This window comes from Streptomyces sp. NPDC086549, assembly GCF_044746205.1.
Lineage (GTDB): Bacteria > Actinomycetota > Actinomycetes > Streptomycetales > Streptomycetaceae > Streptomyces.
This window is the reverse complement of sequence record NZ_JBIVBS010000012.1, coordinates 280,277-337,947: the sequence shown is the minus strand read 5'-3', so window position 1 is coordinate 337,947 and position 57,671 is coordinate 280,277. Positions and strand designations below refer to the sequence as shown.

The 57,671-nt window shown below is 71.1% G+C and carries 45 protein-coding genes and 2 pseudogenes (2 of these 47 running past the window's edge); 31 read left to right on the top strand and 16 right to left on the bottom strand.

The features are described 5' to 3' along the window. A protein-coding gene (locus ACIPSA_RS33270) for a hypothetical protein (RefSeq protein ID WP_402641289.1) crosses the window boundary here: on the top strand, positions 1-782 show its 3' portion. 676 nt of this gene lie to the left of the window's left edge; the window shows 782 of its 1,458 coding nt (coding positions 677-1,458); its start codon lies beyond the left edge, outside the window; the stop codon is at positions 780-782. Positions 783-797: 15 nt separating this feature from the next. Here the strand turns inward: ACIPSA_RS33270 and ACIPSA_RS33265 are convergent, their stop codons facing one another. Then, positions 798-2,381, bottom strand: coding sequence for a Na+/H+ antiporter (locus tag ACIPSA_RS33265; RefSeq protein ID WP_402641286.1), 1,584 nt, complete (start codon positions 2,379-2,381; stop codon positions 798-800). 183 nt (positions 2,382-2,564) lie between these two features. Between ACIPSA_RS33265 and ACIPSA_RS33260 the strand changes: the two genes are divergently transcribed. Both ACIPSA_RS33260 and ACIPSA_RS33255 read left to right on the top strand, forming a co-directional pair. Beyond that, positions 2,565-5,123: an ATP-binding protein gene (locus ACIPSA_RS33260; protein ID WP_402641283.1), complete on the top strand. Its 2,559-nt coding sequence runs from the start codon at positions 2,565-2,567 to the stop codon at positions 5,121-5,123. A 423-nt stretch (positions 5,124-5,546) separates the two neighbouring features. Then, positions 5,547-7,406: an NAD-binding protein gene (locus tag ACIPSA_RS33255; protein WP_402641280.1), complete on the top strand. Its 1,860-nt coding sequence runs from the start codon at positions 5,547-5,549 to the stop codon at positions 7,404-7,406. 18 nt (positions 7,407-7,424) lie between these two features. Here ACIPSA_RS33255 and ACIPSA_RS33250 read toward each other — a convergent pair whose 3' ends face one another. Then, on the bottom strand, positions 7,425-7,931 hold the full coding sequence (locus tag ACIPSA_RS33250) for a hypothetical protein (protein WP_402641278.1): 507 nt from the start codon (positions 7,929-7,931) through the stop codon (positions 7,425-7,427). Between the two features lie 276 nt (positions 7,932-8,207). Here ACIPSA_RS33250 and ACIPSA_RS33245 point away from each other — a divergent pair, with 276 nt between their 5' ends. From ACIPSA_RS33245 to ACIPSA_RS33215, 7 genes are all read left to right on the top strand, one after another. After that, entirely contained in the window at positions 8,208-10,049 is a 1,842-nt protein-coding gene (locus tag ACIPSA_RS33245) for an APC family permease (protein ID WP_402641275.1), read from the top strand. A 256-nt stretch (positions 10,050-10,305) separates the two neighbouring features. Next, a complete protein-coding gene (kdpF, locus tag ACIPSA_RS33240; RefSeq protein WP_016434100.1) occupies positions 10,306-10,395 on the top strand; it encodes a K(+)-transporting ATPase subunit F in 90 nt (29 codons plus the stop codon). 8 nt (positions 10,396-10,403) lie between these two features. Further along, positions 10,404-12,068 carry a potassium-transporting ATPase subunit KdpA gene (gene kdpA / locus ACIPSA_RS33235; protein ID WP_402641272.1) on the top strand — a complete coding sequence of 555 codons (1,665 nt, stop codon included), beginning with the start codon at positions 10,404-10,406 and terminating at the stop codon, positions 12,066-12,068. Continuing rightward, a complete protein-coding gene (kdpB, locus tag ACIPSA_RS33230; protein WP_402641269.1) occupies positions 12,065-14,200 on the top strand; it encodes a potassium-transporting ATPase subunit KdpB in 2,136 nt (711 codons plus the stop codon). The genes kdpA (ACIPSA_RS33235) and kdpB (ACIPSA_RS33230) overlap by 4 nt, the downstream gene beginning before the upstream one ends. 5 nt (positions 14,201-14,205) lie before the next feature. Further along, a complete protein-coding gene (locus ACIPSA_RS33225; protein WP_402641266.1) occupies positions 14,206-14,874 on the top strand; it encodes a potassium-transporting ATPase subunit C in 669 nt (222 codons plus the stop codon). After that, a complete protein-coding gene (locus tag ACIPSA_RS33220) occupies positions 14,874-15,557 on the top strand; it encodes a response regulator (protein ID WP_402641263.1) in 684 nt (227 codons plus the stop codon). The genes ACIPSA_RS33225 and ACIPSA_RS33220 overlap by 1 nt, the downstream gene beginning before the upstream one ends. A 1-nt stretch (position 15,558) precedes the next feature. After that, positions 15,559-18,102, top strand: a complete 2,544-nt coding sequence (locus tag ACIPSA_RS33215; protein ID WP_402641261.1) for an ATP-binding protein — start codon at positions 15,559-15,561, stop codon at positions 18,100-18,102. A 537-nt stretch (positions 18,103-18,639) separates the two neighbouring features. Here the strand turns inward: ACIPSA_RS33215 and ACIPSA_RS33210 are convergent. After that, on the bottom strand, positions 18,640-19,203 hold the full coding sequence (locus ACIPSA_RS33210) for a universal stress protein (protein ID WP_402641258.1): 564 nt from the start codon (positions 19,201-19,203) through the stop codon (positions 18,640-18,642). 328 nt (positions 19,204-19,531) lie between these two features. On the opposite strand from ACIPSA_RS33210, the gene ACIPSA_RS33205 reads away from it, so the two are divergent. The 8 genes from ACIPSA_RS33205 (at position 19,532) to ACIPSA_RS33170 (ending at position 29,712) form a co-directional block, all read left to right on the top strand. Beyond that, positions 19,532-19,885, top strand: a complete 354-nt coding sequence (locus tag ACIPSA_RS33205; protein WP_402641255.1) for an SAV_915 family protein — start codon at positions 19,532-19,534, stop codon at positions 19,883-19,885. Positions 19,886-19,902: 17 nt separating this feature from the next. Continuing rightward, positions 19,903-21,237, top strand: coding sequence for a diaminopimelate decarboxylase (gene lysA / locus ACIPSA_RS33200; protein WP_402641252.1), 1,335 nt, complete (start codon positions 19,903-19,905; stop codon positions 21,235-21,237). Between the two features lie 104 nt (positions 21,238-21,341). Continuing rightward, complete coding sequence (gene kdpF / locus ACIPSA_RS33195; RefSeq protein ID WP_402641250.1) at positions 21,342-21,431, top strand: K(+)-transporting ATPase subunit F; 90 nt, start codon at positions 21,342-21,344, stop codon at positions 21,429-21,431. Further along, positions 21,431-23,596 (top strand): potassium-transporting ATPase subunit KdpB, encoded by a 2,166-nt coding sequence (kdpB, locus tag ACIPSA_RS33190; protein WP_402641248.1) that lies wholly within the window; start codon positions 21,431-21,433, stop codon positions 23,594-23,596. Before kdpF (ACIPSA_RS33195) ends, kdpB (ACIPSA_RS33190) begins: the two co-directional genes overlap by 1 nt. Positions 23,597-23,598: 2 nt before the next feature. Further along, positions 23,599-24,486 carry a potassium-transporting ATPase subunit C gene (locus ACIPSA_RS33185; protein ID WP_402641245.1) on the top strand — a complete coding sequence of 296 codons (888 nt, stop codon included), beginning with the start codon at positions 23,599-23,601 and terminating at the stop codon, positions 24,484-24,486. A 5-nt stretch (positions 24,487-24,491) separates the two neighbouring features. Beyond that, complete coding sequence (kdpA, locus tag ACIPSA_RS33180; RefSeq protein WP_402641242.1) at positions 24,492-26,141, top strand: potassium-transporting ATPase subunit KdpA; 1,650 nt, start codon at positions 24,492-24,494, stop codon at positions 26,139-26,141. Positions 26,142-26,267: 126 nt separating this feature from the next. Beyond that, entirely contained in the window at positions 26,268-28,085 is a 1,818-nt protein-coding gene (locus ACIPSA_RS33175; protein ID WP_402641239.1) for an APC family permease, read from the top strand. Between the two features lie 127 nt (positions 28,086-28,212). Further along, a complete protein-coding gene (locus ACIPSA_RS33170) occupies positions 28,213-29,712 on the top strand; it encodes a glycoside hydrolase family 43 protein (RefSeq protein WP_402641237.1) in 1,500 nt (499 codons plus the stop codon). A 126-nt stretch (positions 29,713-29,838) separates the two neighbouring features. On the opposite strand, the gene ACIPSA_RS33165 is transcribed toward ACIPSA_RS33170, so the two are convergent. Continuing rightward, positions 29,839-30,045: a DUF5999 family protein gene (locus tag ACIPSA_RS33165; protein WP_402641234.1), complete on the bottom strand. Its 207-nt coding sequence runs from the start codon at positions 30,043-30,045 to the stop codon at positions 29,839-29,841. Between the two features lie 339 nt (positions 30,046-30,384). Continuing rightward, on the bottom strand, positions 30,385-30,969 hold the full coding sequence (locus tag ACIPSA_RS33160) for a hypothetical protein (protein WP_402641231.1): 585 nt from the start codon (positions 30,967-30,969) through the stop codon (positions 30,385-30,387). Between the two features lie 556 nt (positions 30,970-31,525). Here ACIPSA_RS33160 and ACIPSA_RS33155 point away from each other — a divergent pair. Beyond that, on the top strand, positions 31,526-33,043 hold the full coding sequence (locus ACIPSA_RS33155; protein ID WP_402641228.1) for a glutamate--cysteine ligase: 1,518 nt from the start codon (positions 31,526-31,528) through the stop codon (positions 33,041-33,043). A gap of 44 nt (positions 33,044-33,087) precedes the next feature. Here the strand turns inward: ACIPSA_RS33155 and ACIPSA_RS33150 are convergent, their stop codons facing one another. Next, the gene (locus ACIPSA_RS33150) at positions 33,088-34,860 is read right to left on the bottom strand and encodes a substrate-binding and VWA domain-containing protein (protein ID WP_402641225.1); all 1,773 of its coding nucleotides are present in this window, start codon (positions 34,858-34,860) and stop codon (positions 33,088-33,090) included. Between the two features lie 119 nt (positions 34,861-34,979). Between ACIPSA_RS33150 and ACIPSA_RS33145 the strand changes: the two genes are divergently transcribed. Further along, the gene (locus ACIPSA_RS33145; RefSeq protein WP_402641223.1) at positions 34,980-35,780 is read left to right on the top strand and encodes a CPBP family intramembrane glutamic endopeptidase; all 801 of its coding nucleotides are present in this window, start codon (positions 34,980-34,982) and stop codon (positions 35,778-35,780) included. Here ACIPSA_RS33145 and ACIPSA_RS33140 read toward each other — a convergent pair. The 4 genes from ACIPSA_RS33140 to ACIPSA_RS33125 form a co-directional block, all read right to left on the bottom strand. After that, complete coding sequence (locus ACIPSA_RS33140) at positions 35,770-36,582, bottom strand: PhzF family phenazine biosynthesis protein (protein ID WP_402641221.1); 813 nt, start codon at positions 36,580-36,582, stop codon at positions 35,770-35,772. The two genes, ACIPSA_RS33145 and ACIPSA_RS33140, sit on opposite strands and share 11 nt — an antisense overlap. A 180-nt stretch (positions 36,583-36,762) precedes the next feature. Then, complete coding sequence (locus tag ACIPSA_RS33135) at positions 36,763-37,464, bottom strand: response regulator (RefSeq protein ID WP_402641218.1); 702 nt, start codon at positions 37,462-37,464, stop codon at positions 36,763-36,765. A gap of 144 nt (positions 37,465-37,608) precedes the next feature. Then, positions 37,609-38,073: a Crp/Fnr family transcriptional regulator gene (locus ACIPSA_RS33130; RefSeq protein WP_402641215.1), complete on the bottom strand. Its 465-nt coding sequence runs from the start codon at positions 38,071-38,073 to the stop codon at positions 37,609-37,611. A gap of 191 nt (positions 38,074-38,264) precedes the next feature. After that, the gene (locus ACIPSA_RS33125; RefSeq protein ID WP_402641212.1) at positions 38,265-40,001 is read right to left on the bottom strand and encodes a SulP family inorganic anion transporter; all 1,737 of its coding nucleotides are present in this window, start codon (positions 39,999-40,001) and stop codon (positions 38,265-38,267) included. A 279-nt stretch (positions 40,002-40,280) separates the two neighbouring features. Between ACIPSA_RS33125 and ACIPSA_RS33120 the strand changes: the two genes are divergently transcribed. The 3 genes from ACIPSA_RS33120 to ACIPSA_RS33110 are packed head-to-tail and all read left to right on the top strand — an operon-like array spanning position 40,281 to position 43,108. Next, a complete protein-coding gene (locus ACIPSA_RS33120) occupies positions 40,281-41,174 on the top strand; it encodes a universal stress protein (protein WP_402641209.1) in 894 nt (297 codons plus the stop codon). 24 nt (positions 41,175-41,198) lie between these two features. After that, entirely contained in the window at positions 41,199-42,221 is a 1,023-nt protein-coding gene (locus ACIPSA_RS33115) for a zinc-dependent alcohol dehydrogenase (protein WP_402641206.1), read from the top strand. 5 nt (positions 42,222-42,226) lie between these two features. Continuing rightward, positions 42,227-43,108: a universal stress protein gene (locus tag ACIPSA_RS33110; protein ID WP_402641203.1), complete on the top strand. Its 882-nt coding sequence runs from the start codon at positions 42,227-42,229 to the stop codon at positions 43,106-43,108. A 15-nt stretch (positions 43,109-43,123) separates the two neighbouring features. Here the strand turns inward: ACIPSA_RS33110 and ppk2 are convergent, their stop codons facing one another. Beyond that, positions 43,124-43,927, bottom strand: coding sequence for a polyphosphate kinase 2 (gene ppk2, locus ACIPSA_RS33105; RefSeq protein ID WP_402641200.1), 804 nt, complete (start codon positions 43,925-43,927; stop codon positions 43,124-43,126). A 62-nt stretch (positions 43,928-43,989) separates the two neighbouring features. On the opposite strand from ppk2, the gene ACIPSA_RS33100 reads away from it, so the two are divergent. Then, positions 43,990-46,371 carry a phosphoketolase gene (locus tag ACIPSA_RS33100; protein WP_402641197.1) on the top strand — a complete coding sequence of 794 codons (2,382 nt, stop codon included), beginning with the start codon at positions 43,990-43,992 and terminating at the stop codon, positions 46,369-46,371. Between the two features lie 42 nt (positions 46,372-46,413). On the opposite strand, the pseudogene ACIPSA_RS33095 reads toward ACIPSA_RS33100, so the two are convergent. Continuing rightward, positions 46,414-46,956: pseudogene (locus ACIPSA_RS33095) on the bottom strand (maleylpyruvate isomerase family mycothiol-dependent enzyme); the annotation flags it as partial. A 123-nt stretch (positions 46,957-47,079) separates the two neighbouring features. Here ACIPSA_RS33095 and ACIPSA_RS33090 point away from each other — a divergent pair. The 3 genes and pseudogenes from ACIPSA_RS33090 to ACIPSA_RS33080 all read left to right on the top strand — a co-directional run bounded on the left by ACIPSA_RS33090 (position 47,080) and on the right by ACIPSA_RS33080 (position 50,903). After that, on the top strand, positions 47,080-47,841 hold the full coding sequence (locus tag ACIPSA_RS33090) for a TnsA-like heteromeric transposase endonuclease subunit (protein WP_402641194.1): 762 nt from the start codon (positions 47,080-47,082) through the stop codon (positions 47,839-47,841). Then, on the top strand, positions 47,829-49,889 hold the full coding sequence (locus ACIPSA_RS33085) for a Mu transposase C-terminal domain-containing protein (RefSeq protein WP_402641191.1): 2,061 nt from the start codon (positions 47,829-47,831) through the stop codon (positions 49,887-49,889). The genes ACIPSA_RS33090 and ACIPSA_RS33085 overlap by 13 nt, the downstream gene beginning before the upstream one ends. Then, positions 49,886-50,903 (top strand): annotated as a pseudogene (locus ACIPSA_RS33080) (TniB family NTP-binding protein). The gene ACIPSA_RS33085 and the pseudogene ACIPSA_RS33080 overlap by 4 nt, the downstream one beginning before the upstream one ends. A gap of 846 nt (positions 50,904-51,749) precedes the next feature. Here the strand turns inward: ACIPSA_RS33080 and ACIPSA_RS33075 are convergent. Next, positions 51,750-52,139 carry a VOC family protein gene (locus ACIPSA_RS33075; protein WP_402641188.1) on the bottom strand — a complete coding sequence of 130 codons (390 nt, stop codon included), beginning with the start codon at positions 52,137-52,139 and terminating at the stop codon, positions 51,750-51,752. Between the two features lie 231 nt (positions 52,140-52,370). Here ACIPSA_RS33075 and ACIPSA_RS33070 point away from each other — a divergent pair, with 231 nt between their 5' ends. Continuing rightward, on the top strand, positions 52,371-52,997 hold the full coding sequence (locus ACIPSA_RS33070; RefSeq protein WP_402641185.1) for a PadR family transcriptional regulator: 627 nt from the start codon (positions 52,371-52,373) through the stop codon (positions 52,995-52,997). Between the two features lie 96 nt (positions 52,998-53,093). Here ACIPSA_RS33070 and ACIPSA_RS33065 read toward each other — a convergent pair whose 3' ends face one another. Further along, positions 53,094-53,522: an SRPBCC family protein gene (locus ACIPSA_RS33065; RefSeq protein ID WP_402641182.1), complete on the bottom strand. Its 429-nt coding sequence runs from the start codon at positions 53,520-53,522 to the stop codon at positions 53,094-53,096. 243 nt (positions 53,523-53,765) lie between these two features. On the opposite strand from ACIPSA_RS33065, the gene ACIPSA_RS33060 reads away from it, so the two are divergent. The 3 genes from ACIPSA_RS33060 (at position 53,766) to ACIPSA_RS33050 (ending at position 56,606) form a co-directional block, all read left to right on the top strand. Further along, entirely contained in the window at positions 53,766-54,377 is a 612-nt protein-coding gene (locus ACIPSA_RS33060; protein WP_402641179.1) for a Clp protease N-terminal domain-containing protein, read from the top strand. A gap of 82 nt (positions 54,378-54,459) precedes the next feature. Continuing rightward, positions 54,460-55,464: an EamA family transporter gene (locus ACIPSA_RS33055; protein WP_402641177.1), complete on the top strand. Its 1,005-nt coding sequence runs from the start codon at positions 54,460-54,462 to the stop codon at positions 55,462-55,464. 179 nt (positions 55,465-55,643) lie between these two features. Further along, entirely contained in the window at positions 55,644-56,606 is a 963-nt protein-coding gene (locus ACIPSA_RS33050) for a DMT family transporter (RefSeq protein WP_402641175.1), read from the top strand. A 61-nt stretch (positions 56,607-56,667) separates the two neighbouring features. On the opposite strand, the gene ACIPSA_RS33045 is transcribed toward ACIPSA_RS33050, so the two are convergent. Further along, a complete protein-coding gene (locus tag ACIPSA_RS33045) occupies positions 56,668-57,300 on the bottom strand; it encodes an FMN-binding negative transcriptional regulator (RefSeq protein ID WP_402641172.1) in 633 nt (210 codons plus the stop codon). Then, positions 57,294-57,671, bottom strand: the 3' portion of a protein-coding gene (locus ACIPSA_RS33040; RefSeq protein ID WP_402641170.1) for a pyridoxamine 5'-phosphate oxidase family protein. 312 nt of this gene lie beyond the right edge of the window; the window shows 378 of its 690 coding nt (coding positions 313-690); its start codon lies beyond the right edge, outside the window; it ends in the stop codon at positions 57,294-57,296. Before ACIPSA_RS33040 ends, ACIPSA_RS33045 begins: the two co-directional genes overlap by 7 nt.

The following is a 57,671-nucleotide window of genomic DNA, read 5'->3' as shown; positions in this document are numbered from 1 at the left end:
TCGGTCTGCTGCTCCTCGCCGCACTCGGCGTCCTGCAGTGGTACCTGACCCGGCGCTTCCACCGGATCATCAACCCCGGCGTCCTGGCCGCCACCGCCTGCACGCTCATCGCCGTCGTCCTGGGCGGACAGTTGTCGGCCGCCTCCGCCGAGCACCTGCGCGGGGCCCGCCGTGACGCCTTCGACTCCGTCGTCGCGCTCTCCCGCGCCCGCGCCATCGCCTACGACGCCAACGCCGACGAGAGCCGCTACCTCCTCGACCCCCAGCGCCGGACCCAGTACGCGGAGTCCTTCCTCGCCAAGTCCCAGGAGCTGTACGGCCTCAAGGGCGCGACCCTCTCGACGTACGACGCGCGACTCGCCACCACCTGGCAGGCCTACCGGTCCCATCAGGACGACCTGCGCTTCACCGGTGAGTTCCGGCGCGAGCTCGCCAACATCACCTTCCCCGGGGAGCGGGCCGCGGCCGAGAAGACGGTGGAGACGTACGCCGTCTACCAGCGCGACGACCGCAAGATCCGGGCGCTGTTCGAGGCGGGCAAGGAGCGGGAGGCGGTGGAGTTCTGCATGGGCTGGGAGGCGGAGACGTCCAACGCGCACTTCGGAGAGTGGATGGCCGCGCTGGACAAGGTGACGGACATCAACCGCGCCCACTTCACGTCGTCCGTGGCGGCCGGCCGTGCCGACCTCACCGGCCGACTTCCGTGGGCCTGCGGTCTGTTGCTCCTTGCCATCGTGCTCACCGGGCTCGGACTCAGGCCCCGGCTGGCCGAGTTCCGCTGACCCGCCCCACCACCCTCACGCATCCGCCAGCCTGGCCTCTTCCAGGTCCAGGGACCGCTGCAGGCGCCTGCGGGTCGTATCGCTGATCGTGTGCTCGTCGTACAGGCGTTGCAGCTCCGAGGCCTCCACGGTGATCAGGTCGCGGCGCAGCTGGCGGTAGACCAGGTCGGCGGACTCGGCGGACTCGGCGGGCACGCCGTTGCCGTTGCTGTCGGCCAGCCGGTCGCGGGCGTCGTCGAGGCGCGCGTTGAGTCCGCGGCGCAGGCGGTCGAGGACCACGTCGGGTACCGCCTCCAGCTCCGACAGTTCCTCCAGGCGCTTGATGCCCGCGTCGGCGAGCCGGCAGCGGGCGGCGGCCTCCTCGCGTTCCGTGTGGTCGGGCTCCAGGGCGATGCCGGAGCGGCGGACCACCGGGGCCAGGGTGAAGCCCTGGACGACGAGGGTGACCACCACGACCGAGGTGGTCAGCACCAGCACCAGCGGCCGGTCCGCCAGCGCGGCGCCGCTCTTCGTGATCTCCGGGATGGACAGGGCCGCCGCCAGCGGCACCACCCCGCGGGTGCCCGCCCAGGTCAGCACCACCGGCACCCGCCAGTTCATGCGCTGGACGCCGCCCTTGCGCTGCACCACCGCCGACAGCGGCGCCAGCCACAGCAGCCGCACCGCGATCAGCGTGCCCGCCACCGCGAGGGCGTACAGCGGCCACGCCCGGTCGCCGTCGGACAGCGCCCGCACCTGTGCCGGCAGCGCCAGCCCTATCAGGCTGAAGACGACACTCTCCAGCAGGAACACCACCGTGCCGTAGACGGCGTGCAACTGGAGCCGTATGCGGGCGTTGGTGAGCCGGTCGCCGCGGCCGCCGAGGACTACGCCCGCCACCACCACCGAGGTGACGCCGGAGGTGTGCGCGGCCTCCGCGAGCACATAGGCCGCGTATGGCGTGACCAGGGAGATCACCGTCTCCAGGATCGGGTCCTCGGTGCGCCGCCGGATCACCGTGACCACGGCAGCGACCGCCGCCCCGATCAGCGTGCCCCCGCCCGCGAGCAGGACGAACTCACCGCCCGCCGCTCCCCAGTTCGCCGCCGCCGACGCCACGGCGACGCTCACCGCGACCCGGAAGAGCACCAGTGAGGTCGCGTCGTTGAACAGGCTCTCCGCCTGGACCAGCACCTGGACCTTCGGCGGCAGCGCGAGCCGGCGGCCGAGCGCCGTCACCGCGACCGGGTCGGTGCTGGCCAGGATCGACCCGAGCACCAGCGCCATCTGCCAGGACAGCGGCGTCACCATGGAGGCCACCGCGCCCACCGCCGCCGCCGAGGCCAGCACCAGGCCCACCGCGAGGACCCCGACCGGCTTCCACACCGCGCGCAGTTCGCGCCAGGACAGTTCCTCCGCACTGGCGTACAGCAGCGGCGGGAGCACGACGAGCCCGATGATCTCGGGGCTGATCGCGATCTGCGGGGTGTCCGGCAGCAGGGCCACGGCGAGGCCGGCGACCACGAGCAGAGAGGGTGCCGGAATGCGCCACCGGCGCGCGAAGGTCGCCACCACCGTGGCCAGCACCACGAGTGCGAGAACCGTACCGACGCTGCGCATGCCGTCCCCCTGGGGCCCTGAGACAGGAGCCACCGTGGCTCCCGGCCGACCAGACTTCCCGGCACACCTCCATCACCTTATCCGGCCTGCGATCGTCAAGACAGTGTCAACGTCCACGTCGGTGGCGCCAGGGACGCGTCAAGATGCCTGCCCAGGGCCGTACGGCGCGCTTCCCTGTCAGTGATGAACGGTGTACGGCGCGGACGACTGAAGGTCTACCTCGGGGCGGCCCCAGGGGTGGGCAAGAGCTACCGCATGCTCGACGAGGCGCGACGCCGTGCGTCCCGCGGCGCCGATGTGGTGGTGGGGTTCGTGGAGCCCCACGGGCGCCGGTGGACGCAGGCGATGTGCGACGGCCTGGAGGTCGTGCCGCGTGCCCGGTGCGACTACCGGGGCGGCACGTTCGAGGAGATGGACCTCGGCGCGGTGCTGGCGCGCCGCCCGCAGGTCGCCATCGTCGACGAGTTCGCCCACACCAACGTCCCGGGCGGCGGCCGCAGCCCCAAACGCTGGCAGGACGTCGAGGAACTGCTCGGCGCGGGCATCGACGTCATCACGGCGGTCAACATCCAGCACCTGGAGTCCCTCAAGGACGTCGTCGAGAAGATCACCGGTGTGCCGCAGCACGAGACGGTGCCCGACGAGGTCGTCCGGCGGGCCGAGCAGATCGAGCTCGTCGACATTCCGCCCGAGGGCCTGCGCCGCCGCATGGCGCACGGCAACATCTACGCCCCTGAGAAGATCGACGCGGCCCTCGCCAACTACTTCCGGCCCGGCAACCTGACCGCGCTGCGGCAGCTGGCGCTGCTGTGGGTGGCCGACCGGGTCGACGAGGCGCTCCAGTCGTACCGCGCCGAGCACGCCATCGGAAAGGTCTGGGAGACCCGGGAGCGGGTCGTGGTGGCGCTGACCGGCGGTCCGGAGGGCGACACGCTCGTACGACGGGCCGCCCGCATCGCCGACCGGTCCGCGGGCGGTGACCTGCTCGCCGTGCACGTGGCCCGCAGCGACGGCCTGGCCGCGGGTGTCTCGCACGCCTCGCTCGCCCGGCAGCGCAGACTGGTCGAGGACCTCGGCGGCAGCTACCACTCGGTCGTCGGCGACGACGTGGCCACGGCCCTGGTGGACTTCGCCCGCGCCGAGAACGCCACCCAGCTCGTCCTCGGCACCAGCCGCCGCGGACGCCTGGAGCGCTTCCTGACCGGACTCGGCACGGGGGAAACGGTCACCGAGCTGAGCGGCGACATCGACGTGCACCGCGTCACGCACGAGCGGGCCGGACGCGGCACCCTGCTCCCGTCCCGGCGGCGCACGCTGTCCACCGGCCGGCTGATCGCGGGGCCGGTCGCGGGCCTTGTGCTGCCTGTGCTGCTGACAGTGGGCCTCGCCCAGGCACGCGGCACCCTGAACCTCACCAGCGAGGCCCTGCTGTTCCTGCTCGCGGTGGTCGGCGTGGCTTGTATAGGCGGCGTCGTCTCCGCCGTCATCGCGTCCATCACCGCGTCCCTGCTGCTCAACTACTGGTTCATCCCGCCCATCGGGGCGTTCACGCTCGACGACCCCAACGCACTGGTGGCGGTGGGGGTGTTCGCGGTGGTGGCCGCCACCGTGGCCGCCGTCGTCGACCGAGGCCTGCGCCTGTCGCGCCGCGCGGCGCGGGCGACCGCCGAGGCGGAGACCATGTCCTCGCTGGCCGGCAGCATCGTTCGCGGCGGCCAGACGATCCCCGCCCTGCTGGAACGCACCCGCGAGACCTTCGGGATGGACTCCGCGGACCTCGTCGACGAGCCCCCCGATGCCGAGGGCGTGACCGCCGTGCCCGCGGGCCCCGGCAACTACCTGGTGCTGCGCGGCCGTACGCTCTCGTCATCCGAGCGGCGGGTGCTGGCCGCCTTCGCCGCGCACGTCGGCTCGGCGGTCGAGCGGGCGCGGCTCGCCGAAGCCGCCGCCGAGATCGAGCCGGTCAGGGCCGCCGACCGGATGCGCACCGCGCTGCTGCGGGCCGTCGGCCACGATCTGCGCACCCCGCTCGCCGCGGGCTGGGCCGCGGTGACCTCGCTGCGCAGCCGCGAGGTCGAGTTCTCCGCCGAGGACCGCGACGAACTCCTCGTCACCGCCGACGAGTCCATGGCCAAGCTGAGCCGGCTGGTGGACAACCTCCTCGACCTCAGCCGCCTGGAGGCGGGCGCGCTCACTCTCGATCTGCGGGCCACCGCGCTTGAGGAGGTCCTCCCGGTCGCGCTCGCGGACGTCACCGACGTCGACGTGCGCGACCTGGAGGACCTGCCGCCCGTGCTCGCCGACCCGCCTCTGCTGGAGCGCGTGATCGCCAACCTTGCGGGCAACGCCGCCCGGCACAGCCCGCCCGGCACACCGGTGCTGGTGACCGCCAGCGTGCTCGCGGGGCGCGCCGAACTGCGTGTCGTGGACCGGGGTCCCGGACTCCCGGTGACGGGCCGGGACCGCCTCTTCGAGCCCTTCCAGCGGCTCGGCGACACCGACAACACCACCGGGCTCGGCCTGGGTCTCGCCCTCGCCCGGGGCCTGACCGAGGCCATGGACGGCACGCTCACCCCCGAGGACACACCGGGCGGCGGCCTGACGATGGTCGTGTCCCTGCCTCTGGCCGAACGCGCCGAACACGCCGAACACGCCGAACACGCCGAACACGCGGAACACGCGGAAATCGCACCGAACAACCCGCACCCCCGTGGTGCGCACAGCGTAGGAGGTGCCCCATGAGCACCGTGACCGGCATCCGGATCCCGCACCGCTGTGAAGGCGGGCGCCGAGCGGCCCTCCGGCCGTCACGGGACCGCCTCGCCCTCGCCGCGGGCGTCGCCGTCCCCTTCCTCCACGCCACCGCCGCCCTTGTCCAGTCCGCCAAGTCCTGGTGGGGCGGCGGACGTACGACGTCGACGCGCGCGGCCGGCCCGAGGGCGAGATCGAGCCGCGGGCGTACGGCAATGGGCACTACCTCGGCCGCTTCATGCTCACCCCGGGGCCGGTGCGCAGGGGCCGGCGAGGCCTTCTTGGCATGTTCTTGACGCATTCTTGAAGCCGGTCCGGTGCCCGGCCGGAACCGGCCTCGTGACTCATACCGTTCAGCCTGATGTGACATCAACCCTCCCCATACGCACGGAGCCCGGGCAGAGAGCACAACACATGGTGATCTGCGGCGACGACGGACTCGCGCACCGGCTCGCCGTCGAACTCGACGCCGTGTGCGGTGAGATCGTCACCGTCGTGCTGCCGTCCGGGAGCGACGAGCACGGCGCGGAGATCGCCGCGCTGCACCGTGACCCCGACTCGTCGGTGGAACTGTACGTCTCCGCGCGGCCCAACGAGCGGACCCTGCGCGCGGCGGGCGTCGAACGGGCCGCCGCGCTCGCCCTCACCTACCGCGACGACCAGGTGAACATGACTGCGGCCCTGCTGGCCCGCACCATCAACCCCTCCGTCCGGCTGGTCGTCCGCATGTTCGACCGCGAGCGTGGCCGTCATCTGGAGCGGCTGCTCGACCGTGCGGCGGGACTCTGCGACGACGCGGCCCGGGACACCTCCACCACGGTGCTCTCCGACGCCGACACCGCCGTACCGGAACTGGTCGCCGCAGCCGCGGTGGGGCACGGCCACACCCTCCAGGTCCAGGGCAAGGTCTTTCGCGGTGTCGTACGGCCCGCGGGCACACCGCCCCACTCCACCGAGCTGGCCACCCTCGCCGTGTTGTCCGGCGCCCACCAGGACGACCCGGCGAGCCAGGACAGCCCCGAGACGCCCGGGGAGGACGGCACCCAGCTGCTGCCTGACACCCGCACCGCCTACCACGGTCAGTTCACGCACGGCCGGCTGACGCTGGAGGAGGTCACCCCCCACGCACCCCAACAGACGGCCCGCACCCGGCGCTTCCATCCCCGCAACTGGCTGCGGTCGCGGCTCGCGCACCTGCCGTGGAAGGTGTTCCTCTCCCAACAACTCGCCGCTGTCTACGGGTCGTTGGCTGCGGTCGTGGTCGCGCTGTCGACCGCCACCGCGCTCTTCGCCGACGAGCACCCGTGGTGGAAGAACGTCTACCTGCCGCTGCTGGACATCTTCACCATGGGCGACCCGGCCACCGACGAGCCCGTCGCCCGGCGCGTGCTTCAGCTGATCGCCGGCTTCGTGGGCCTCGCCGTGCTCCCGCTCGTCATCGCCGCGACCACGACCGCCACCGAGGCCTTTCGCAGCGCCTCGGCCACCCATCCGCCCGACGACGACGTGAACGGCCACATCGTTCTGGTCGGCCTCGGCATGGTCGGCACCCGGGTGCTGCACCGCCTGCGGACCACCGGCCACCAGGTGGTGGCCATCGAGCGCGACCCACAGGCCCGCGGCATCGCCCTGGCCCGCGAACTCGGCGTCCCGCTCATCCTGGAGGACGCCACCGCCCCCGGCGTCCTCGACCTCGCCCGCATCGGACACAGCCGTTCGCTGCTCGTCCTCACCCGTGACGACGGACAGAACCTCGACATCGTCATGGCCGTCCGGGAGACCAACCCCGCCGCGCGGGTGGTGATGCGGCTGTACGACGACGACTTCGCCGCGACCGTGCAGCGCACTCTGCGCGCCTCCTACCCCGACGCGCTGACCCGCAGCCGCAGCGTCTCCGCGCTCGCCGCGCCCTCCTTCGCCGCCGCCATGATGGGCCGCCATGTGCTCGGGGTGATGCCGGTGGAGCGGGGCTCGTTGCTGTTCACCTGCGTGGACGTGGCCGGGCACCCCGAGTTGGAGGGGCGGTCCGTGTACGAGGCGTTCCGGGCGAACGAGTGGCGGGTGCTGGCCGTGGGCGCGGCCGCAGGACCGGTGCCGTCGTCCGCCATGGACACCCTCACCGGGCTCCGCGCCGACCCGCAGGGCTTCGACTGGCGTCCCGGGCCGGGCCGGGTGCTGCGGGCGGGCGACCGGGTGGTCCTGGCGACGACGCGGCGCGGCCTCGACATCCTCATGACGGGGGTGCAGCCGCATTCGACGGGGCGGCGCGGCTGACGGGCTGCGGGGGAGCGGCTACTCCAGGCCGGACGCCCGGAACACGCTCAGTGCCGTCTCCCGGTCGATGCGTTCCCCGATGCGGCGCAGCGCGGTCGTCCCACACGTCAGGGTCCCGGCCGCGGCCGACCTCCGGGCGTCCTCTGCGAGGCGGAACCACAGGTCCGGGTTGTTCACGAGGACCTGAGGGTCGATCTCGACGCGGTCGCCGAAGGCGTCCCGCAGGAGCAGCCGCCGGGAGACCCCGTCCAGGCAGCGCACGGACACCAGTACGTCGGTGCGGACCCGCCGGGTGCGCAGCGGGCGGCGGCAGGCGAGCCAGCCCTCACCCGCCGAGACCCGGGCCGGGAACAGGACCAGGAACAGCACCAGCGCGAGCGTGACCCACAGGGTGCCGCGCGACCAGGTGAGCCGGCCCGTGCCCCAGTCGATCAGGAACAGCATGCCGAGCAGCATGCCGGAGCACCGGACCGAGCTGTACAGATCCTCGGCCCAGCGGTGGTCGTACAGCACGCGGTGCTCCATGCGCCCGAGCGTAGGGACCTCGGCAGCCTGGACAACACGGCTTCGCCGCGCCTTGACGCGACTCTGATGGGCCCGCCCCCGTTCTTGACGCCGGCACGGCGAAGGCGGGCGTTCGCCCACGTCACACTCCCGTCAAGGCCACGTCAAGGTCGCGGGGTTCGGCGCGAAGAACGCGCAAGGAGCCGCGGGAGTCGGCCGGATCGGGACAGACCCTTGGTGCACCGCGCTCGGCCCTCCGCGCGCGGCCGTTCGTCCCGTATTAAGGAGCACCCGCCCATGTCCGTACTGACCGTCGAACCGGGCGCCGTCCCCGCCGGCGAGGAGCCGCCCGACACCGGCGAGCAGCACCGCCTCACCGCCGTCACCGGCCTTGCCGCGCTGTCGCTGGACGCGATGGCCTCGGTGGCCTACGGCCCCGAGGCCATCGTGCTCGTCCTGGCGGCGTCCGGCGCCCACGGACTGGGCTTCACGCTCCCCGTCACCCTGGCCATCGCCGCCCTGCTGGCGGTACTGGTCGCCTCCTACCGGCAGGTGATCGCGGCCTTCCCGGACGGCGGCGGCTCCTACGCGGTCGCCAAGACGCACCTGGGCGCACGCACCAGCCTGGTCGCGGCCGCCTCCCTGGTCCTGGACTACGTCCTGAACGTCGCCGTCGCCGTCACGGCCGGCGTGGCCGCCCTGACCTCCGCCTTCCCGGGCCTGTACGACAACCGGCTGTGGCTCTGCCTGGCGGTCCTCGTGCTGATCACGGCGGTCAATCTGCGGGGCATAGTCGAGTCGGCCAAGGCGTTCATCGCGCCGACCGTCGTGTTCGTCGGCTCCATCTTCGTGTTGATCGTCGTGGGCCTGTTCCGGACCTCGCCGGCGAGCACCGCCACCGCGGCCGGACACGCCTCGGTCGTCGCGGACAACGCCACGACCGTGGGCGCCCTGCTCCTGCTGAAAGCTTTTGCCTCCGGGTGCAGCGCCCTGACCGGCGTCGAGGCCATCGCCAACGCCGTCCCCTCCTTCCGTGTCCCGCGCGCCAAGCGCGCCCAACGTGCGGAGGTCGCCCTCGGCGCCGTGCTCGGCGCGATGCTCATCGGGCTGTCGGTGCTGATCTCCCGCTTCCACCTCCAGCCGGTCGAGGGCGTCACCGTCCTCGCCCAGCTCGCGGACGCCTCACTCGGCCACAACTGGGCCTTCTACGTGATCCAGTTCGCCACCGTGATCCTGCTGGCACTGTCCGCGAACACCTCCTTCGGAGGCCTCCCGGTGCTGCTGAAGCTGCTCGCCCGGGACAACTACCTGCCGCACGTGTTCGCGCTGAAGGCCGACCGCCAGGTCCACCGTCACGGCGTGCTCGCCCTCGCCGTGGTCTCCGCCGCGCTGCTCGTCTTCTCCGGCGGTGACACCAACACCCTCGTGCCACTGTTCGCCATCGGCGTCTTCGTCGGCTTCACCATCGCCCAGGTGGGCATGGTCCGGCACTGGCGACTGGAGCGCAGCCCCGGCTGGCGCGGCAAGGCGCTGCTCAATGGCTTCGGCGCCGTCCTGACCGGCGTCTCCACGGTCGTGGTCACCGCGAGCAAGTTCACCGAGGGCGCCTGGCTGATCGTGGTCACGCTGCCGCTGCTGGTCGCCGCCTTCGTCGCCGTGCACCGCGCCTACGCCCGCATCGGCGAGCGTCTGGGCCTGGGCCGCATCCCCGAGGCCCCCCACCGGGAGCGGTCGGTCGTGATCGTGCCCGTCTCCTCCCTCTCCCGTCTCACCTCCGAGGCCCTGAGCGCCGCCGCCTCCCTCGGCGACGAGGTCCGTGCGGTCACCGTCTGCCACCCCGACCCCGAGGACCGCGCGCAGCTGCATGCCCTGGAGCGCGCCTGGGCCGAGTGGGACCCCGGGGTGCCGCTGGTCCGGCTGGCGTGCGAGCGCCGCAGCCTGGGGCGCCCCATCGCCGCGTACGTCCGTGAGGTCACGGCGGCGGAGCCGGCCACCCAGGTCACCGTGCTGATCCCGGAGACCGAGCCGGAGCGGCTGTGGCAGCGCCTGCTGCAGAACCAGCGCGGTGCCGTCGTCGCCCATGCGGTGCGGCGGGAGACCGACGCGGTGATCTGCAGGCTGCGGTTCCGGCTGTTCTGACGAATTCCGGGCTCGGACGGCTGCCTCTGCTCGCAGGTCACCGCAGGCGCCGTAAGAGTCCCGTCAAAGGCGTAAACGCTGCCGTAAGGGACCCGTCAACGGCAGTCGATTCCAGCCAGAAGCGCGGTTTCCTTTAGCAGTCCTAGTCCAACCGAACCTCATCCCAGGAGTTCACGATGGCCGATCTGGCCTTCGTCGTCACCACGATCGCGGTCTTCGCGCTGGTGGCTCTCGTCGCCAAGGGGGTGACGAAGCTGTGACCGCCGAGAACATCGTCGGCCTCGTCGTGGCCGTCGCCCTGCTGGGCTATCTCGTCCTCGCCCTGATCTTCCCGGAGAGGTTCTGAGCCACGACATGGGTCCCGTACTTGCCGGCTTCCTCCAGCTGCTCGCCCTCATAGCGGCGCTGGCGCTCGCCTACGTCCCCCTTGGCAACTACATGGCCAAGGTCTACTCCTCCGACAAGCACTGGCGCGTCGAGAAGTGGATCTACAAGGGCATCGGTGCCAACCCCGACACGGAGATGCGCTGGCCCGCCTACCTGCGCGGCGTCCTCGCCTTCTCCGCCGTCAGCGTCCTCTTCCTCTACCTGCTGCAGCGGATCCAGGGTTCCCTGCCCGGCTCGCTCGGCTTCAAGGCGATCGATGCGGATCAGGCGTTCAACACCGCCGCGTCCTTCGTGACCAACACCAACTGGCAGTCGTACTACGGCGAGCAGGCCATGGGCCACGTCGTGCAGACCGCCGGCCTGGCCGTCCAGAACTTCGTCTCCGCGGCCGTCGGCATCGCCGTCGCCGTGGCGCTGGTGCGCGGCTTCGCGCGCTCGCGCACCGGTGAGCTGGGCAACTTCTGGTCCGACCTGGTGCGCGGCACGATCCGCATCCTGGTGCCGCTCTCCGTCGTCGCCGCGGTGGTTCTGGTGGCGTGCGGTGCGATCCAGAACTTCTCCGGGATCCACGAGGTCGGGCAGTTCATGGGCGGCTCGCAGCAGTGGAACGGCGGCGCGGTCGCCTCGCAGGAGGCGATCAAGGAGGTGGGCACCAACGGTGGCGGTTACTTCAACGCCAACAGCGCTCACCCGTTCGAGAACCCCACCCCGTTCACCAACCTGTTCGAGATCTTCCTGCTCCTGGTGATCCCGTTCGCGCTGACCCGCACGTTCGGCATCATGGTCGGCTCGGTCAGGCAGGGCTACGCGATCCTCGCGACCATGGCCACCATCTGGGTCGGCTTCACCGCGCTGATGATGTGGACCGAGTTCGCCCACCACGGCCCGGCGTTCCAGATCGCCGGCGGTGCGATGGAGGGCAAGGAGCAGCGCTTCGGTGTCGGCTCCTCGTCGATCTTCGCGGTGTCGACCACCCTGACCTCGACGGGTGCGGTGGACTCCTTCCACTCCTCGTTCACCGGGCTTGGCGGCGGCATCACCATCCTGAGCATGCAGCTCGGTGAGATCGCGCCCGGTGGTACGGGCTCCGGCCTCTACGGCATGCTGATCATGGCGGTCATCGCGGTGTTCATCGCCGGTCTGATGGTCGGCCGTACGCCCGAGTACCTGGGCAAGAAGATCGGCTCGCGCGAGATCAAGCTGGCGGCCTGCTACATCCTGATCACTCCGGCGCTGGTGCTCATCTTCACCGCGTTCGCGATGGCGCTGCCGACCCCGGCGAACTCGATGACGAACAGCGGGGCGCACGGGTTCTCCGAGATCCTTTACGCCTACTCCTCGGGCGCGAACAACAACGGTTCGGCGTTCGCGGGTCTGAACGCGGACACGCAGTGGTTCAACAGCACGATCGGCATCGCGATGCTGCTCGGCCGCTTCCTGCCGATGGTGTTCGTCCTGGCGCTGGCCGGCTCGCTCGCCGAGCAGAAGCCGGTCCCGGCGACCGCGGGCACCCTGCGCACCGAGAAGCCGCTGTTCACCGGTCTGCTGGTGGGCGCGATCCTGATCATCACCGGGCTGACCTACTTCCCGGCCCTCGCTCTGGGTCCGCTGGCCGAGGGGCTGGCGTCATGACCACTCGTATAGAGAAGCAAGAGGACTCGATGTCCACAGCCACCCCGACCCGGGCGCCGCACAGCGACGTACCCACCGGGCACAAGCCCGCCGAAGGACGCGTCGGCGCGGGCCTCTTCGACCCCAAGCAGCTGGTCAAGTCGCTGCCGGACGCCTTCCGCAAGCTCGACCCGCGGGTGATGATCAAGTCGCCCGTGATGTTCGTGGTGTGGATCGGATCGGTGCTGACCACGGTCTTCTCCTTCAAGGACCCGGGCGACTGGTTCGGCTGGGCGATCAGCGCCTGGCTGTGGCTGACCGTGATCTTCGCCAACCTGGCGGAGGCCGTCGCCGAGGGCCGCGGCAAGGCGCAGGCCGACACCCTGCGCAAGGCCAAGACCGACACCGTCGCGCGCCGGTTGCTCAAGGACGGCTCCGAGGAGCAGGTCCCGGGCACCGACCTGAAGATCGGTGACCTGGTCGTCTGCGAAGCGGGCGACATCATCCCGGGTGACGGTGACGTCGTCGAGGGTGTCGCCTCGGTCGACGAGTCGGCGATCACGGGTGAGTCGGCCCCGGTCATCCGCGAGTCCGGCGGCGACCGCTCGGCGGTCACCGGCGGTACCAAGGTCCTGTCCGACCGCATCGTCATCAAGATCACGACGAAGCCGGGCGAGACCTTCATCGACCGGATGATCAACCTCGTCGAGGGTGCGGCCCGGCAGAAGACGCCGAACGAGATCGCGCTGAACATCCTGCTCGCGTCCCTGACGATCGTCTTCCTGCTCGCGGTGGCCACCCTGCCGCCGTTCGCCGACTACGCCGGCACCCACCTGACGATGGTCGTGCTGGTCGCATTGCTGGTCTGCCTCATCCCGACCACGATCGGCGCCCTGCTCTCCGCGATCGGTATCGCGGGCATGGACAGGCTGGTCCAGCGCAACGTCCTGGCGATGTCCGGCCGCGCGGTCGAGGCTGCCGGTGACGTCTCCACGCTGCTGCTCGACAAGACGGGCACCATCACCCTCGGCAACCGGCAGGCCGCCGAGTTCGTGCCGGTGCGCGGGACGACCGACGCCGAGGTCGCCGACGCCGCCCAGCTCTCCTCGCTGGCCGACGAGACGCCCGAGGGCCGCTCCATCGTCGTACTGGCGAAGGAAAAGTACGGCCTGCGCGAGCGCCACCAGGGCGAGCTGGCGCATGCCGAGTGGATCGCCTTCACCGCCCAGACCCGTATGTCGGGTGTGGACGTCGACGGACGCAAGATCCGCAAGGGCGCGGCCGGTTCGGTCATCGCCTGGGTGAAGGAGCAGGGCGGCACCGTCGCGGAGGACGCGGACGGCATCGCCAACCGCATCTCCGAGGCCGGTGGTACCCCGCTGCTGGTCGCCGTCAGGGATGACGCGGGCGCCCGCGTCCTTGGCGTCATCCACCTCAAGGACGTCGTCAAGGAGGGCATGCGCGAGCGGTTCGACGAGCTGCGCCGCATGGGCATCAAGACCGTCATGATCACGGGCGACAACCCGCTGACGGCCAAGGCGATCGCCGAGGAGGCGGGCGTCGACGACTTCCTCGCGGAGGCCACTCCCGAGGACAAGATGGCGCTCATCAAGCGGGAGCAGGCGGGCGGCAAGCTGGTCGCGATGACCGGTGACGGCACCAACGACGCGCCCGCGCTGGCCCAGGCGGACGTCGGCGTGGCGATGAACACGGGTACGTCGGCCGCCAAGGAGGCCGGCAACATGGTCGACCTCGACTCCAACCCGACCAAGCTCATCGAGATCGTCGAGATCGGCAAGCAGCTCCTCATCACGCGAGGTGCGCTGACCACGTTCTCCATCGCCAACGACGTGGCGAAGTACTTCGCGATCATCCCGGCGCTGTTCGCGGCGGTCTACCCGGGCCTGGACAAGCTGAACATCATGGCGCTGTCCTCGCCGGACTCGGCGATCCTGTCCGCCGTCATCTTCAACGCGCTGATCATCATCGCGCTGGTGCCGCTGTCCCTGAAGGGCGTGCAGTACCGGCCGGTGAGCGCCGACAAGTTGCTCCGCCGCAACCTCACGATCTACGGCATCGGCGGACTGATCGCCCCCTTCATCGGCATCAAGATCATCGACATGCTCATCTCCCTCATCCCCGGGATCGGCTGACCGCCATGAACAACTCCGTTTCCAACACCCTCCGGTTGCTCGGGGCGGGCCTGCGCGCCCTCCTCGTGCTGACCCTGGTGACGGGCGTCATCTACCCGCTGGTCGTCACCGGCATCGCCCAGGGGCTGTTCAACGACAAGGCGAACGGCTCCGAGATCAAGGCGGACGGCAAGGTCGTCGGCTCCTCGCTCATCGGCCAGGCGTACAACCTGCCGCTGAAGAAGGGTCAGGAGACGCCGGAGCCCGACCTGAAGTGGTTCCAGGGCCGCCCGCAGAACGGCCTCGGCGTCAACAGCGTCAACACCCAGTACAAGCTGATCCTGTCCGGCGCCACCAACCGTTCCGGTGACAACGCCGACCTGATCAAGTGGGTCAAGGACGCCAAGGCCGCGGTCATCAAGGACAACTCGGTGGCCGGCTACACGGTCAAGCCCGCCGAGGTCCCCGCCGACGCGGTGACCTCCTCCGGCTCCGGCCTGGACCCCGACATCTCCCCGCAGTACGCGCAGATCCAGGTCCACCGGGTCGCCGAGAAGAACAACATCCCCGTCGACAAGGTGGAGAAGCTCGTGAAGGACCACACCGAGGGCCGCACCCTCGGCTTCATGGGCGAGCCCCGCGTGAACGTCCTCGAACTCAACATCGCGCTCAAGGAACTGATCAAGGGCAACTGATGACCCGGGTGCTGGTCGTGGAAGACGACCCACAGCTCGTACGGGCACTCGTGATCAACATGCAGGCACGCCAGTACGGAGTGGACGCGGCGCCCGACGGCGCCACGGCCCTCCGGCTGGCGGCCGCGCGTCAGCCGGACGTGGTGATGCTCGACCTCGGACTGCCCGACATGGACGGGGTCGACGTCATCAAGGCACTGCGCGGCTGGACCCGCGTACCGATCCTGGTGCTGTCGGCCCGTCGGGCGTCCGACGAGAAGGTCGCCGCGCTCGACGCGGGGGCCGACGACTACATCACCAAGCCGTTCAGCATGGACGAGCTCATGGCCCGGCTGCGGGCCGCCGTACGCCGCACCGAGGACGCTCCCCTCGCCCCCGAGACGACGCGGGTGGAGACGGACGATTTCACCATCGATCTGCTCGCCAAGAAGGCGGTCCGGGGCGGACGCGACGTACGTCTCACCCCCACCGAGTGGCATCTGCTGGAGATCCTGGTCACCAACCCGGGCCGGCTCATCACGCAGAAGCACCTATTGAGAGAGGTGTGGGGCGTGTCACAGAGCAACAAGTCCAACTACCTGCGGGTTTACATGGCCCAGCTCCGCCGCAAACTGGAGGCGGACCCCTCACATCCCCGCTATCTGATCACCGAGCCCGGCATGGGCTACCGCTTCGAAGGATGACATGGCACGCGGCAGACTCCGGATCTACCTCGGTGCGGCACCCGGCGTCGGCAAGACCTACGCGATGCTGTCCGAGGCGCATCGGCGGACAGAGCGGGGCACCGACTGCGTGGTGGCCTTCGTGGAGCACCACAACCGGCCGCGCACCGAGGTGATGCTGCACGGCCTGGAGCAGGTCCCGCGCAAGGAACTGGAGTACCGCGGCGCCGTCTTCACCGAGATGGACATCGACGCCGTCCTCGCTCGCCATCCGCAGGTCGCCCTCGTCGACGAGCTGCCGCACACCAACATCCCCGGATCCCGCAACGCCAAGCGCTGGCAGGACGTGGAGGAGCTCCTGGCCGCCGGGATCGACGTGATCTCGACGGTCAACATCCAGCACCTGGAGTCGCTGGGCGACGTCGTGGAATCGATCACCGGCGTACGGCAGCAGGAGACCGTCCCCGACGAGGTCGTTCGGCGGGCGGACCAGATCGAACTCGTCGACATGTCGCCACAGGCGCTGCGGCGACGGATGGCGCACGGCAACATCTACAAGCCCGACAAGGTCGACGCGGCGCTGTCCAACTACTTCCGGCCGGGCAACCTCACCGCCCTGCGGGAGCTGGCCCTGCTGTGGGTCGCCGACCGCGTCGACGAGTACCTGAACGAGTACCGCAGCGAGCACCAGGTCTCCAAGATCTGGGGCTCGCGGGAGCGGATCGTGGTCGGCCTGACCGGAGGCCCCGAGGGACGGACGCTGATCCGCCGGGCCGCCCGCCTCGCCGAGAAGGGCGCCGGCGGCGAGGTGCTCGCCGTCTACATCTCCCGCAGCGACGGCCTGACTTCCGCCTCCCCGAAGGAACTCGCCGTCCAGCGCACGCTCGTCGAGGACCTCGGCGGCACCTTCCACCACGTCGTCGGCGACGACATACCGGTCGCTCTGCTCGACTTCGCGCGGGGTGTGAACGCGACCCAGATCGTACTGGGCGTCTCGCGGCGCAAGACGTGGCAGTACGTCTTCGGGCCGGGCGTCGGCGCCACGGTCGCCCGGGAATCGGGACCCGACCTCGACGTCCACCTGATCACGCACGACGAGGCCGGCAAGGGGCGCGGACTGCCCGTGGCCAGGGGCGCGCGGCTCGGACGCGCCCGGATCATCTGGGGCTGGCTGGTCGGCGTGCTGGGCCCCGCCCTGCTCACGCTCCTGCTGACCAGCGCGGCCCCCTCGGTCGGCCTCGCCAACGACATGCTGCTGTTCCTGTCGCTGACGGTGGCGGCGGCACTCCTCGGCGGTCTCGTCCCGGCGCTCACCTCGGCGGTGGTGGGCTCCCTGCTGCTGAACTGGTACTTCACGCCACCCGTCCACACGCTCACGATCGCCGACCCCAAGAACATCGTGGCCATCGCGATATTCGTCGGGGTCGCGGTGTCCGTGGCGTCCGTGGTGGACCTCGCGGCCCGGCGTACGCACCAGGCTGCCCGGCTGCGCGCCGAGTCGGAGATCCTGTCCTACCTCGCGGGCAGCGTGCTGCGTGGCGAGACCGGCCTGGAGGAGCTCCTGGAGCGGGTCCGGGAGACTTTCGGGATGGAGTCCGTCGCCCTCCTGGAGCGGGACAGCGACGTCGCGCCGTGGACCTGCGCGGGCAGCGCGGGGCCCCGGCCGTGCGGGTCACCCGAGGACGCGGACGTGGACATGCCGGTGGGCGACCACATGGCGCTCGCCCTGTCGGGACGCGTGCTGCCGGCCTCCGACCGGCGGGTGCTGGCGGCCTTCGCCGCGCAGGCGGCTGTCGTGCTGGACCGGCAGCGGCTGCAGCAGGAGGCCGACCAGGCCAAGGAGCTGGCCGAGGGCAACCGCATCCGCACGGCGCTGCTGGCCGCCGTCAGCCACGACCTCCGTACGCCCCTCGCCGGTATCAAGGCCGCGGTCTCCTCGCTGCGTTCGGACGACGTCGAGTGGTCGGAGGAGGACCGGGCGGAGCTGCTGGAGGCGATCGAGGCGGGCGCCGACCGGCTGGACCACCTGGTGGGCAACCTGCTCGACATGTCCCGTCTGCAGACCGGCACCGTCACGCCGATCGTCCGCGAGGCCGACCTCGACGAGGTGGTACCGATGGCGCTGGGCGGGGTGCCCGAGGACAGCGTCGAGCTGGACATCCCCGAGACGCTCCCCATGGTCGACGTGGACAAGGGGCTGCTGGAGCGGGTCGTCGCCAACATCGTCGAGAACGCGGTCAAGTACAGTCCCGCGGACACGCCCGTGCTGGTGCGGGCGAGTGCCATCGCCGACCGGGTGGAGGTCCGGGTGATCGACCGCGGGCCGGGCGTCCCCGACGAGGCCAAAGACCGCATCTTCGAGCCCTTCCAGCGCTACGGCGACTCCCCGCGCGGTGCGGGCGTCGGCCTCGGCCTGGCGGTGGCCCGTGGCTTCGCCGAGGCGATGGGCGGCACGCTGAACGCCGAGGACACGCCGGGCGGCGGCCTCACCATGGTGCTGAGCCTGAACCTGGCACCGGGGCGCCGGCCGGAGCGGCCGGATCTGTCCGCCGCGATGACTTCCTGACAGACAGCGGTCGAGCGGCTGTGGGCGGCTCGGGCTCGGCTTCCTGCAAGGGGGCGCGGGCGACGGCGCGGGCGCGTCTGTAGGCGTCGTACTGGCGTGAGTTTGGGATGTGGTGCGTGCGATGGAGGCGCGCCAGCCTGTTCGGCCTGCTCTCGCCGCGGCCGATCCCACACAGGCTCGGGCGCGGTGCCAGGGGCCGGTTTGCGAGCGGCCGGGGGTGTACCGAGGCGGGGCAACAGTCCTGCGGCCGAGATGCCGGGCGCCCGGCGCACGCGCGGTGGTCTCGCTTCGGCCTCCGGCTCCAGGAGGCCGGGGCCGGGGCGTCGGGCTCGGGTCGGTGTCGTGGGGGGGGCGCTGTCGGCTGCCCCGGTGTCTGGAGCCGTTGGGCTCTCGGGCAGCGGACCGGGCGGACCGCTCTGCGCGTGCTCGGGTGCGCCGCTCCATGAGCATGGTCCTGTCGGGGCACCACGCCGTCCGTGTCCCTACTGCCCCGCGGCGGCGGCCGTTCACCAGCGCGCTTCCGTCCGGCCCTCGCCCTCACACGGCAGGCGGCACCGGCTCCTCCTTCAGCAGCTTCCGGGGGTCCATCCGCAACCGCCACGTGTTGCGCCGGTGCACCGCTGCCAGCTCGGTCTCCAGCGGTGACGGCGGGACCGCGAGGACCGGGCAACCGGCGTGGGTGAGGCAGTAGCGGGTGACCCGGCCGGACAACGCGCGGGGGCGGTGGCCGCGGCGGCCGGCACCCACGACCAGGACGTCGTCCTCGCGGGACGCGGTCTCCACCAGCGCCGGGCCGGGGACGCCGCGTACGACGAGGGCGCGCATCGGCAGCCCGGGACCGTCCTCGCCGAAGACCTCGTCGAGCACCGAGACCAGCCGCTGCCCCGCCAGGCGCTGCCACTCGTCGACCATCAGGCTCGCGGCCGGCGAGCGACGGGCCGCGAGCTCTCCGCCGGGCGGCTCCCAGGCCAGTACGGGCCAGAGCTCGGCGTTCCTGTGCCTGGCCTCCGCGGCGGCCCGGCGCAGGGCCGTGACGCTGCCGAGGGATCCGCTCACGCCGACCACGACACGAGCGGTCGCCGAGGCGTCGTAACCGGACATCACTCCACCATTCTTCGTGCGTGCCCACGGAGGCTTCCCGAGGGCGGCCCCGCATGCGGAACCGCTTCCATCACACTCCCGGACGGGCCCGCCGACCAGCCCGGCGACCACTTCTTGGCGCGCCTCTGACGGCCCGTGCCAGGGTCGACGACCTCGGCGTCAGCATCCCGTCAGCGTCACCCCGATCACCGTCAGCATCCCGTCATGAAGCGTCGGAAACCCGGGGCACCCGGGCATAGCGTCGATGTCGAGCCCCGGTCCGCCTCCCCGCGTCCGGGGCACATCAGATCCATTTCACGCACCACCCGGATCCTCCAGGAGGCATCCCATGACAGAACTCTTGTGCGGTGAAGACCCGGAGCCTTCTGATCGCTCCCCGGCCGGGCCACTGTTCGTACCGGTCCGGCCGGGACCAGCGGGGTGTGCGGCACGGCTGTTCCGCACCCCCCTCGGCGACCGCACCGCCGTCGGTTTCACCTCCGTCCGCAAGCTCGCCGCCACCCTCGGCCCCGACCAGACGTGGATCCGCCTCGCCGAGCCCGCGCTGCGCGCGCTGACCGAACCGCTCGGCGTCACCGCCGTCACGATCGACCCTCAGTTCTCGGCACCGGCCCCGTCGCCGGTCAAGCCCGTCAAGCCCGTCAAGCCCGTAGCGCCCGCCGTGGCCCTGCGGATCGCGTGAGAGAGGGGGAGCCCGCGATGACGACTCTGCACGAACCCACCGTCACCACCACCCCGACCGAACTGTCGGTGTGGCCCGCCTCCACCACCGAGCCCCGGCCGGGCGACCTGACCGTGGGCGGCGTACCCCTCGCCGAGGTCGCGGACCGCTTCGGCACCCCCGTATACGTCCTGGACGAGGCCGAGGTCCGCGAACGCTGCCGCACCTACCGGCACGTCTTCCCCGACGCCGAAGTCCTCTACGCGGCCAAGGCGTTCCTGTGCCGGGCCGTGGTCCACTGGATGGAGGAAGAAGGCCTCGGCCTGGACGTCTGCTCGGCCGGCGAGCTGGAACTCGCGGTCACCACGGGGTTCCCGCCCGAGAAGATCGTGCTGCACGGGAACGCCAAGTCCCCGCGTGACCTGGAGACCGCCCTGCGCCTGGGCGTGGGCCGCATCGTGATCGACAGCCCGTCGGAGATCGCCCGGCTGGCCGCGGCCGTCGGCCCCGACGGCCGTCAGAAGGTCATGGTCCGCGTGGTGCCCGGCATCAGCGCCGGCGGCCACGACAAGATCCGCACCGGCACCGAGGACCAGAAGTTCGGCCTGTCCATCCGCGACGGCTACGCCCAGCACGCCATCGCCCGCATACTCGACCAGCCGCAGCTCGAACTCACCGGTCTGCACTGCCACTTGGGCTCACAGATCACCAGCGTCAAGCCGTACCTCGCCGCCGTGCGCCGCATGGTCGGCCTGATGGCCCGCCTCCACGAACAGCACGGCCTGGTCCTGCCCGAACTCGATCTCGGCGGCGGCCACGGCATCGCCTACCGCCCCGGCGAGGAGGCACTCGACCTGACCAGCCTGGCCCGCAAGGTACGCGACGAGCTGACCGGGGCGTGCGCGGCGGCCGGGATCCCCGTGCCCCGCCTGATCATCGAGCCGGGTCGGGCCATCGTGGGTCCGGCGGGCCTCGCCCTCTACCACGTGCTCGCCGTCAAACGCACCGGCGACCACACCTTCGTGGCCGTCGACGGCGGCATGAGCGACAACCCGCGGCCCGCGCTGTACGGCGTCCGCTACGCCCCCCGCATGATCGGCAGGGCCAGCGCGGCGCCCCTCGCCCCGGTGACCGTCGTGGGCCGGCACTGCGAGGCCGGTGACGTCCTCGCCGCCGACGTCGAACTCCCGGACGACGTACGCCCCGGAGACCTGCTCGCCGTCCCCGTGGCCGGCGCCTACCACCTGTCCATGGCCTCCGGCTACAACCTGGTCGGCCGCCCGCCGGTGGCCGCCGTGCACGCGGGCCGTGCCCGCCTCCTGGTGCGCCGGGAGTCCATGGACGACATCCGCAGCAGGGACGTGGGGCTGTAGCCCGCGCCGTCCCCCGAACCACCTCCGGGCGAGCGACGCCCGGCCCTCGCCCGGAGGTGTCCAAGTCCCCATTCCCCATTCTCCGCGAGACGTGTGAGGTGCCGGTGTCGGCCGAGAACATCGTCCAGCTGATCGTCGCGATCGGCCTGCTGGCCTACCTCGTGGTGGCCCTGATCAAACCGGAGCGTTTCTGATGACCGCGCCCGCTCCCGTACGGGAGAGACCCGGCGACGACCTACGACCATCCGAAGCGGGTCCCGCCCGCAGGATCGGCGGCGGTCTGCTCGACCCCAAGCAGCTGTGGCTCGCCCTGCCCGCCGCGCTGCGCAAGCTCAACCCCGTGACCCTGTCCCGCAACCCGGTCATGTTCGTCACCGAGATCGGCGCGGCCCTGACCACGGGCCTCGCGATCGCCCACCCGTCCGGGTTCGGCTGGCTGATCACCGCCTGGCTGTGGCTGACCGTGATCTTCGCGAACCTGGCCGAGGCCATCGCCGAGAGCCGCGGCCGGGCCCAGGCCGACACGCTGCGCGGCATGCGCCGCCAGACCGTCGCCCGCCGGCTCATCGGCTGGGAGCCGGGCGGGGCGGCCGGCTCGTACGTCGAAGAGAGCGTCGGCGCGGGCGAGCTGCGGCGAGGCGACGTCGTGGTCGTCGAGGCGGGGGAGCTCGTCCCTGGCGACGGCGACGTCATCGAGGGTGTGGCCAGCATCGACGAGTCGGCGATCACCGGCGAGTCCGCTCCGGTCATCCGCGAGTCGGGCGGCGACCGCTCGGCCGTCACGGGCGGCACCCGCGCCCTGTCGGACCGCATCGTCGTCCGTGTCACCCAGGAGCCGGGCGAGTCCTTCCTGGACCGGATGATCTCCCTGGTCGAGGGCGCCAACCGGCAGAAGACGCCGAACGAGCTCGCGCTCAACCTGCTGCTGGTCATGATGACCTTCGTCTTCCTGGTCGCGGTCCTCACACTCCAGCCGATGGCGATCTTCTCCAAGGACGTCATGGCTGCCGCCCACGACACCCAGGCGCTCACCGCCGACGGCGTCACCGGCATCGTCCTGGTCTCCCTGCTGGTCTGCCTGATCCCGACGACGATCGGCGGCTTGCTGTCCGCGATCGGCATCGCCGGCATGGACCGGCTGGTGCAACGCAACGTGCTCGCCATGTCGGGGCGCGCGGTCGAGGCCGCCGGTGACGTCAACACGCTGCTGCTCGACAAGACCGGCACCATCACCTACGGCAACCGGCGGGCGAGCGCCCTGCTCCCGCTCGGTTCCGTGACCGGACGCCAACTGGCTGATGCCGCCCTGCTGTCGAGCCTCGCCGACGAGACGCCCGAGGGCCGCTCGATCGTCGACTACGTGCGCGAGCAGTTCGCCCTCGAACTCACCGAGCCCGAGGGCGCCGAGTGGGTGCCCTTCTCCGCCACGACCCGGATGTCCGGAGTGGACCTGCCCGGCGGCATACGGCTGCGCAAGGGTGCGGCCGCCGCGGTCGCGGCCTGGGTCGAGGACAACGGTGGCACCGTCCCGGTGGCCCTGGACGCCTCCGCCGAGCAGGTCTCGGCCTCCGGCGGCACCCCGCTCGCGGTCGCCGAGTGCACCGGCGAGGGCCCCGCCCGGCTGCTCGGAGTCGTCCACCTCAAGGACGTCGTCAAGCCGGGGCTGAAGGACCGCTTCGCCGAACTGCGCCGGATGGGCATCCGCACGGTCATGATCACGGGTGACAACCCGGTCACCGCCCGCGCCATCGCCGAAGAGGCGGGCGTGGACGACTACCTGGCCGAGGCGACCCCCGAGGACAAGCTCGCGCTGATCAAGAAGGAACAGGCCGGAGGCCACCTCGTCGCCATGACCGGCGACGGCACCAACGACGCGCCGGCGCTGGCCCAGGCGGACGCCGGCGTGGCGATGAACACGGGTACGTCGGCCGCCAAGGAGGCCGGCAACATGGTCGACCTCGACTCCGACCCCACGAAGATCATCGACATCGTGGAGATCGGCAAGCAACTCCTGATCACCCGGGGCGCGTTGACCGCGTTCTCCATCGCCAACGACATCGCCAAGTACTTCGCGATCCTCCCGGCGATGTTCGGCGGGGTCTACCCGGCCCTCGACGCGATCAACATCATGCACCTGCATTCGCCGACGTCCGCGATCCTGTCCGCGGTGATCTTCAACGCGGTGATCATCGTCGCGCTGATCCCGCTGGCCCTGCGCGGTGTCCGCTACCGGCCCAGCAGCGCCGACGCCCTGCTCACCCGCAACCTGTGGATCTACGGCATGGGCGGACTGGTCCTGCCCTTCCTCGCGATCAAGTTCATCGACTTCGTCGTAGTCCAGTTCATACCCGGGATCTGACCATGAACTTCCTCTCCAGGATGCCCTCCTGGGTCGGCCACCATCTGGCGGCGATCCGGGTGGTCATCGTGCTCACTCTGGTGCTGGGCCTCGCCTATCCCCTCGGGATGACGGCGCTGGCCCAGGTCCCGGGACTGCGTGACAGCGCCCAGGGCTCGCGGCTCGGCGACTCCGGCAGCAAGCTGATCGGCCAGTCCTTCCTCGACAAGAAGGGCAACCCGATCCCGTACTACTTCCAGCCCCGCCCCTCCAACGCCGGTACCGGGTACGACGCCTCGGCCTCCGCCGCCGGCAACCTCGGCCCGGAGTCGACGGTCGACGTCCTGCCGGTGAAGGGGCAGCCCGACTCCGGCAAGCAGAGCCTGCTCACCCAGGTCTGCGCGCGCAGCAAGGCGGTCGGCGAACTGGAGCACGTCGACGGATCCCGGCCGTACTGCACGCCCGACGGAGTCGGCGCCGTGCTCGGCGTCTTCCGCGACGGCGGCACCACGGGCACGGCCACGCGCGTGGTCAGCCTCGACCAGGCCTGCCCGGCCAAGCCGTTCCTCGCCACCTACGAGGGCGTGACGGTCCGGTGCGCCAAGCCGGGTGAGGACTACGGCAAGGCCGTCGTCACCCCGGTCCGCGGCGACGCGCCCGCCCACCCGAAGGTCCCCGCCGACGCGGTCACCGCGAGCGCGAGCGGCCTCGACCCGCAGATCAGCCCCGCCTACGCGAAGCTCCAGACCCCGCGCGTCGCCCGCGAACGCGGGACGAGCGAGGCCGCCGTACGCAAGCTGATCGACCAGTACACCAGTGGTCGTGGCCTCGGCGTCCTCGGTGAACCCGCCGTGAACGTCGTGGAGCTGAACGCGGCCCTCGACCGCACGCATCCCGTGAAGGGGGCCTGAACCTCATGTACGCCTGGCTCCAGGCCACCCTGATCCTCGCCGTGGTCGTGGGACTCCACGTCCCCCTCGGCGACTACATGGCGCGCGCCCTCGACGGCGGCCCGCACAGACGCGCCGAACGCGCCCTCTACAAGATCTGCGGCGTCGACCCCGACCGCGAACAGGACTGGCGGCACTACCTGTTCGCCCTGCTCGCCTTCAGTCTGGCGAGCATCGCCGCCCTCTTCGCCCTGTTCACCCTCCAGGGCAAGCTGCCCTGGTCCACCGGCCACGAGGGCATGCCCTGGCGACTCGCCCTGCACACCGCCGTCAGCTTCACCACCAACACCAGCTGGCAGAACTACGCGGGCGAGTCCACCACCGGCCACCTCGCGGTGATGGCAGGCCTCGGCGTCCAGGCCTTCGCCTCCGCGGCCGTCGGCATCTGCGCCGCCCTGGCCCTCGTCCGGGGCCTGGTGCGCCGTGACACCGACCGGCTGGGCAACTTCTGGGTGGACCTGATCCGCACGATCTTCCGGGTCATCCTGCCCCTGTCGATCGTCTTCGGTCTGATTCTGATCACTCTCGGCGTCCCGCAGAACCTCGACGGCACCCACACCGTCACCACCGTCGCGGGCGGACAGCAGACGCTCCTCGGCGGCCCGGTCGGCTCGTGGGAGCCGCTGAAGCTGATGTCGGGCGACGGCGGCGGCGTCTTCAACGCCAACAGCGCGCACCCCTTCGAGAACCCGTCGGCGCTCGCCAACGCCATCGAGATCGTGCTGATGCTGCTCATCCCCACCGCCTTCATCCGCACCTACGGCCGGATGATCGGCTCCCTGCGGCAGAGCTGGACGCTGCTCGCGGTCGTCGGCATCCTCTTCGGTCTGCTGCTGGCGGCCGGCAGCCTCGCGCAGGGCGCCCACAACGGCACGGTGACACAGGCCGTCGGCGGACAGTACGAGGGCACCGAAACCCGCTTCGGCGTCCCCGGATCGACGCTCTTCGGTGTGGCGGCCACCGGTTCGGCGGACGGCGCGGCGAACGCGTCGTACGACAGTTTCTCCAGCCTGGGCGGTGGGGTGCTGCTGTCGGCGATGATGCTCGGCGAGATAGCCCCCGGCGGCACCGGCAGTGGTCTGTACGGCCTGATCATGGCCGTGATGATCGCCGTATTCGTCGGCGGTCTCATGGTCGGCCGCACGCCCGAGTACCTGCGCAAGAGGATCGGCTTCCCGGAGATGCGGTACGTCGTCCTGTACGCGCTGGTGGCCCCGACGGCGATCCTCGGCTGCGCGGCGCTCGCGGTGGCCCTCGGCGACGGCCAGTCGTCCATGGGCAACCCGGGGCCGCACGGCCTGACCGAGCTGGTCTACGCCTACACCTCCAACGTCCAGAGCAACGGCAGCGCGATGGCGGGCTTCAACGGCGCCACCGACTTCCACAACCTGCTGATGACCGCGGCGATGCTGATCGGCCGCTATGTGCCGATGGTGTTCCTGCTCGCCCTCGCCGGCCGGCTGGCCCGCCAGCAGCCGGGCGTGGTGACCGTCGGGACGCTCCAGGCCCGCGGCGTCAACTTCGTCGCCCTGGCCGCGGGAGCCGCGCTGATCCTGGCGCTGCTCAACTTCCTGCCGGCCCTGTCCCTGGGGCCGCTTGCGGAGGGACTGCTGTAGAGAATCCCGGGCGGGCCGGTCCTCCCTCACAGCCGACCGACCCGCCCGGGCCCCGCCGGAGGGCGCGCGGACGCCTCCCCGCCGAGACTGGTGCCGACCGTACGACCCGGCCGTGGTGAGGTCCCGATGGCATATGGCCTGGCACATCGTCAGCTGAGACCCAGGGTTCCGCTGCGCCCCGGCGAGGGGGAGAAGCACCGCCTCACCAGCCTGGAGGGTCTGGCCGCGCTGTCGCTGGACGCGCTCAGTTCGGTCGCTTACGGTCCCGAGGCGATCGTGCTGGTGCTGGTGGCCGCGGGGACCGGGGCGCTGACGGCCACACTGCCGATCACGCTGGCGATCGTCTTCCTGCTCGTGACACTCGTCATCTCGTACGGCCAGGTGATCGCCGTACACCCGGACGGCGGAGGCGCCTACGCCGTGGCCAAGAAGGACCTCGGCGCGAACGCCGACCTGCTGGCCGCGGCCAGTCTGGTCGTCGACTACGTCCTCACCGTCGCCGTCAGCCTCACCGCCGGAGCAGACGCTCTCGCCTCCGCGTTCCCCGCCCTCGCCGGGGACAAGCTCTGGGTGTGCCTGGCCGGCCTCGCCCTGCTGACGGCCGTGAACCTGCGGGGTGTCGCCGAGAGCGCCCGGGTGCTCATGCTCCCCACCGCACTGTTCATCGTGGCCATCCTCGGTGTCATCGTCCTCGGACTCCTGCGCACGCACCCGGTGGCCGTCGTCGGCACCGCGGAGTCCTTCCCGGCGCGGGAGTCGCTCGGCCTGCTGCTGATCCTCAAGGCGTTCTCGTCCGGCTGTTCCGCCCTGACGGGCGTCGAGGCCATCGCCAACGCCGTGCCCACCTTCCGCACCCCGCGCGTCAGGCGCGCCCAGCGCACCGAACTCATGCTCGGCGCACTGCTGGGGACAATGCTCATCGGCCTCGCCCTGCTGATCCGCCGCGACCACGTGGCACCGCGCGGAGACGTCACCGTCCTGGCCCAGCTCACGGCCGGCGCCTACGGCGACGGCTGGGCGTACTACGCCACGAACATCATCGTCACCCTGGTCCTGCTCCTCGCCGCCAACACCAGCTTCGGCGGACTGCCGGTCCTGATGAGCCTGCTCGCCCGCGACCACCGCCTGCCACACCTGTTCGGCCTGCGCGCCGAGCGTCCCGTCTACCGCTACGGCGTGCTGGCCCTGGCCCTGCTCGCCGCGCTGCTCCTCCTCGCGACCGGCGCCGACACCCACCGGCTGATCCCGCTGTTCGCGATCGGCGTGTTCATCGGTTTCACCCTCAGCCAGCTCGGCCTCGTCCGGCACTGGACCACCGAGAAACCCGACGGATGGGCGCACCGAGCCCTGATCAACGGCACCGGCGCGGTGCTGACCACCCTGGCCGGGCTCATCCTCCTCACCACCAAGTTCCTGGAAGGAGCCTGGGTGGTCGTGGTCGCCGTACCGCTGATGATGCTGCTGTTCGCCCGCATCGAGCGCTATTACACGGCCGTCGGCGAGGAACTCGGACTGGGCCGGGTCCCCGCCCCGCCCGACCGGCGCACCGGCAGCCTGGTCATCGTCCCGCTCGGCGAGGTCAGCAAACTCGCCCGGCACGCCATCACCGCCGCCCTCGCGCTGGGCGACGAGGTGGTCGCGGTCGCGGTGCACGCCGACCCGGTCAAGAGCCGTGCGCTGGAGGAGGCCTGGGAACGCTGGAACCCCGGCGTACGCCTCGACGTCATCGACAGCCCACACCGCTCCCTGGTCCAGCCGATCGTCGACTACGTGGAGCGCGCGGCCGGGGGCGGACGCCAGATCGCGGTCCTCATCCCGGAGGTCGAACCGCAGCACCGCCGCTACGAGATCCTCCAGAACCAGCGCGGCCTGCTGCTGGCGACCGTGCTGCGGGCCCGCACCGACGTGGTGGTGTGCCTGCTGCCGTACCGGCTGAGTGTCTGAGGCGCTCCATTCGAGATTCGCCACCGACAGGATTCGCCACCGACAGGATTCGCCACCGACAGGATTCACCACCGATAAAATTCGCCACCGAGTTCGAAACTTTCGGCTTCGCGGCTTGGGGGCGTACATGCGGACCTACGACAACCCCGTCATCCCCGGATTCCACCCCGACCCCAGTGTGTGCCGGGTCGGCGAGGACTACTACCTCGTGTGTTCCAGCTTCGAGTACTTCCCCGGCGTCCCGCTCTTCCACAGCCGGGACCTGGTGCACTGGCGGCAGATCGGCAACGTCCTGGACCGGCCGGGGCAATTGGAGCTGCCCGACGACACCCCGGCTTCCGGGGGCGTCTACGCCCCGACGATCCGGCACCACGACGGCCGCTTCCACATGATCACCACGGACGCCGGCGGGAAGGGAAACTTCCTCGTCACCGCTGACCGGCCGGAGGGGCCCTGGTCGGATCCCGTCCCGATCGAACTGCCCGGCATCGATCCCGACCTCGCCTGGGACGACGACGGGAACTGCTGGTGTGCCGTGGCCGGATGCCAGGTGGCCCGGATCGACCCGCTGACGGGCAAGGTGCTGGAGGGACCGTTCCCGCTGTGGTCGGGGACGGGGCTGCGGGACCCGGAGGCGCCGCACCTCTACCGGATCGGCGAGTGGTGGTACCTGATCGTGGCCGAGGGCGGCACCGCTCTCGGCCACGGGGTCTCGGCCGCCCGCGCCCGCTCCCCGCGCGGCCCCTGGGAGCCGGCGCCCGGCAATCCGCTCCTCACCCACCGCGGCACCGGCCTGCCGGTCCAGTGCACCGGCCATGCCGACCTGGTCGAGGCGGCCGACGGGACGTGGTGGATGGTGCTCCTCGGCACACGGCCGCGCGGCTACTTCCCGGAGTTCCACGTCCTCGGCAGGGAGACCTTCCTGGCGCCGGTCGAGTGGGTGGACGGGTGGCCCCGGGTCGGGCCGGTGCGGGAGAGGCATCCCGCGCCCGCGGCCTGGCATCCCGTCGAACCGCCGCCGGTCCGGGACGACTTCGACGCCGGGACGCCGGCGCCGTACTGGATATCGCCGCGCAGCCGGCCCGAGGGCTCCTGGTCGCTGAGCGAGCGGCCCGGATGGCTGAGGCTGACGGCCACGGGCGACAGCCTCGACCGTCCCGGGTACACCTTCCTCGGCCGTCGCCAGCAGCATCCCGACTGCCGGGCGGCGACCCTGGTCGATCCCGGTGCGGGGCGGGCCGGGCTGTCCGTCCGCATGGACGAGGCCCACCACTACGACATCGAGGTGTGCGGGGGAGCGGTGAGCGTGGTCGCGCGGATCGGGCCGGTGCGGCAGCGGCTCGCCGAGCACCCCGTGCCGCCCGGACCGGTCATGCTCGCCGTCGACATCCGGGCCACGCGGGCGCGACCGCTCACGACAGCGACGGGAGGTCCCGACACGGTCGCCTTCCAGGTGGAGGGCCCGGACGGAGTCGTGCGACTGGCCGAACTCGACGGCCGCTATCTGTCCACCCAGGTCGCCACCGGCTTCACCGGACGCGTGATCGGTATGTACGTCACCGAGGGGCGCGCGGACTTCGACTGGTTCGACTACGGCCTGGGGGACCCCGGGGGCGCAGTCGGCTGACGCATTCGACCGACTACGAGGAGTAGTCACCCCCGGACATGCGTCGGGGCCGGTGCGCACCGGGTGTGGCGTGCGGGCCGGCCCCTCAAGTCGCCGGGCGGAGCGGCGGACCGCCCGGTGTGGTGCTCAGGCGGCCGTCATCACCTGGTGGGCGGCCATCGGGCGGTGCGGGGCGATGATCCGGCCGTCGGGCAGGAGCTCACCGGTGTCCTCGAAGAGCAGAACGCCGTTGCACAGCAGGCTCCATCCCTGCTCCGGGTGGTGCGCCATGAGTCGGGCGGACTCCCGGTCGGCGGATTCGGCTGTCGGGCACGGTGGCTGGTGCTGGCACATTGGTGGGATCTTTCGCTGTGTTGTGGTCATGTCCGTCCCCCCGTGGTGAATAGTCGGTCGGAACCCAGTGTTGCTCTCCGGGCGTCAATCCGCAGGGATTTCGCAGCACCGCTTCTTCACAGATTGATGACGCGTCGTCCGTGCGGATGGTTCATCCCAACTGGGCCGCCACTTCGGGTGGTTCGGGATAGCCGGATGGGGCTAGTCCGGACGGATGGCCGGCTTTTACGGCTCGAAAGAGCACCTAATTGCTCGTACGAGCGTCGGCGATCGTGATAGTCGCTGAAATGCAGTCGTACCCCGCTTCCGGAATAGGAAACGGGGTACGAAAGGGGTCTGTCAGGCGGGTGAGATAAGCAGGGGCGCGGGAGTCACCCGATGGGTCAGGACCGGGAGCAGTTCCGCGACCTGATGCGGGCGGTGGGCCGCGATGCCGGGTGGTGCCGGTGCCAGCGGGACGAGCAGGTCGCTGGCGGCCGGCTGGCCCTCGGCGCCGTCCGCCGCGCAGTCGCCGTGCAGCCACAGCGTGAGCATGTACAGGCCGGGTACCGAGAGCAGACGCGGCTGGTAGGTCTGCTGCACGGTCTCGGCCTGGCGCAGGGCGCGTTCGGTGGAGGCGATGTACGGGCCCTCGAAGAAGTGCGAGAACGCCCAGCCGTCGGGGGTCAGCCTGGTCTCCGCCGCGGCTACCGCGCGGTCGCCGCAGCGGATCAGGAAACGCCACCCGATGAGCCGGGTGGCGGAGACACCCTCGGGGGTGATCCGGTCCAGCACATGTACGGGCAGCGGGAGTTCGGGAGTGGCGGGTCCCTGGGCGTTGCGCAGGGAGGGAGTTCGTGCCTCGCGGACCGCGGTGGGGGAACCGAGGGCCATGAGGACGGAGCGCAGGGCGGGCGCGGGGGCAGGGGGGACTTGCAGCGGCATGGTGGGTCGCCTCTCGTTCGACAGGCGCGGCGGCGCGAGGGAGGGGGCGGACGGCGCTGTCAGCTCGATGGGGTCAGAGAGGCGGGGGCCCGGGTCGGGGAACAGGGGTGCGGTTGAGGCCTGCCGCACGTCACCTTGACGGCAGGAACCAGGACCGCGGGCGCCAACCTTCTGCCTCGTATGCGGAGTTTATACGACATGTGTTCAGACATTGTTTCGTCTAGCCGTTTCCCGCGAACCGAACAAGGCGCTATTCAGCCGCTGATTCGCGGGATTCCTCCCGATTTCCCGCCCGGTGCGGTCCCGTTGACCTCGGAATACGCTTCCCGAGCGGTCGGCCGAATGTCGTCGGCGTTTTTCACGAGGCCATCGGGGCACTCGAAGGCGCGTGATGCATCATGCCCCGTGAATGTGCCGCGGGACACATTCCAACAGAGTAGCGGGCGTCGGCTTCGCGCGGGGCGTTATCGATCGCTTCCGCTGGGCATCATCCCACCTGACCCGGGACAACCGGCGGCCGGATCCTCGGCCCGCCCATTCGAGGAGGGACGCTTCGATGGGGGAGAAGGTCGTGGCAGGTCCGTTCGACCTGTCCGATCGCCAGCGCTACCGGGAGAAGCTCCGGAGGTGCCTGGCGGGACTGGAGCGGCTGCTGGTGGAGAAGCGGTTCGATCGCCCGAAGAACCTGCTGGGCGTCGAGATCGAATTGAATCTCGCCGGTTCCGACGGCATGCCGAGAATGCTGAACGGCCAGGTACTCGAACGTATCGCGAGCCGTGATTTCCAAACAGAACTCGCCATGTTCAACCTGGAAGTCAACATAGCCCCACACCGATTGAGCGGCCGGGTTTTCGACCAGCTGGCCGAGGAACTGCGGACCTCGCTGGCGTACGCCGACCGGAAGGCCGGCGAGGTGGACGCCGGCATCGTGATGATCGGCATTCTGCCCACGATCGACCGGGACGACCTGGTCTCCTCCAACCTCTCCGAGGTCGACCGCTACACCCTGCTCAACGACCAGATCGTGGCCGCCCGCGGCGAGGATTTCGTCCTCGACATCGAGGGAGTGGAACACCTCACCTGCACCTCGAAGTCCATCGTGCCCGAGGCCGCGTGCACGTCCGTGCAACTCCACCTCCAGGTCACCCCGGCCCGGTTCGCCGACGTGTGGAACGCGGCGCAGGCCGCCTGCGCCGCCCAGATCGCCGTCGGCGCCAACTCGCCCTTCCTCTTCGGCCACGAACTGTGGCGCGAGTCCAGGCCACCGCTGTTCCTGCAGTCCACCGACACCCGGCCACCCGAACTGCAGGCCCAGGGAGTGCGGCCGCGCACCTGGTTCGGCGAGCGGTGGATCTCCTCCGCGTACGAGCTGTTCGAGGAGAACCTGCGCTTCTTCCCGTCCCTGCTCCCGATGTGCGACGAGGAGGACCCGCTGGAGGTGCTCGATGCGGGAGGCGTGCCCAAGCTCGCCGAACTCGTCCTGCACAACGGGACGGTGTACCGCTGGAACCGCCCGGTCTACGGCATCGCCGACGGCGTTCCGCACCTGCGCGTGGAGAACCGGGTCCTCCCGGCCGGCCCGTCCATCGCCGACGTCATCGCGAACGCGGCCTTCTACTACGGCCTTGTGCGCGCCCTCGCCGAGGAGCCCCGACCGGTGTGGACCCGGCTGCCCTTCGAGACGGCCGAGGCCAACTTCGACGCCGCGTGCCGGTACGGCATCGACGCCCGCTTCATCTGGCCCCGGCGCGGACGCTACAGCGGTACGGCCGAGGTCGACGCCGTCACCCTCGTACGTGACGAACTGCTGCCGCTGGCCTCGGCGGGCCTGGACGCGTGGGGTGTCGAACCCGCCGACCGGGACCACTACCTGGGCGTCATCGAAGAGCGTTGCCGTCGTCGGGTCAACGGCGCGAGCTGGCAGTCGGCGACGTTCCATCGCGCGCTGGAACAGGGGTTGTCCCGGGAGGCCGCCCTGGCTGCCACGACCCGTCGCTACCGAGAGCTGATGCATGCCGGGGAGCCGGTGCACACCTGGCCGGTGGGCCTGCCGGAGCCTGTGCCGCTGGGGTGAGAGCACCGCGTTCGCGACGCTGCGCGGGGTGTTGCTCCCGCTGCTCAGTTCTGGGTGCTCTTCGCCCCCGCCGCCACGATCGCCTGCAGGATCACCGAGTGGATCTGGGCGGGGTCGCTGACCTCGTGGCCGGATCCGCCGGTCGCCCGCGCGATCTCCCGCGCCTCCTGCCGGGAGGCCTCCGGGCCCACGGCGATGACGATCAGGGGCACCGGGCGCTCGGGGTTGCTGAGGCCCTGGAGTTCGGAGACGAGGGCGGAGCGCGACATGCTGCCCGGGTCCTGGTTCACCCCGTCGGTCAGCACGACCAGCGCGTTGAACTTGCCCTTCACATAGGACGAGGTCGCCGCCCTGTATGCGGCGAGGGTGGTGTCGTACAGGCCGGTGGCACCGCCGGGGACCGGCTCCAGGCCGCTGAACGCCGCCGAAAGCCGGTCCCGTTGGGTGCCGCTGCCCTTCCGGTCGCCGAGCCGTTCGGTCGGCACCAGGACGCGGTAGTCCTTGTCGCCGTCCAGCTTGGTGGAGAACTCCCACAGACCGATCTCGTCCTCGGGTGTGAAGGTGGCGAGGGCCTGGAGCAGTGAGGCCTTGGTGACGTCCATGCGGGACCGGCCGGTGCCGGCCACCGGCTCCGACATGGAGGCGGAGGCGTCGACGACCGTGGTGATCCGGGCGCTCTGGACCGTGATCGTCCACATCCCCAGTGCCTCCTGGAGGGCGGTGCCCGAGGCCGGCTCCGGGGACGGCTCCGCATACGGCTGGGGGCTGCTGCCGCCGGCACCGGCGACCACCGACCGCGGAACGCTCTCGTCGTCCGTGCGGAAGCCGTGCTTCTCCAGGAGCCGCTGCTGCGCCGACTGCCGGAGATACGTCATGAACCGGATCGCGGCACGACTCTCGTCGGTGGACAGCTCCGGTTCGTCGAGCAGCGCGTAGGGGTAGTCGAGCGCGGGTGACCCGTCCGTGGGATAGAAGAGGTCCAGGTCCTTGTCGTCGCCGGTCGCCGCGTTGTGGGCGAACGCGGCCTGCTCGCTGAGGATCAGCGCCTGGTTGCGCCCGGGGTTGCCCTGCCCGGCGCCCGAGGAGTCGTGGGGCAGGGTGGCCAGGACCTGGGCGTCGGTCTCGGAGACGCGCTGCGACAGCCTCTTCATCATGGCCGCGGCCCGGGTGTCCCCGTCCTTCGCCTTGGCGGCAGCCGTGCTCAGCCGGGTGAGCGCGAGCAGCCCGGTGGCGCTGCGCACCGGGTCGGCCGCACCGAGCCCGAGCGAGTCGTCCCGCAGGGTGGCCCCGGCCAGTTCGGTCCAGGTGTACGTCTTCTTCGGCCACCCCAGCGACTTCGCGGCGGCGGGCACCATCGCCACCCCGACCGGTGTGGCGGCCACGTTGCCCTCCGGCGTCACCTGCGTCGCCCCGCCGTCCCCGGTGACCCGCTGCACCCATATGTCCGAGTCGGGCACCCACACCTGTGCGTCGGGTTTCTTGCCGGCCCCCAGCGTGTCCGCGACCTTGGAGGAGTCCTGCGCGCTCACGGTGACGGCGACGCAGTTCCCGTCGGAGGTGAGGTTCTGCCGATGGGCCCGCCCGGCCGCCGCCTTCAGCGCGGGAGCCAGGTCGGGGGAGGCGGCGAGAGTCAGACGTACCGGGGTGTCCTGGCAGGAGGAGCCGAAGGAGAGCAGCCCGCTCCGCACGGCGGCGGCCGTGCCGCCGGCGACGGTGAGGACGAGGGCCGTCACGACGGCCACGGTACGGCGGCGGGCGCGGGGACGGGGGTCGGTCGTGCCCGCGCCGTATTGATCGGGCAAGCTGTGACGTCCCATGACGGTGGTGCCCCTCCCTGTCCCCCGACAGCCTGTGGCGCACGGTCTTCGCAACTGCTTTCGAGACAGTAGCGGGGCGAGGACGAGCATGGGGCCGGAACAGTCGACTGAAGGCAGGTGTGCAGGTGGAGGCGGACCCGGTGGCCGATTCCTTTCCGCTGGAGAGGCCCTCGCGACGGATCTTCCGGGACGAGACGCTGCTCGTCCTGGGACTTTCGCTCGGTGCGAGCGGAGTGTCCGCGTTCATCAGCTTCGTCGGATCGGTCACGAAACCCGGCGGCCTCAAGGACCAGGCGGCCACGCTCAACGCCTCGGCCGCGCCGGGCCGTCCCTGGCTGGATCTCGCCTGGCAGCTGTTCGGCATCGCGACGGCCCTCGTCCCCGTCCTGCTCGTCGCGCACCTCCTGATGCGTGAGGGGGAGAGCCTGCGCACCCTCGGCTTCGACCGCACCCGCCCCGGGTTCGACCTCGGCCGCGGTGCGGGGATCGCGGCCGTGATCGGCAGCACCGGAATCGCCTTCTACCTGGCCGCCCGCGGCCTCGGCTTCAACCTCACCGTGGTGCCGGAGGCACTGCCCGACGTGTGGTGGAAGTACCCCGTGCTGATCCTGTCGGCGATGCAGAACGCGATCCTCGAAGAGGTGATCGTGGTCGGCTATCTGCTGCGCAGGCTCGGCCAGCTGGGCTGGACCCCCGGCACCGCGCTGGTGGCCAGCTCCGTGCTGCGCGGCTCGTACCACCTCTACCAGGGCATCGGCGGCTTCGTCGGCAACATGGTCATGGGCGTGGTGTTCGTCTACCTGTACCGGCGCTGGGGCCGGGTCGGGCCCCTGGTGGTGGCGCACTCCCTGCTCGACATCGGGGCGTTCGTGGGATACGCGCTGCTGGCGGGGAAGGTGGGCTGGCTGCCTACGGCGTGAGCAGCTCGCCCTCGATCACGGTGACCGCCCGGCCGGTCAGCAGGGTGCGGTCGCCGCGCAGTCCGGTGCGGACGACACCGGAGCGTCGGGAGGCCTGGAGGCCGGTGAGGTCGGCGCGGCCCAGCCGCCCGGACCAGAAGGGGGCCAGAGCGGTGTGGGCGCTGCCGGTGACCGGGTCCTCGTCGATACCGACGTTCGGGAAGAAACAGCGGGAGACGAAGTCGTACCCCCGGGCCGGGTCCTCGGCCCGGGCGGTGGCGATGATGCCGCGCGCGGAGTAGGCGGCGAGGGCCTTGTGGTCGGGGGTGAGCCCGAGGACGGTCTTCTCGTCGGCGAGTTCCAGCAGCAGGTCGCCGACGTTCGGCCCGGTGTCGAAGGCCGCGGCCGGCTCCGCGCCGAGCGCCCCGGCGACACCGGACGGAACCTCGACCGAGGTGAGCGGGGCGGTGGGGAAGTCCAGGGTGATCGAGCCGTCCTCGGCGGGCGTGGCGATGAGCACCCCGCTGCGGGTGGCGAACCGCACCTGGCCGTCATGGGCGCCGGTGGTGTGCAGGACGTGGGCCGTGGCGAGCGTGGCGTGCCCGCACATCGCGACCTCGGCGACGGGCGTGAACCAGCGCAGCGCCCAGTCCGCCGCACCGCCCTTTGGCAGGCGGTGCGCGAACGCCGTCTCGGCGTGGTTCACCTCCATGGCGACGTCCTGCAGCCAGTCGTCGTCCGGGAAGGCGTCGAGGAGCATGACCCCGGCCGGGTTGCCGGCGAAGGGGCGGTCGGTGAAGGCGTCGACGATACGAATACGCATGCGCCGACGCTAGACCTTCCGCGGACCGCCGGACCAAGGCCAATTCCGGGATGGCGGCCCGATCAGCATCCTCGGAACGTGTCCGAGGAGCGCCTCGGCGCCCTGCGCCGGCCCGGGGCAGCGGGGAACTGCCGCCCGCGCGGGTGGTCGGTACGAAGGGCCCAGCCGGTCGGCCGGCCCTCACCTCGTGGAGCGTTCGCCGTCCTCCAGCTGGTCCAGGTGGGAGGCGAGGACAGCGGCCTGGACCCGGCGCTGGACGCCCAGCTTGGCCAGCAGGCGGGAGATGTGGTTCTTGACGGTCTTCTCCGACAGGTACAGCTTCTTGCCGATCTCGCGATTGGTCAGCCCGTCCCCGATCAGCGCGAGGATGTCCCGCTCGCGCGGCGACAGGCTCGCCAACTCGGGCGCCACGGCCGTCGTCTCGACGGGGTCGGAGCGCAGCGACCGCATCAGGCGGGCCGTGGTCGCGGGGTCCAGCATCGACTGGCCCGAGGCGACCGTGCGCACGGCCGAGATCAGGTCGGAGCCCCGGATCTGCTTCAGGACGTAGCCCGAGGCACCGGCCATGATCGCGTCGAGCAGGGCGTCCTCGTCGTCGAACGACGTCAGCATCAGACACGCGAGCTCCGGCATCCGGTTGCGCAGCTCCCGGCAGACCGTGATCCCGTCGCCGTCCGGCAGGCGTACGTCCAGCACGGCGACGTGCGGACGCAGCGCCGGGCCGCGGACCAGCGCCTGCTCGACGCTGTCCGCGTCGCCGACCACCGAGATGTCCGGCTCGGCGTCGAGCAGGTCGGTCAGACCGCGCCGCACGACCTCGTGGTCGTCGAGCAGAAACACGCGGATCGGATTCTGCTCGTCGAAAGTGCCTGTGTCGGCCATGGAGACCCCTCGTTGCCCGGTGACGGACGGACCGCGGACGGTCCGCGGACGGTCCGCCAGTCCGTACGACGATCGTCGCTCGCCGGGGCCGGACGCACTAGGGCCGACCGGCCCCTCCCCACCAGGAAACACCCGCCGGACCGTTCAGACGAGGCTTCCGGCACCGTAGGGGGCGTACAGGTCCAGCAGCCGGGTCCTGGAGGAGCGCAGGCGGTGGGCCAGCACCTCGCCGACCCACTGGGCGACGGAGCTGCCCAGGGCCGGGTCCTCCCGGCACATCGTGCGCACGGCCTCGGCGTCGAACTCGTACGCCCGTACCGGCGTCGCGGCCTCGGCGCCCAGGTGCCAGACGTGCGGGCCGAACAACCACGACCAGCCGACGAGCTCGTTGGGCCGGAGCATCTCGATGACGGCCGACTTGCGGCCGGGGACATGCATGTCGAGCTCGACCGTGCCGGTGCGGACGATCCAGAACCGGTCGGCGTGCCCGCCCTCCTCGAAGATGCGCGTCCCCTGGGAGAAGGACACCTCCCGGGCGATGCGCATCAGCCGCTGCCGGTGCTCGGCGGGCAGAGCCTGCAGCATGCTGGGCGTACGGGTAGTGATCATGGCGTGCCTCCCGGCGGCGCGTAGGAACTGCCAGTGCCAGCGTGTGCCCGCCGGGCGTGCCGGACCATGGGCCACCCGGCCCGCCGGCCGGGCCACCCGGCTCTCTGTGGCCCCCCGCGCGATCACACGCGTGCGGAGGACCCGCCCGACCATGCTCGGCCGCTCCGTTGAAGGATCGGTCGCGGATCGACTCAGCCGGGGCGATCGCCACCGGGCGCATGGGTCTCGCACCACGCCCGGTAGGCGGCCACGGCGGTCGGCAGGGTCGGGAAGACGAGATCCGTCCCGACGGAGTCCGCGAGGCCGTACGCCCGCAGGTCGTCCAGGAGATCCTGCTTGACCCGGGCGAGGGCGAACACGATGCCTCGGCCGGTGAGCTCGCGGCGCAGGTCGTCGACCGCGTCGAGAGCGGTGATGTCGACCTCCACGTTGGCCTCCGTGTTGAGCACGAACCAGCGCACGGGCCCGCTCTGCTCGTCGACCGCGGCCAGGGCCCGGCGCCGGAAGTTCTCTGCGTTGGCGAAGAACAGGGGCGAGTCGTAGCGGTAGACCAGCAGCCCGGGAATCGTCCGGGCCTGGGGAAAGTCGTCCACGTCGTGCATGCCCGCCATCCCGGGCACCAGCCCCTCGACCGCGTCGTGCGGGCGGGCCACCCGGGTCAGCAGCTCGGCGACCGACAGGCCGACGGCGACCAGCACGCCGTACAGGATGTCCAGGGCGAGCACCCCGGCCAGGCAGCCCAGGGCCAGCAGGAGCTCCCGGCGGCGGAAGGACGCCAGCCGGCGGAAGCCCGCGAGGTCGATCATGCGGGCCGCGGCGTAGACGACGAGCGCGCCGAGCACGGCGGAGGGCGTGCGGGAGAGCAGCGGGCTGAGGAACAGCAGGACGGCGAGCACCGCGGCCCCCGCCACCAGGGAGTACGCCTGGCTGCGGGCCCCCGCCGAGGAGGCGAGCGCGGTGCGGCTGGCGCTGCTGCTCACCGGGAAGCCGTGCAGGACACCGGCGCCGAGGTTGGCCGTCCCCAGCGCGAGGAACTCCTGGTTGGCGTCCAGACCGGGGCCTTCCGCCTCGCCGCCGGTGAACGCCCGCGCGGTGAGGATGAAGTCCGTGTACGCGACGATCAGCACGCCGAGCGCCGGCAGGACCAGGTGCGGCAGCTCGCTCAGCTCCGGCAGAGCGAGGTCCGGCAGTCCCGACGGGACCTCGCCGATCACCTTGATGCCGTACCGGCTGTCGAGGTCGAACGTCGTCACGACGGCCGTGCCCAGCACCACCGCGAGCAGCGGACCCGGCACCGCGGGGGCGTACCGCGCCACCACGAACAGGAACGCGAGCACGGTGGCGGAGAAGAGGACCGTGGCCGGGTGGGCGTCGGGCAGGTTCGTGAAGAAGGACCACAGCTGGCGGAAGAACGCGCTGCCCGTCGTCTCGACCCCGGTGAGCTTCGTCAGCTGATCCACGGTCATGATCAGCGCCACGCCCGCCAGATAGCCGATGAGCACCGGCCGGGACAGCAGGTCGGCGAGGAAGCCCAGCCGCACCACCCTGGCCAGCACGCACAGCAGACCGACCGTGACCGCGAGGGCGGCCGCCAGCGTGGCGTACCGCCCGGGGGCGCCTTCCGCGAGCGGGCCGACCACGGTGGCCGTCATCAGGGCGGTCGTGGACTCCGGGCCGACCGACAGCAGCCGCGAGGAGCCGAACAGCGCGTACAGCGCGAGCGCGGGCAGGATCGCCCACAGCCCGGCGACCGGCGGCAGCCCGGCCACTCCGGCATAGGCCATGACCTGCGGCACGAGGTACGCGGCCACGGTCACACCGGCCAGCAGATCGCCCCTCAGCCACGAGCGGCGATAGCGGAGAAGAGCCCCGACCCCCGGCGCCAGGCGACGCCACCCCGGAACCTGCCCGTCCGAGCTCTGGGACATGGCCCGCCTTTCTCCGCCTCCGACCTCATGATCCACCGTCGTGCGACCCGTCGCGAGACCTACCCGGGAACTCGTCCGTCACGCAACCCCCGACGAGCCCAACAGCCCAGCGGACAGGGGCGTTCCGGGTCGGTGTGGCCACCGGCCCTTCGGCACCCGGCGGGAGCAGCGCCGGCCCGCGAGGGACGTTCGGCCCGTCTCCGGGACCTGCGGCCCCTGCCCCACGTCCCGTCCACGCAAGATCCTCGTATCGAAGCCCCGATGCAGGAGGTGGACAGCATGACCCGCACCATCACGGTCGGCCTCGACGGTTCACCCGAGAGCCGCGCCGCCGCCGAGTGGGCGGCCCGAGAGGCAGAGCTGACCGGCCTGCCCCTGAAACTGCTCCAGGTCTGGGAACCCGTACCGGAACCCATGGCACAGGCACCGCTCCTCGGTGCCGGGACCCGGCAGTACTGGGCCGACCGGATCCCCCGCGAGGCGGCCGAGGGCATCGCCCTGCGCCACCCCGGACTCGAGGTGCTCACCGAGCAGCTGAGCGGCCGGCCCGCTGAGGTCCTGACGAGCATGGCGAAGGACGCCGAACTGATGGTCCTCGGCTCGCGCGGGCTGAGCGGCGCCGCCGGATTCATGGTCGGCTCGGTCGGACTCTCGGTCGTGGCGCACGCCGAGCGGCCGGTCGTCCTGGTCCGCGCCGGGGAACAGGCCGCCGACGAGCACGAGATGGACCCGGCGGGGATTCCGTCCGCCGCGGCCCCGTTCCGCCCCGTGATCCTGGGCCTCGACATCGAGTCCCCGGACGAGCGCCTGATCGAGTTCGCGTTCACCGCGGCCGCCCGACGCCATACGGCCCTGCGTGTCGTCCACGGCTGGAGTCCCCCGCTGTACTACCCGGCCGACCTCGTGGTCCAGGCGTCCCCGGTGCCGAGCGAGGAGACCTCCCAGACCGAGATCCTGCGCCCGTGGCGGCTGAAGTTCCCGGATGTCGAGGTCACGGAGGAGTCCCACCTCGGCACACCCGCCGGTCACCTGATCGACGCCGCCCGTGAGGCCTCCCTGGTCGTCGTCGGGCGGCGCATGCGCAACAACGCCTTCGGCGCCCACATCGGGCCCGTCACCCACGCCGTGCTGCACCACTCCACCGCCCCCGTCGCCGTCGTCCCCCACGGCTGACCCACCCCTGAGGAGCAGAGACCAATGAAGGCAGCGGTCGTACGAGCGTTCGGTGAGCCCCTGGTCATCGAGGAGCGCCCCGATCCCGAGCCCGGTCCCGGGCAGGTCCGGATCCGGGTGGAGGCCTCCGGGCTGTGCCACACCGACATCCACGCGGCCCACGGCGACTGGCCGGTGAAGCCGAGCCCGCCGTTCGTGCCCGGCCACGAGGGCGTCGGACTCGTCGAGAAGCTCGGCGACGGCGTCACCCACCTGGCCGTCGGACAGCGCGTGGCCGTGCCCTGGCTGGGGTGGGCGTGCGGGCGGTGCGAGCACTGCCTGTCCGGCTGGGAGACGCTGTGCGAGCAGCAGATCAACACCGGGTACGGCTGCGACGGCGGCTACGCCGAGAAGATGCTGGCCTGGGCCGACTTCGCCCAGCCGGTGCCGCAGGGCATCAGCGCCGTGGAGGCCGCCCCGCTGACCTGCGCCGGTGTCACCACGTACAAGGCGCTCAAGGTCGCCGAGGTGCGCCCCGCCCAGCTCGTCGCGATCTCCGGGGTCGGCGGACTCGGTCACCTGGCCGTGCAGTACGCGAAGATCGCCGGCGCTCAGGTGGCCGCGATCGACGTCACCGACGAGAAACTGGAACTCGCCGCGGAGCTGGGCGCCGACCTCGTCATCGACGCCCGCAAGCACGACGTGGGCGAGGTGCTCAAGCGGCACGGCGGCGCCCACGCGGCGATCGCGCTCGCGGTGAACGAGGACGCCTTCGCGGCGGCCTACTCCGGGCTGCGGCGCGGCGGCAAGCTGGTTATGGTGGCCCTGCCGGCGCACGGCACGGTCCGGGTCCCGATCTTCGACACCGTCCTGAACGGCACGTCTGTGATCGGCTCCATCGTCGGGACGCGGCAGGACCTCGCCGAGGTCTTCCAACTGCACGCGGCGGGCCGCACAAGGGTCATCCACGAGACCCGTCCGCTCGGCTCCGTCAACGAGTCCATCGAGGACGTGCTGCGCGGCCAGGTCAAGGCCCGCATCGTGTTCGACCTCGGGGCAGAAGGGTGACAACGATGGAGCTTCCGCTGGTCGTGGGCGTCGACGGTTCCGAGTCGAGCCTGCGGGCCGTCGACTGGGCCGCCGACGAGGCAGCCCTGCGCGGGGTGCCGCTCCAGGTGGTGTACGCCTCGCTGTGGGAGCGGTACGAGGGCGTCTCCCTCGCACAGGACCTGGGCAAGCCGTCCGAGCAGGTGATGGCCGAGGACATCGTGGAGACCGCCGCGCAGCGGGCCCGCCGGCGCCAGGCCGACGTGAAGATCTCCACCGACATGGTCCCCGAGGAACCGGAGTACGCGCTGGTGAGCGCCGGCAGACACGCCTCCGCGCTGGTCGTGGGCAGCCGCGGCCGCAGCGGTCTCGCCGAGATGCTGCTGGGCTCCGTCAGTCTGACCGTGGCCGGCCACGCCGACTGCCCGGTGATCGTGCTCCGCGGCAGCCACGACAACCAGGCCCGCAAGGCGACGCGCGGCCGCGTCGTCGTGGGCGTGGGGGAGGGGCCGGTGGGCGCGGCGGCGATGCGCTTCGCCGTCGAGGAGGCGGAGCTGCGCGGAGTGCCGCTGGAAGTGGTACGAGCCTGGCGGTGCCCCGCCCACGAGGCACCCGACCACCCCCTGCTCGCCGGTGAGCCCGCCCGGCTGCACGAGCAGCGGGCCGCCGACACGCTGGAAGCGGCACTGCGCGCGGCGGCCGAGGAGCACCCGGGCGTCGACATACGACGGCGCACCGCCGAGGGCCACGCCCGCAGGGTGCTGCTGGACGCCTCCCACGAGGCCGACCTGCTCGTCGTGGGCGCCCGGCGCAAGGAGGGGCACTACGGACTTCGCCTGGGCCGCGTGACCCACGGCGTCCTGCACCACGCCGCCTGCCCCGTCGCGGTCGTACCGCACCGGGGGTAAGAGCGGTGACGTCGCTCAGAGGCTCGCCGCGTGATCGGGCACGTACGTCTGCAGATCCCGCGGGGGGCGCTCGTAGCCGGTCGACGGCGGCCGCTCCGGGAGCTCCAGGACCGGCGGCGGCACCTCGCGGTAGGGGACGGAGTCGAGCAAGTGGGCGATCATGTTCAGCCGGGCCCGGCGCTTGTCGTCGCTCTCGACGACGTACCAGGGCGCGTCGGAGATGTCGGTGTGCACCAGCATCTCGTCCTTGGCCCGGGAGTAGGCCTCCCAGCGGGTGATCGACTCCAGGTCCATCGGCGACAGCTTCCAGCGCCGCACCGGATCGTCGAGGCGCCGCCGGAACCGGTCCTGCTGCTCGGTGTCGCTCACCGAGAACCAGTACTTGCGCAGCAGGATCCCGTCCTCCACCAGCATCCGTTCGAAGATCGGGCACTGCCGCAGGAAGAGCTGGTACTCCTCCTTCGTACAGAAGCCCATCACATGCTCGACACCGGCCCGGTTGTACCAGGACCGGTCGAACAGCACGATCTCCCCGGCGGCCGGCAGATGCTCCACGTACCGCTGGAAGTACCACTGCGTGCGCTCGCGCTCGGTCGGTGTGGGCAGCGCCGCAATCCGTGCCACGCGCGGGTTGAGGTACTCGGCGACCCGCTTGATCGTGCCGCCCTTGCCCGCCGCGTCCCGTCCCTCGAAGATCACGACCAGCCGGGCGCCGTCCGCCCGCACCCACTCCTGCAGCTTCACCAACTCGGTCTGCAGGCGCAGCAGTTCCTTCTCGTACACCTTGCGCGGCAGCTCCGCCGCCTTCTTGCCGGCCATGCCGCCTCCACCGCCCGATGACCTCTACGACCTCTACGTCGACTACTTCCGGAGTCTCACCCATGTCCAAGGTCGAACACCAGGACGCCACCGTACTTTCCGACGACGAACTGCGCACCCTGGACGCGCACTGGCGGGCCGCCAACTACCTGGCGGCGGGCCAGATCTACCTCATGTCCAACCCGTTGCTGACCGAACCGCTGAGGCCCGAGCACATCAAGCCGCGGCTGCTCGGCCACTGGGGCACCTCGCCCGGTCTCAACCTCGTCTACACCCACCTCAACCGCGTGATCAAGGCACGCGGCCTGGACGCGTTGTGCGTGTGGGGGCCGGGTCACGGCGGGCCCTCCGTCGTCGCCAACTCCTGGCTGGAGGGCAGCTACAGCGAGACCTATCCGGACGTGTCGCGTGACGCGGCGGGCATGGGCCGGCTGTTCCGGCAGTTCTCCTTCCCCGGCGGGGTGCCCAGCCATGTGGCCCCGGAGACGCCCGGCTCGATCCACGAGGGCGGGGAGCTCGGCTATTCGCTCGCCCATGCCTACGGCGCCGCCTTCGACAACCCGGACCTGCTGGTGGCCTGCGTGATCGGCGACGGCGAGGCGGAGACCGGACCGCTGGCCGCCTCCTGGCACTCGAACAAGTTCCTCGACCCGGTGCACGACGGAGCGGTCCTGCCGATCCTGCACCTCAACGGCTACAAGATCGCCAACCCGACCGTGCTCTCCCGCATCCCCGAAGCCGAACTCGACGAGCTCCTGCGGGGATACGGCCATGAGCCGATCCATGTCACCGGCGACGACCCGGCCCTGGTGCACCGGGCGATGGCCCGCGCGCTGGACGAGGCGCTGGACCGCATCGCCGTGATGCAGCGGACCGCCCGCGAGGACGGCGTCAGCGAGCGTGTGCACTGGCCGATGATCGTGCTGCGCACACCGAAGGGCTGGACCGGACCGGCCGAGGTGGACGGCGTGCCCGTCGAGGGCACCTGGCGCGCGCATCAGGTCCCGCTCGCCGCCGTCCGCGAAAACCCCGAACACCTGCGGCAGCTGGAAGCCTGGCTGCGCTCGTACCGGCCCGAGGAGCTCTTCGGCCCGGACGGCCGTCCCGTCGCCGATGTCCTGGCCTGCGTTCCCGAGGGCGCCAAGCGGCTCGGCGCCACACCGCACGCCAACGGCGGCCTCCTCGTACGGAACCTGCCGATCGGGTCCCTCGACGACTTCGCCGTACGGGTCGAGAAGCCGGGGACCACGCTGCACGAGCCGACGCGGGTCCTCGGCGCCCTGCTCGAACAGGTCATGAAGGACACCGCCGGGCGCCGGGACTTCCGGCTGGTCGGCCCGGACGAGACCGCCTCCAACCGGCTCCAGGCCGTCTTCGACGCCAGCGGAAAGGCCTGGCAGGCCCAGCAGCTTCCGGTCGACGAACACCTGGACCGGCACGGCCGGGTGGTGGAGATCCTCTCCGAACACCTCTGCCAGGGCTGGCTGGAGGGCTACCTGCTCACCGGCCGGCACGGCCTGTTCTCCTGCTACGAGGCGTTCGTGCACATCGTCGACTCGATGGTGAACCAGCACATCAAGTGGCTGAAGACCGCACGGCAACTGCCCTGGCGCGCCCCCATCGCGTCCCTCAACTACCTGCTGACCTCCCATGTGTGGCGCCAGGACCACAACGGCTTCTCCCACCAGGATCCCGGCTTCGTCGACCACGTCCTCAACAAGAGCCCGGAGGTCGTGCGCGTCTACCTCCCGCCGGATGCCAACACTCTGCTGTCGGTCGCGGATCACGCCCTGCGCAGCCGGGACTACGTGAACGTGATCGTGGCCGGGAAGCAGCCGTGCTTCGACTGGCTGTCCATGGACCAGGCCCGCGCCCACTGCGCGCGGGGGGCCGGAATCTGGGAGTGGGCCGGGACGGAGAACGGCGGCGAACCGGACGTGGTGCTGGCCTGCGCCGGGGACGTGCCGACCCAGGAGGTCCTGGCCGCCGCGCAGCTGCTGCGCCGGCACCTGCCGCAGCTCGCGGTGCGCGTGGTCAACGTCGTCGACATGACCCGGCTGATGCCGCGCGAGGACCACCCGCACGGAATGACCGACGCCGAGTACGACGGCCTCTTCACCACCGACAAGCCGGTCATCTTCGCCTACCACGGCTACCCGTGGCTGATCCACCGCCTCGCCTACCGCCGTACCGGCCACAAGAACCTGCACGTCCGCGGCTACAAGGAGTCCGGCACCACCACCACGCCCTTCGACATGGTCGTCCGCAACGACCTCGACCGCTACCGCCTGGTCATGGACGTCATCGACCGCGTCCCCGGCCTCGCGGTGAGCGCCGCCACCGTACGTCAGCACATGGCCGACGTCCGCACCCGCCACGACGCCTGGATCCGGGAGCACGGCGTCGACCTGCCCGAAGTCGCGGACTGGAGCTGGCACGCCTGAGTCCGGGAGCAGGGGGCGCAGGAGGTGGCGCATCGTCACGTCCTACGCCCCCGGCTCCCAGGCCAGGAGCAGGTCGAAGAGACGTCGGTCGCCGTCGAGCTCCAGGGAGTCCACCGGAATACGGTTGTACAGGGCGAGGACCAGCTCACCGGCCGTGCCCCGGACAGAGACGGTGGCCGCGTCCGGGCCCTGCCCGGCAGCGGTGGCGGGCATGGTGCCGGGGGCGGGGAGACCGGCGGTCCGTGCGCCGTCGGCGGAGAGCGAGAGGCGCCACGAGCGGCCCTCCATGGCGTGGAAGTCGACGACAGCGGGCTTGTGCGGCCAGGCGCTCGTCCATGCGCAGCAGGTGGACAGGAACTCGTCGACACCGTCGAGTGCCGCCTCGTCCGGCAGCGGCTGCGGGGCACCCAGGGCGATCTGGGCGTCGTAGGTGTGCACCGCGGCCTCCTGGACCTGGTGCCGGGCGACGGCACCGGAGGTCTGCAGCGACTCCGACGGGCCCCACCACGTCCAGCAACCGCGATCCGGGCCGGCCTCGCGCAGCGCGCTCAGCAGCTGCTCCGTCGACTCGGCCGACCAGGCCAGATTTTTCACAACCAGTCAGGGGCATCGATGACTCGTCTCAGTGAACTTTGACCGTTCTCACTGAAGTTTGACCGGCTGCTGCTCTACGTTCGCGACGGTTGGGGTTGCGAGGGGCGGGACGACGTGGCGACACCTGTGCGGGCATTCGGTGACGAGGCGCTTTCGGCGTTTGAGCTGGACTTTGTGAGGTCTGGAGAGCGTCTTCGGCTGCCGTTGGGCAGGGCCTGGAACACACGCTTCGAGGAGGCGGAACCTGTACGTCCGTTCCGCTGGACGAAGGGTGAGAAGAGCTTCGCGGGCTGGTACTACGCGGTGACGGTCGGCGATCACGTGGGTTATGAGTCGTGGCTCGAGCGGGATCGGTTGATCTTGCTGGACCGGGATCCGGAGGTTGTCGGGATCGGCTCTCAGCCGTTCTGGCTGCACTGGCACGACGGGCAGAGATCGCGGCGTCACGCCCCTGACTACTTCGTACGGCTCGGTGATGGGCGAGGCCGTGTGATCGACGTCCGTGCTGGTGACCGCATGGATGAGCGGACCGCGCAGGCCTTCGCGGCGACCCGCCTGGCCTGCGATGCGGTGGGCTGGGGATTTCAGCACGTGGGCACGCCGGAGCCGGTGTTCATGGCGAATGTTCGGTGGCTGGCCCGCTATCGGCGCGACCGCTCCGGACGGCCGCCGGACGTCGCGGCCCGGCTGCTGGAGGTGTTCTCGGAGCCGTTGCCGTTGTGGGCCGGAGCCGAGCGGGTCGGTGACCGTCTGCAGGTCCTGCCGGTGCTGTTCCACCTGTTGTGGTCCGGGCGGCTTGTGACGGATCTGGAGTCCGGGCTGCTGGGAACGGAGAGCCTGGTCAGCGCTGGGAGGAGGAAGCCGTGGGCCGGCTGAAGCGGCCGCCTCGGATCGCGGTCGGGGACCGGGTCCGGTTCGACGGACAGATCCGCGCGGTGCTTGCCGTCTCGGCAGTGGCCCTGACCTTGACCGACGAGAAGGAGGCGTATCGCGCGGTCCCGTTGCTGGAGCTGTTCGACGCCGACGACTTCCAGGTCGTGGGCACACCGATGCGGATGCCGCTGCCGCCGGCTTCCCTGCTGGAGACCTTCCCCGAAGCGGTGATGGAGAAGGCATTGTGGTGGGAGAGCCACATCCTGGAGGTGCTGCACGGTCTGCCGCCGGGAGTGGAGCCCGGCACGACGCCGCGGCCCGAATACGGGCCGGACCGGTCGCTGACCGCACGCCAGCGGGCCAAGGCCGCCGAACTGGCGGCCGCCGGGCACCCCGTGACGCCCAGTACGGTCGCCCACCGCCGGCGCCGCTACCAACAACAGGGGGTGATCGGACTCGCCGACCACCGGCCGATGCGCAAGACACCCCAGTTCGGCGAGGTCGACGAGGCAGTGGTCGACGCGATGCGGCAGGCGATCGACGAGGCCGTCGACGCATCGACCCGGACGGGGACCTTCCTCCTCTGGAGAGTCGGCGAGATCCTCCAGAAGACGCCGGAAGGACGGGCGGCGAAGCTTCCGTCCCGCGCGACGCTCTACCGGCTGCTGGCGAAACTGACCGCGGGCACCCACACCACCGGGTCGGCCACGACCCGCCGTTCCAAGGCCCACGGCGCCAAGACCCCTCACGGTCAGCTGCCGGTCTTCGCGCCGGGCGAGATCATGCAGATCGACTCCACCCCTCTGGACGTGCTGGTCCTGCTCGACAACGGCGTCACGGGCAAAGTCGAGCTCACCGCCATGGTCGATGTCGCCACCCGGACCCTGACTGCGGCGGTGCTGCGTCCGACCACGAAGTCGGTGGACGCCAGCGTGCTGCTGGCCCGCACTGTCACTCCCGAGCTGATGCAGCCGGGCTGGAAGGACGCGCTGAGTATGTCGCGTTCGGTGCTGCCCCACCGCCGCCTGCTGGCGCTGGACGAACGGCTGGAACACGCCGCGGCCCGGCCGGTGATCGTCCCGGAAATGATCGTCTGCGACCACGGAAGCGTGTTCATCTCGCGGAACTTCCGCTCCTCCTGCCGCTTCCTGGAGATCGAGTTCCAGCCGACGCACAAGGGTTCCGGGTTCGAGAAGGGCCACATCGAGAAGATGCTGGGCTCGGTGGCCACGCTGTTCGCCCAGTTCCTGCCCGGCTACACCGGCCGCAACACCGACCACCGCGGACGCCACCTGGAGCACGAACGCCTGTGGTCCCTGCTCGAACTGCAGGAACTCCTGGACGAGTGGATCGTCGCCAAGTGGCAGAACCGCAAGCACGACGGTCTGCGTGACCCGTCCCACCCGGGCCGGCTGTTCACTCCGAACGAGAAGTACGCCACCCTGGTCGAGGCCTGCGGCTACGTTCCGATCGCGCTCAGCGGCGATGACTACGTCGAACTCCTGCCCGCGGAATGGCGGGTGGTCAACGAGTACGGCATCCGGATCAAGAACCGCACCTACGACAGCCCCGAACTGGGGCCGATGCGCCGGCAGGACTCCGGTGTCCGGGCCAAACGCGGCCTCTGGGAAGTACACCGTGACCCCTACGACGTCTCCCGGATCTGGGTCCGCAACCACCGCGGTGACGGCGAGTGGGTCCCGGCCACCTGGAAACACCTGAACCGGGCACCGGTCCCCTTCGGCGACCTGGCCTGGGACCACGTCAGCCACCAACTGCCCCGCGCCACCGAGGCGGAGATCGCCGACGCGGTCGCCGCCCTGCTCACCCGGGCCCACGGCGGCCCGCAGACCGAGCAGGACCCGAAGCCTGGCAAGCGCGACCGGCGGGTGGCCGCCCGCACGAAAGCCGCAGGGCCCCTCACCCCGGCACCCGTTGCCGGTGCTCAGACGGATCCCGAGGACGAAGCGGACGAGGGCGAGCACTCGATGGCCGAAGTGATCCCGCTCGGACTGTTCGACCCGCTCGAAGACCCCTGGAAACGCTCATGACGGCATCACCGGCTCTGCCCCAGGACTCCCAGCGGCACCTGACCACGATCGACGGCTGGCGCCGCTTCGTCGACGGGCCGCCGCCCCCGCCGCCCCGGCTCGACGATGCCCAGTACGACGCGCTCGGCGAGCCGGGCCGGGCAGCCTTCGACGAAGCCCGCCTAAATCACCACGGCCGTCTGCTGGTGGTCGCCACCTCCGTCGTCCGGCACACCGTCGCCACCGGCCGCCGCCTGGTCGTGCTGAACCGGCACGCGATCAGTGCCCGCCGGGGCCTGATCGTCTCCGGCCCCGCCGGCACCGGGAAGACCATCGCGATCACCCAGCTCGGTCTGTCCCACGAACTGCTGGACCGGGCCCGGCACCCCACCGCCACCGACCGCAAGCCGGTCATCTACGTCACCGTCCCGCCCGCCGCGACACCTCGCATGATCGCGGCCGAGTTCGCCCGTTTCCTCGGGCTGCCGGTGATGGCCCGCATGAACATCACCGACCTCATCGAGTCCGTCGTCGGTGTCTGCACCGACGCCCGCACCGGCATGATCCTGGTCGACGAACTCCACAACATCTCGCTCACCACCCAGCACGGCGCCGAAGTTGCCGACACTCTCAAGTACTTCTCCGAGCGGATCCGCGACGTTCATCTACGCGGGCATCGACATCGAGCACGGCAGCCTGCTGACCGGCACCCGCGGAGCCCAGATCGCCGGCCGTTTCACCTTGATCCCCACCCACCCCTTCCCCTACAACAGTGAATGGCGGGGCTTGGTCGCCACCATGGAGAAGACCCTCGCCCTGCGGCGGCACCGGCCCGGCACCCTGGCGAAACTGGACCGCTACCTGCACGACCGCACCGGCGGCATGATCGGCGCCCTCTCCCACCAGATCCGCGGGGCCGCGATCGACGCGATCTTCAACGGCACCGAGAAGATCACCAAGGCCGGGCTGAAGGCCGTCTCACTGGACGTCGCCGCCGAATCGGCTCAGTCCCGCGGGCCCAGGACGTCCCGATGACCCAGGAGAACATCCGCGTCCTGCCCTTCCAGGTCCGTCCCCGGGCCGGCGAAGGCGTCCGGTCCTTCATCGTCCGCCTGGCCCACGCCAACCATCTCCCGCCCAGCTACCTGCGGACCTTCCTCTGCGAACCGCCCGACCATCTGGGCCTTCCCAGCTGGACACGGCTCGCCGCCGCGACCGGCCGCGACCCGGAGATCCTGCTCGCCACCCTGGAAACCAGGCGCTGCCTGGAGTGCGACGCGGAGATGCCGCCCTCCGACGTCATCGGACGCCGGAGCCTGCGCTGTTCCCAGGCATGCCGAGAGAAGGCACACCGGGAACGGCATCCTCTCGCTGCCTCACTGAGAGCCCCCTGTCGGCAGTGCGGCAAGAGCATGAAGATCCAGCCCGGACAGCGCTACCGCCTGTGTTCATCCGCCTGTCGACAGGCCAACTACCTCAAGCACCAGCAGAAATGGTCAGCCGAAGCAGGCCCGGCAGATCCATCCGAACCACCCATCTGCCCCGTCTGCGGCGACCAGATGCTGACACCACGCCGGACATGTTCGGACCGATGCCGCCAGCGAGCACATCGGCAGCAACTCCGGCAGCCTCCTGCGAACCCATCTCCTCCACCGCCGCCGACTGCGCGGCCTGCAGCACCGCCGAAGCCAGCCGAACCGGCACCTACACCGTCATCACAACCTTGCGAAGTCTGCGAAGGGCCGCTGCCACCAGGGCCTTGCCAGAAACAACGCCGGACGTGCTCACAACGCTGCAGGCAGAAGGCCTATCGCCAGCGCCGATCAAACTCCGATGACGGCGGGGGAGCCGACGACCTTCCGGCAAAGGCGGGAAGGCCGGTCAGATGAGGTAGTCCGCGCGCCCCTCGTCATCGAGTTCGAAGGGGCCTTCGGGGATGATGCAGAACTCATTGCCCTCGGGGTCCGCCATCACCAGGAACCCGCCGGCGTCGTACTCCTCCAGCCGGCGCCCGCCGAGCGCCTCGACACGTTCCTGTTCCGCGGGCGGGTCGGGTGAGGTGATGTCGAAGTGCATACGGTTCTTCACTGACTTGGGCTCGCCGGTCCGCTGGAAGCCCAGACCCAGGCCGTTCTCGCGCTGCAGCCATACGTAGGGCCCCATGCGGCCCACGACTGGGCGGCCAAGCAACTCGGACCAGAACGCGGCAAGCCGCTCAGGGTCAGCGGCATCGACGATGAGGGCATTGATCTGCATGGGTGAGTCGGCCATGCCCCGATCTTCTCAGGGCGCACAGGGCCGCTCAGCGCCGGTCGCCACACACATGAGAACAGCGACGGTCAAACTCCGGTGAGACGAACCCGCCAGTAGTCAATCTTCAGTTAGACCGGTCGAACTTCACTGAGACAGGTCACAGGGTCATCGAAGGGGATTGTCATCCGATCGGTTCCGATATATCGTTGACGCATCGCGACAGATCAACGATGGAATGGAGTGATTGCGATGCGTTCCCACGGATACGAGCGTGGACACGGGCACGAGGGCGCCTCTCGGCGCGACCGGGGCAGTTTCGAGGGGCTGCGTGCGGCTTTCGGGCCCTTCGGTCCGGGCGGCCCCGGCTTCGGGCCCGGCGGGCCCGGTTTCGGACCGGGCCCCTGGGGGCATCGAGGGCGCGGCGGCCCGAGGGGAAGGGCGCGGCGCGGTGACGTACGGGCCTCGATCCTGGCCCTGCTGAAGGACCGGCCGATGCACGGTTACGAGATGATCCAGGAGATCGCCGAGCGCAGCGGCGGCGCATGGAAGCCCAGCCCCGGCTCGGTGTACCCCACCCTGCAACTGCTGGAGGACGAGGGCCTGATCGCCAGTGAGTCCGAGGGCGGCAAGAAGCTGTTCTCGCTCACGGAGGACGGTCGCACCGCGGCCGACGAGGGGCCCGACGCGCCCTGGGAGGAGGCCTCGCGCGGGGTCGACTGGGAGGCCCTCGGCGAGATCCGCCAGGCCGGTTTCGGCCTGATGGAGGCCTTCGGCCAGGTCTGGAAGACCGGTAGCAAGGAGCAGCGCGAGAAGGCGCTGACCGTCATCAACGAGGCCCGCAAGAAGCTGTATCTGATCCTCGCCGACGAGGACTGACGGCCAATCGGTCGGTCGGCCGGTCGGCCGTGGCGTGACCGAGGCGCCCCGTGGAGCGATCCGCGGGGCGCCTTCTCGCATGGGCGCGTCAGGGGGTCAGGCCAGCAGCCCGCCCAGCTTGCGCAGCGACTCGTTCAGGGCCGCCGTCGCCGAGTCCTTGAGCTTGCCGGCCATCAGCGACACGGCGGCGCCGGTGAACTCGCCGTCGATGCGTACCGTCGTGGCGTCGCCGTCCGGGGTGAGGGTGTAGCGCGTGGTGAGGCTCACCGCCATCGGCCCCTTGCCGCGAATGACGAACAGCCGCGCCGGTTCCAGCTCCTCGATGGTCCACTCGACCTCGGCCGGGAAGCCCATCAGCTTCATGTTCTCCTGGAAGGTGCCGCCCACCGCCAGGGTTTCGGGGCCGCCCTTGGGGAAGTTGGTGTGGGTCGCGTTCCACTCCCCGTACGCGGACCAGTCCGTGAGCTGTGCCCACACCTTCTCGGCCGGTGCCCCGATGCGTGCCTCCGCGCTGACTTCGGCCATGCGACCACCTCTTCGTGTCGGGCTGTGGTGTCGCGGAACGTAGCCGCAGCACCCGGAACATTCAATACTGATGAACTGTCAGAACGTGTGGAGCCCCCTGAGGGCCTTCAGGCAGGGGTGGGGGAGGGCCTGATCTCCTCCGTGAGGAGGAGATTTCGGCCGACGGCATCCACTCTCCGTGGGACGCGAAAATGCTTCCCCTCGGGGATGACCTCGGCCGGAGAGACTGATGGGGTAGGGGGTGTGCACCCCCGTATTCCCCGCCAGTCCGCGCACGACCAGGGCGTCCGCCGGCCGGATGACGATGCCGGGCTCGGCGCCGAGCTGGCAGCGGTGGTCGCCGGTGCCCGCCGCAGGGCCGTTCGGGACGGGGACCGGCAGATCGACACCGCCCACCTGCTGCACTCGCTCCTTGAATCCGACCCCGACGTGCGCGCCGTGATCGGCGACGCCCCGCAGATCGCCCGCCTGCTCGGCTACCTCGTGCAGCGCAGCATCGGCTACGGCCTGCGCTGGCAGAGCACCGTGGAGGACTCCGGTGCGATACCCGTGGCGAAGAGCGGTGATCCGAAGGACGCCGGATCCGGGGACGCCGGATACAGGGACGCCGCAGCGAGGGACTCCGACGGCTGGTCACCGTTGGCTGCGGCCGCCATGGAGCACGCCCGCGGACGCGCCGGGCGCCGCGGTGACGCACGGGCCCGGTGCACCGATCTGCTGGCGGGGATCGTCGCCGACCCGCAGGCGCGGGCCGTCGAGGTGCTCGGACGTGCCGGGGTCATGGTGCGTGACCTGCTCGCGCGGATCGACAGCCACTCGGGCGAGTACGCGGGGGACGGCGGGGCGGCCCGCTGAAGAGCGACGGCCGCGCCGGTCCCGTCCAGCCGATGAGACAGGTGCCATTGGGGGTGACGCTCATGTCGTCGCCTGTCATCATGTGCCGGTGCATATGTCTGAGAGCAGTCAAGGCAGCCGTGGGAAGGGCGTCGGGCTCGGCCTCGCGGTCGCGTCGGCGCTCGCCTTCGGCGGGTCCGGTGTCGCGGCCAAGCCGCTGATCGAGGCGGGACTCGACCCGCTGCACGTGGTGTGGCTGCGAGTGGCCGGCGCCTCGCTGGTGATGCTGCCGCTCGCCGTGCGCCACCGGGTTCTGCTGCGCCGACGCCCCGCGCTCCTCGCCGGGTTCGGACTGCTCGCCGTGGCCGGTGTGCAGGCCTGCTACTTCGCCGCGATCTCGCGCATCCCGGTCGGGGTCGCGCTGCTTGTGGAGTACCTCGCCCCCGCCCTGGTGCTCGGCTGGGTGCGGTTCGTGCAGCGGCGGCCGGTGACGCGTGCCGCCGCGTTCGGTGTGGTCCTCGCGGCCGGCGGCCTCGCCTGCGTCGTCGAGGTGTGGTCGGGGCTGAGCTTCGACGCGCTGGGGCTGCTGCTCGCGCTCTGCGCGGCCTGCTGCCAGGTCGGCTACTTCGTCCTGGCCGACCAGGGCAGCGAGGCGGGCGAGGAGGCGCCGGACCCCCTCGGAGTGATCGCGTACGGTCTGCTCTTCGGCGCCCTGGTCCTGACCGCCGTCGCCCGCCCCTGGGCCATGGACTGGTCCGTCCTCTCCGGGACCGCCCACATGAACGGCACCCCGGTCCCGGCCGCCGCACTGCTGGCCTGGATCGTCCTGGTCGCAACGGTCCTCGCGTACGTCACCGGCGTGGTGTCCGTACGACGGCTGTCCCCGCAGGTAGCGGGAGTCGTCGCGTGTCTGGAGGCCGTCGTCGCGACCGTGCTGGCCTGGGTGCTCCTCGGCGAGCACCTTTCCGCCCCGCAGGTCGTCGGCGGCGCGGTCGTCCTGGTCGGCGCGTTCATCGCTCAGTCCTCGGCGCCCGCCAAGAGCTCCCCGGAGCCGGTGGCGAGCGGCGGTCGCGAGAGCGAGTCGCTCGCCCGCGAAACCGCGGCATAGGGTGCCTGACATGCCTTCGAACGCACTCGTCCTTCCGCCTCCGGCCGCCTGAGGCGGGCCTCCGGGACATCACGCTCGGCACCTCGCCGGGCGGGACGGTGCTGCCCGCAGAAGAAGTCCGCGCGCCCCGCTGGAGCGGGTCGCCTTCCCGTACTTCTGCACATCTGCGGAGACAATTCGTGTCGAATGCTGCCTCTGGCCTGCCCATCGGGCGTGGCCTCCTGTATCTGATCGTCGCCGGTGCCGCCTGGGGCACCGCGGGCGCCGCCGCCTCGCTGGTCTACCGGACCAGTGACATGGGCGCCGTCACCCTGTCCTTCTGGCGCTGCGCGGCCGGGCTCGTGCTGCTGCTCGCCGGCCGGCTGCTGCGCTCCGCCGCCCGTCCGGCCGTACCCGAGCCGCTTGGCCGCAGGGCCCGCAAGGCCGTGGCCACCGGTCTCTGCCTCGCCGTCTTCCAGACCGCCTACTTCGCCGCCGTGTCGGCCACCGGGCTCGCCGTGGCGACGGTCGTCACCCTGGGCGCCGGACCCGTCCTCATCGCGCTCGGCGCCCGCCTCGCGCTGGGCGAGCGGCTCGGCCGCGGCGGGGCCGCCGCAGTCGCCGGCGCGCTTACCGGGCTGGCCGTGCTGACGCTCGGCGGCTCGGGCGCCACCGTGCGTCCGGCGGGCGTACTGCTCGCGCTCGCGTCCGCGGCCGGCTACTCCGCCATGACACTGCTCACCCGGTGGTGGGGGCGCCACGGCGGCACCGACACCTCCGGTACGACGGTGTGGGCGTTCGCGGTCACCAGCCTGTGCCTGCTGCCGTTCGCCCTGGCGGAAGGCCTGGTGCCGCACACCGCCGACCCGGCCTGGATCCTGGGGCTGCTGCTCTACATCGCGGCGATTCCCACGGCCCTCGCCTACGCCCTGTACTTCGCGGGCGCCGCGGCCGTGCGCTCGGCCACCGTCTCCGTGATCATGCTCCTGGAGCCGGTGAGCGCCGCGGTCCTCGCCGTCGCCCTCCTCGGCGAGCGCCTGACGGCGTCGACCATGACCGGCACCTTGCTGATGCTCGGTTCGGTCGCGGGGCTGGCGGTGACGGAGGCGCGCGGGGCGCGTGCGACACAGAAGGAGCCGGAGGAGGAGCCGGTGCTCGTGTGACGCGTGACGGGGCGAGAAGGGGCGCGGCAGGTGCACGGGCCCCCGTGCCCACCTCGCTCGTTCACGCCCCGCGCCGCCGCACCATGTGCTCCCGCGCCGCCGCGTCCCCCGGCCCCCCGCGGCCCGCCAGCGCGGTGGCGATCCGGTCCTGGATCTCCTCCGGCTTCTTGCCCGCGTACTTGAACTTCGCCCGCACGTCCGTCACTTCGAGCCGCAGTCCGCGGATGCCGGACAGCAGGCGGCCGTACGGTGCCTCGTCGGGTGTCGCCCGTGACGAGCCGCCCTCCGGCTGGAAGTGGCCGAGCTGGCGGTTGAGGAGATCCGCCTTCTGCGCCGGGTCGTCCACGACATGGGCCGTGCAGCGGAGCTGGACGGCGGCGTAGAAGCTCGTGGGGACGCCGTGTTCGGGCGGGCCGTCCGGCGCGGCCTGCCAGGGGCCGGGCACGTAGACGTAGTCGTCCACCACGCTCAGCACGACCTGTGGGTTCGCCTCCAGGGCGGCCCACAGCGGGTTCGGACGGGCGAGGTGGGTGACGGCCTCGCCGCGGCCGGCGTCGTAGGCGAAGTGCAGCGGCTGGACGAACGGGGGCTCGCCGGGCAGGCCGTTGACCGCGAGCTGGCCGAAGTCGTGGGCGGCCAGCCAGGTCTGCCATTCGCCGTCGTCGCGGGGCGCGTCCCAGGGGTGGATCAGCATGACCGCGCCCTGAGGTAGTCGGGGAGCTCGATGCCGGGGGCCAGGTCGGCGTTCGCGACCGGGGCGTCGAACCCCTTGCGCAGCGGCACGACGCCGGCCCAGTGGGGGAGGGACAGGTCCTCGGGCTCGTCGTTCGCGCCGCCGGTGCGGACCTTGGCGGAGACCTCGTTCAGATCGAGGCGGATCACCGCGGTGGCGGCCAGCTCCTTCTTGTTGCCCGGCCGCGAGTCGGCGGCACGGCCCGGTACGACGTGGTCGACCAGCGCGTCCAATGCCAGTCGCCGTTCCTCGGGGTCGGTGACCTCGTGGGCGGTGCCGTGCACCACCACGGAGCGGTAGTTGATCGAGTGGTGGAACGCGGAGCGGGCCAG

What these genes read in the sequence shown, in the direction of transcription:
- ACIPSA_RS33210 (WP_402641258.1), bottom strand. Translation starts at nt 19,203, where the DNA reads ATGTCCGGTTACGACGCCTCGGCGACCGCTCGTGTCGTGGTCGGCGTG.
- ACIPSA_RS33125 (WP_402641212.1), bottom strand. Translation starts at nt 40,001, where the DNA reads ATGTCCCAGAGCTCGGACGGGCAGGTTCCGGGGTGGCGTCGCCTGGCG.
- ACIPSA_RS33215 (WP_402641261.1), top strand. Translation starts at nt 15,559, where the DNA reads ATGGCACGCGGCAGACTCCGGATCTACCTCGGTGCGGCACCCGGCGTC.
- ACIPSA_RS33245 (WP_402641275.1), top strand. Translation starts at nt 8,208, where the DNA reads ATGTCCGTACTGACCGTCGAACCGGGCGCCGTCCCCGCCGGCGAGGAG.
- ACIPSA_RS33150 (WP_402641225.1), bottom strand. Translation starts at nt 34,860, where the DNA reads ATGGGACGTCACAGCTTGCCCGATCAATACGGCGCGGGCACGACCGAC.
- kdpA (WP_402641272.1), top strand. Translation starts at nt 10,404, where the DNA reads ATGGGTCCCGTACTTGCCGGCTTCCTCCAGCTGCTCGCCCTCATAGCG.
- ACIPSA_RS33165 (WP_402641234.1), bottom strand. Translation starts at nt 30,045, where the DNA reads ATGTGCCAGCACCAGCCACCGTGCCCGACAGCCGAATCCGCCGACCGG.
- kdpA (WP_402641242.1), top strand. Translation starts at nt 24,492, where the DNA reads ATGTACGCCTGGCTCCAGGCCACCCTGATCCTCGCCGTGGTCGTGGGA.
- ACIPSA_RS33155 (WP_402641228.1), top strand. Translation starts at nt 31,526, where the DNA reads ATGGGGGAGAAGGTCGTGGCAGGTCCGTTCGACCTGTCCGATCGCCAG.
- ACIPSA_RS33220 (WP_402641263.1), top strand. Translation starts at nt 14,874, where the DNA reads ATGACCCGGGTGCTGGTCGTGGAAGACGACCCACAGCTCGTACGGGCA.
- ACIPSA_RS33140 (WP_402641221.1), bottom strand. Translation starts at nt 36,582, where the DNA reads ATGCGTATTCGTATCGTCGACGCCTTCACCGACCGCCCCTTCGCCGGC.
- lysA (WP_402641252.1), top strand. Translation starts at nt 19,903, where the DNA reads ATGACGACTCTGCACGAACCCACCGTCACCACCACCCCGACCGAACTG.
- ACIPSA_RS33225 (WP_402641266.1), top strand. Translation starts at nt 14,206, where the DNA reads ATGAACAACTCCGTTTCCAACACCCTCCGGTTGCTCGGGGCGGGCCTG.
- ACIPSA_RS33120 (WP_402641209.1), top strand. Translation starts at nt 40,281, where the DNA reads ATGACCCGCACCATCACGGTCGGCCTCGACGGTTCACCCGAGAGCCGC.
- ACIPSA_RS33065 (WP_402641182.1), bottom strand. Translation starts at nt 53,522, where the DNA reads ATGGCCGAAGTCAGCGCGGAGGCACGCATCGGGGCACCGGCCGAGAAG.
- kdpB (WP_402641248.1), top strand. Translation starts at nt 21,431, where the DNA reads ATGACCGCGCCCGCTCCCGTACGGGAGAGACCCGGCGACGACCTACGA.
- ACIPSA_RS33075 (WP_402641188.1), bottom strand. Translation starts at nt 52,139, where the DNA reads ATGGCCGACTCACCCATGCAGATCAATGCCCTCATCGTCGATGCCGCT.
- ACIPSA_RS33135 (WP_402641218.1), bottom strand. Translation starts at nt 37,464, where the DNA reads ATGGCCGACACAGGCACTTTCGACGAGCAGAATCCGATCCGCGTGTTT.
- ACIPSA_RS33160 (WP_402641231.1), bottom strand. Translation starts at nt 30,969, where the DNA reads ATGCCGCTGCAAGTCCCCCCTGCCCCCGCGCCCGCCCTGCGCTCCGTC.
- ACIPSA_RS33260 (WP_402641283.1), top strand. Translation starts at nt 2,565, where the DNA reads ATGAACGGTGTACGGCGCGGACGACTGAAGGTCTACCTCGGGGCGGCC.
- ACIPSA_RS33045 (WP_402641172.1), bottom strand. Translation starts at nt 57,300, where the DNA reads ATGCTGATCCACCCCTGGGACGCGCCCCGCGACGACGGCGAATGGCAG.
- ACIPSA_RS33255 (WP_402641280.1), top strand. Translation starts at nt 5,547, where the DNA reads ATGGTGATCTGCGGCGACGACGGACTCGCGCACCGGCTCGCCGTCGAA.
- ACIPSA_RS33205 (WP_402641255.1), top strand. Translation starts at nt 19,532, where the DNA reads ATGACAGAACTCTTGTGCGGTGAAGACCCGGAGCCTTCTGATCGCTCC.
- ACIPSA_RS33115 (WP_402641206.1), top strand. Translation starts at nt 41,199, where the DNA reads ATGAAGGCAGCGGTCGTACGAGCGTTCGGTGAGCCCCTGGTCATCGAG.
- ACIPSA_RS33175 (WP_402641239.1), top strand. Translation starts at nt 26,268, where the DNA reads ATGGCATATGGCCTGGCACATCGTCAGCTGAGACCCAGGGTTCCGCTG.
- ACIPSA_RS33100 (WP_402641197.1), top strand. Translation starts at nt 43,990, where the DNA reads ATGTCCAAGGTCGAACACCAGGACGCCACCGTACTTTCCGACGACGAA.
- kdpB (WP_402641269.1), top strand. Translation starts at nt 12,065, where the DNA reads ATGACCACTCGTATAGAGAAGCAAGAGGACTCGATGTCCACAGCCACC.
- ppk2 (WP_402641200.1), bottom strand. Translation starts at nt 43,927, where the DNA reads ATGGCCGGCAAGAAGGCGGCGGAGCTGCCGCGCAAGGTGTACGAGAAG.
- ACIPSA_RS33250 (WP_402641278.1), bottom strand. Translation starts at nt 7,931, where the DNA reads ATGGAGCACCGCGTGCTGTACGACCACCGCTGGGCCGAGGATCTGTAC.
- ACIPSA_RS33110 (WP_402641203.1), top strand. Translation starts at nt 42,227, where the DNA reads ATGGAGCTTCCGCTGGTCGTGGGCGTCGACGGTTCCGAGTCGAGCCTG.
- ACIPSA_RS33185 (WP_402641245.1), top strand. Translation starts at nt 23,599, where the DNA reads ATGAACTTCCTCTCCAGGATGCCCTCCTGGGTCGGCCACCATCTGGCG.
- ACIPSA_RS33130 (WP_402641215.1), bottom strand. Translation starts at nt 38,073, where the DNA reads ATGATCACTACCCGTACGCCCAGCATGCTGCAGGCTCTGCCCGCCGAG.
- ACIPSA_RS33070 (WP_402641185.1), top strand. Translation starts at nt 52,371, where the DNA reads ATGCGTTCCCACGGATACGAGCGTGGACACGGGCACGAGGGCGCCTCT.
- ACIPSA_RS33265 (WP_402641286.1), bottom strand. Translation starts at nt 2,381, where the DNA reads ATGCGCAGCGTCGGTACGGTTCTCGCACTCGTGGTGCTGGCCACGGTG.
- ACIPSA_RS33170 (WP_402641237.1), top strand. Translation starts at nt 28,213, where the DNA reads ATGCGGACCTACGACAACCCCGTCATCCCCGGATTCCACCCCGACCCC.